40 protein-coding genes are annotated in these 43,196 nt (G+C 71.0%); 19 read left to right on the forward strand and 21 right to left on the reverse strand.

The window, feature by feature from the left end:
* Positions 1–483 precede the first annotated feature (483 nt).
* The 3 genes from KBX50_RS28570 to deoC are packed head-to-tail and all read right to left on the reverse strand — an operon-like array spanning position 484 to position 3,696.
* Positions 484–1,308 (reverse strand): aldehyde dehydrogenase family protein, encoded by an 825-nt coding sequence (locus tag KBX50_RS28570; RefSeq protein ID WP_210940974.1) that lies wholly within the window; start codon positions 1,306–1,308, stop codon positions 484–486.
* Positions 1,301–2,731 (reverse strand): aldehyde dehydrogenase family protein, encoded by a 1,431-nt coding sequence (locus tag KBX50_RS28575; RefSeq protein WP_210940975.1) that lies wholly within the window; start codon positions 2,729–2,731, stop codon positions 1,301–1,303. The genes KBX50_RS28570 and KBX50_RS28575 overlap by 8 nt, the downstream gene beginning before the upstream one ends.
* Before the next feature lie 5 nt (positions 2,732–2,736).
* Positions 2,737–3,696 (reverse strand): deoxyribose-phosphate aldolase, encoded by a 960-nt coding sequence (gene deoC / locus KBX50_RS28580; RefSeq protein ID WP_210940976.1) that lies wholly within the window; start codon positions 3,694–3,696, stop codon positions 2,737–2,739.
* Between the two features lie 133 nt (positions 3,697–3,829).
* Between deoC and upp the strand changes: the two genes are divergently transcribed.
* Both upp and KBX50_RS28590 read left to right on the forward strand, forming a co-directional pair.
* Entirely contained in the window at positions 3,830–4,462 is a 633-nt protein-coding gene (gene upp, locus KBX50_RS28585; RefSeq protein WP_210940977.1) for a uracil phosphoribosyltransferase, read from the forward strand.
* Positions 4,463–4,536: 74 nt separating this feature from the next.
* The gene (locus tag KBX50_RS28590; protein ID WP_210940978.1) at positions 4,537–5,211 is read left to right on the forward strand and encodes a GPP34 family phosphoprotein; all 675 of its coding nucleotides are present in this window, start codon (positions 4,537–4,539) and stop codon (positions 5,209–5,211) included.
* A 75-nt stretch (positions 5,212–5,286) separates the two neighbouring features.
* Here the strand turns inward: KBX50_RS28590 and KBX50_RS28595 are convergent, their stop codons facing one another.
* A complete protein-coding gene (locus tag KBX50_RS28595; protein ID WP_210940979.1) occupies positions 5,287–6,966 on the reverse strand; it encodes a phospho-sugar mutase in 1,680 nt (559 codons plus the stop codon).
* 48 nt (positions 6,967–7,014) lie between these two features.
* On the reverse strand, positions 7,015–9,147 hold the full coding sequence (locus KBX50_RS28600) for a serine/threonine-protein kinase (RefSeq protein ID WP_210940980.1): 2,133 nt from the start codon (positions 9,145–9,147) through the stop codon (positions 7,015–7,017).
* A gap of 215 nt (positions 9,148–9,362) precedes the next feature.
* Here KBX50_RS28600 and KBX50_RS28605 point away from each other — a divergent pair, with 215 nt between their 5' ends.
* On the forward strand, positions 9,363–10,946 hold the full coding sequence (locus KBX50_RS28605; protein ID WP_210940981.1) for a methylmalonyl-CoA mutase: 1,584 nt from the start codon (positions 9,363–9,365) through the stop codon (positions 10,944–10,946).
* A gap of 519 nt (positions 10,947–11,465) precedes the next feature.
* Entirely contained in the window at positions 11,466–12,725 is a 1,260-nt protein-coding gene (locus KBX50_RS28610; RefSeq protein ID WP_210940982.1) for an amidohydrolase, read from the forward strand.
* Here the strand turns inward: KBX50_RS28610 and KBX50_RS28615 are convergent.
* On the reverse strand, positions 12,682–13,668 hold the full coding sequence (locus tag KBX50_RS28615) for a DUF4349 domain-containing protein (RefSeq protein WP_210940983.1): 987 nt from the start codon (positions 13,666–13,668) through the stop codon (positions 12,682–12,684). The two genes, KBX50_RS28610 and KBX50_RS28615, sit on opposite strands and share 44 nt — an antisense overlap.
* A 114-nt stretch (positions 13,669–13,782) precedes the next feature.
* Between KBX50_RS28615 and KBX50_RS28620 the strand changes: the two genes are divergently transcribed.
* The 3 genes from KBX50_RS28620 to KBX50_RS28630 all read left to right on the forward strand — a co-directional run bounded on the left by KBX50_RS28620 (position 13,783) and on the right by KBX50_RS28630 (position 16,166).
* On the forward strand, positions 13,783–14,415 hold the full coding sequence (locus tag KBX50_RS28620) for an MBL fold metallo-hydrolase (RefSeq protein WP_210940984.1): 633 nt from the start codon (positions 13,783–13,785) through the stop codon (positions 14,413–14,415).
* Positions 14,416–14,418: 3 nt separating this feature from the next.
* Positions 14,419–15,342: a hypothetical protein gene (locus KBX50_RS28625; RefSeq protein WP_210940985.1), complete on the forward strand. Its 924-nt coding sequence runs from the start codon at positions 14,419–14,421 to the stop codon at positions 15,340–15,342.
* An 86-nt stretch (positions 15,343–15,428) separates the two neighbouring features.
* Entirely contained in the window at positions 15,429–16,166 is a 738-nt protein-coding gene (locus KBX50_RS28630; RefSeq protein WP_210940986.1) for a hypothetical protein, read from the forward strand.
* 93 nt (positions 16,167–16,259) lie between these two features.
* Here KBX50_RS28630 and KBX50_RS28635 read toward each other — a convergent pair whose 3' ends face one another.
* Positions 16,260–16,715: a gamma-glutamylcyclotransferase gene (locus KBX50_RS28635; protein WP_093406228.1), complete on the reverse strand. Its 456-nt coding sequence runs from the start codon at positions 16,713–16,715 to the stop codon at positions 16,260–16,262.
* A 106-nt stretch (positions 16,716–16,821) separates the two neighbouring features.
* Here KBX50_RS28635 and KBX50_RS28640 point away from each other — a divergent pair, with 106 nt between their 5' ends.
* On the forward strand, positions 16,822–18,225 hold the full coding sequence (locus KBX50_RS28640; RefSeq protein ID WP_210941008.1) for an NAD(P)H-quinone dehydrogenase: 1,404 nt from the start codon (positions 16,822–16,824) through the stop codon (positions 18,223–18,225).
* Here the strand turns inward: KBX50_RS28640 and KBX50_RS28645 are convergent.
* Together KBX50_RS28645 and KBX50_RS28650 are read right to left on the reverse strand one after the other, a co-directional pair.
* Positions 18,159–18,905 (reverse strand): DUF998 domain-containing protein, encoded by a 747-nt coding sequence (locus tag KBX50_RS28645; protein WP_210940987.1) that lies wholly within the window; start codon positions 18,903–18,905, stop codon positions 18,159–18,161. The genes KBX50_RS28640 and KBX50_RS28645 overlap by 67 nt on opposite strands.
* Positions 18,906–19,011: 106 nt before the next feature.
* Positions 19,012–19,626, reverse strand: coding sequence for a DedA family protein (locus tag KBX50_RS28650; RefSeq protein ID WP_210940988.1), 615 nt, complete (start codon positions 19,624–19,626; stop codon positions 19,012–19,014).
* 485 nt (positions 19,627–20,111) lie between these two features.
* Here KBX50_RS28650 and thrS point away from each other — a divergent pair, with 485 nt between their 5' ends.
* A complete protein-coding gene (gene thrS / locus KBX50_RS28655; RefSeq protein ID WP_210940989.1) occupies positions 20,112–21,332 on the forward strand; it encodes a threonine--tRNA ligase in 1,221 nt (406 codons plus the stop codon).
* A 73-nt stretch (positions 21,333–21,405) separates the two neighbouring features.
* Here the strand turns inward: thrS and KBX50_RS28660 are convergent, their stop codons facing one another.
* Positions 21,406–21,852, reverse strand: coding sequence for a DoxX family protein (locus KBX50_RS28660; RefSeq protein ID WP_210940990.1), 447 nt, complete (start codon positions 21,850–21,852; stop codon positions 21,406–21,408).
* 86 nt (positions 21,853–21,938) lie between these two features.
* Here KBX50_RS28660 and KBX50_RS28665 point away from each other — a divergent pair, with 86 nt between their 5' ends.
* Positions 21,939–22,523, forward strand: a complete 585-nt coding sequence (locus KBX50_RS28665; RefSeq protein WP_210826202.1) for a TetR/AcrR family transcriptional regulator — start codon at positions 21,939–21,941, stop codon at positions 22,521–22,523.
* Positions 22,524–22,551: 28 nt separating this feature from the next.
* Here KBX50_RS28665 and KBX50_RS28670 read toward each other — a convergent pair whose 3' ends face one another.
* Positions 22,552–23,991: a GuaB1 family IMP dehydrogenase-related protein gene (locus KBX50_RS28670; protein WP_210940991.1), complete on the reverse strand. Its 1,440-nt coding sequence runs from the start codon at positions 23,989–23,991 to the stop codon at positions 22,552–22,554.
* 14 nt (positions 23,992–24,005) lie between these two features.
* Positions 24,006–24,602 (reverse strand): LysE/ArgO family amino acid transporter, encoded by a 597-nt coding sequence (locus KBX50_RS28675; protein ID WP_210940992.1) that lies wholly within the window; start codon positions 24,600–24,602, stop codon positions 24,006–24,008.
* A gap of 71 nt (positions 24,603–24,673) precedes the next feature.
* On the opposite strand from KBX50_RS28675, the gene KBX50_RS28680 reads away from it, so the two are divergent.
* Positions 24,674–25,570, forward strand: coding sequence for a LysR family transcriptional regulator ArgP (locus tag KBX50_RS28680; protein ID WP_210940993.1), 897 nt, complete (start codon positions 24,674–24,676; stop codon positions 25,568–25,570).
* Between the two features lie 17 nt (positions 25,571–25,587).
* On the opposite strand, the gene KBX50_RS28685 is transcribed toward KBX50_RS28680, so the two are convergent.
* Positions 25,588–27,339, reverse strand: coding sequence for a biotin carboxylase N-terminal domain-containing protein (locus KBX50_RS28685; RefSeq protein ID WP_210940994.1), 1,752 nt, complete (start codon positions 27,337–27,339; stop codon positions 25,588–25,590).
* Positions 27,340–27,524: 185 nt separating this feature from the next.
* On the opposite strand from KBX50_RS28685, the gene KBX50_RS28690 reads away from it, so the two are divergent.
* On the forward strand, positions 27,525–28,484 hold the full coding sequence (locus KBX50_RS28690) for an ATP-binding cassette domain-containing protein (protein WP_093406253.1): 960 nt from the start codon (positions 27,525–27,527) through the stop codon (positions 28,482–28,484).
* Between the two features lie 17 nt (positions 28,485–28,501).
* Positions 28,502–29,257 (forward strand): ABC transporter permease, encoded by a 756-nt coding sequence (locus KBX50_RS28695; protein ID WP_210940995.1) that lies wholly within the window; start codon positions 28,502–28,504, stop codon positions 29,255–29,257.
* Between the two features lie 140 nt (positions 29,258–29,397).
* On the opposite strand, the gene KBX50_RS28700 is transcribed toward KBX50_RS28695, so the two are convergent.
* From KBX50_RS28700 to KBX50_RS28720, 5 genes are all read right to left on the reverse strand, one after another.
* Positions 29,398–30,051, reverse strand: coding sequence for an O-methyltransferase (locus KBX50_RS28700; protein WP_210940996.1), 654 nt, complete (start codon positions 30,049–30,051; stop codon positions 29,398–29,400).
* A 9-nt stretch (positions 30,052–30,060) separates the two neighbouring features.
* On the reverse strand, positions 30,061–30,717 hold the full coding sequence (locus tag KBX50_RS28705; RefSeq protein WP_210940997.1) for a nucleoside triphosphate pyrophosphatase: 657 nt from the start codon (positions 30,715–30,717) through the stop codon (positions 30,061–30,063).
* Between the two features lie 149 nt (positions 30,718–30,866).
* Positions 30,867–32,012, reverse strand: a complete 1,146-nt coding sequence (mycP, locus tag KBX50_RS28710; RefSeq protein ID WP_374224747.1) for a type VII secretion-associated serine protease mycosin — start codon at positions 32,010–32,012, stop codon at positions 30,867–30,869.
* A gap of 1,381 nt (positions 32,013–33,393) precedes the next feature.
* Positions 33,394–33,900: a hypothetical protein gene (locus KBX50_RS28715; protein WP_210940998.1), complete on the reverse strand. Its 507-nt coding sequence runs from the start codon at positions 33,898–33,900 to the stop codon at positions 33,394–33,396.
* Between the two features lie 110 nt (positions 33,901–34,010).
* The gene (locus KBX50_RS28720; RefSeq protein ID WP_210940999.1) at positions 34,011–34,223 is read right to left on the reverse strand and encodes an acyl-CoA carboxylase subunit epsilon; all 213 of its coding nucleotides are present in this window, start codon (positions 34,221–34,223) and stop codon (positions 34,011–34,013) included.
* A gap of 91 nt (positions 34,224–34,314) precedes the next feature.
* Here KBX50_RS28720 and KBX50_RS33685 point away from each other — a divergent pair, with 91 nt between their 5' ends.
* Positions 34,315–36,702, forward strand: coding sequence for a serine/threonine-protein kinase (locus tag KBX50_RS33685; protein WP_210941000.1), 2,388 nt, complete (start codon positions 34,315–34,317; stop codon positions 36,700–36,702).
* Positions 36,703–36,766: 64 nt separating this feature from the next.
* On the forward strand, positions 36,767–37,003 hold the full coding sequence (locus tag KBX50_RS28730) for a hypothetical protein (RefSeq protein ID WP_210941001.1): 237 nt from the start codon (positions 36,767–36,769) through the stop codon (positions 37,001–37,003).
* Positions 37,004–37,138: 135 nt separating this feature from the next.
* Here KBX50_RS28730 and KBX50_RS28735 read toward each other — a convergent pair whose 3' ends face one another.
* Complete coding sequence (locus tag KBX50_RS28735; RefSeq protein ID WP_210941002.1) at positions 37,139–37,888, reverse strand: GH25 family lysozyme; 750 nt, start codon at positions 37,886–37,888, stop codon at positions 37,139–37,141.
* A gap of 118 nt (positions 37,889–38,006) precedes the next feature.
* Positions 38,007–38,189 (reverse strand): hypothetical protein, encoded by a 183-nt coding sequence (locus KBX50_RS28740; RefSeq protein WP_247674605.1) that lies wholly within the window; start codon positions 38,187–38,189, stop codon positions 38,007–38,009.
* A gap of 46 nt (positions 38,190–38,235) precedes the next feature.
* Between KBX50_RS28740 and KBX50_RS28745 the strand changes: the two genes are divergently transcribed.
* The 3 genes from KBX50_RS28745 to KBX50_RS28755 all read left to right on the forward strand — a co-directional run bounded on the left by KBX50_RS28745 (position 38,236) and on the right by KBX50_RS28755 (position 40,424).
* Positions 38,236–38,976 carry a M50 family metallopeptidase gene (locus KBX50_RS28745; protein WP_210941003.1) on the forward strand — a complete coding sequence of 247 codons (741 nt, stop codon included), beginning with the start codon at positions 38,236–38,238 and terminating at the stop codon, positions 38,974–38,976.
* A gap of 70 nt (positions 38,977–39,046) precedes the next feature.
* Positions 39,047–39,550 carry a SigE family RNA polymerase sigma factor gene (locus KBX50_RS28750; protein ID WP_210941004.1) on the forward strand — a complete coding sequence of 168 codons (504 nt, stop codon included), beginning with the start codon at positions 39,047–39,049 and terminating at the stop codon, positions 39,548–39,550.
* Positions 39,540–40,424, forward strand: coding sequence for a hypothetical protein (locus tag KBX50_RS28755; protein WP_210941005.1), 885 nt, complete (start codon positions 39,540–39,542; stop codon positions 40,422–40,424). The genes KBX50_RS28750 and KBX50_RS28755 overlap by 11 nt, the downstream gene beginning before the upstream one ends.
* 48 nt (positions 40,425–40,472) lie before the next feature.
* Here the strand turns inward: KBX50_RS28755 and KBX50_RS28760 are convergent, their stop codons facing one another.
* A complete protein-coding gene (locus tag KBX50_RS28760; RefSeq protein WP_210941006.1) occupies positions 40,473–42,056 on the reverse strand; it encodes an acyl-CoA carboxylase subunit beta in 1,584 nt (527 codons plus the stop codon).
* Between the two features lie 75 nt (positions 42,057–42,131).
* On the opposite strand from KBX50_RS28760, the gene KBX50_RS28765 reads away from it, so the two are divergent.
* On the forward strand, positions 42,132–43,007 hold the full coding sequence (locus KBX50_RS28765) for a biotin--[acetyl-CoA-carboxylase] ligase (RefSeq protein ID WP_210941007.1): 876 nt from the start codon (positions 42,132–42,134) through the stop codon (positions 43,005–43,007).
* Positions 43,008–43,196: the final 189 nt, after the last annotated feature.

Consider the following 43,196-nt stretch of genomic DNA (forward strand, 5'->3'; position numbering starts at 1 on the left):
CCCACCCCACCCTCCGCCGCGACTACTTCAGGGATAGTGCTGCTTCGTCACCACTCGACCCAGCAGTTTCCGGGATGTTGGCCGGATCTTGAGCGAGCACCCAGGGCGACAGGCAACAGAGGGCGGAACGGGAAGGGCGAGAGGGGAGACGGCGGACCGGGGAGACGACGGACCGGGGAGACGACCGAACGGGGGAGACGGCCGAGCGGGGAGACCGAGCAGGGGAGACGGCGGACCGGGGGCGCCACCAGACCGGGACGCGACGCTGGGCGGCACTCCGTAAGCCCTGACCTACGGACGGTCCGCGCCCAGGTCAGGGTTTCCGGGGAGCCCCGACCGCGCAGGGATCAAGCCTGACCGCCCGGAGCGGGCGGGGCTCCCCGGAAACCCGAGCGGGGCTCCCCGGAAACCCCAGGAGCGGAGGCTCCCCGGAAGGAAACCCCACCCAAGCGGGCTCCCCGGAAACCCCAAGAGCAGGGAGAGTCAGACCCCCTTGGGGTGCCAGACGGTCTTCGTCTCCAGCAGGGCCGTCATCCGGCCGAGCCCGGGATCCGCCGACCAGTCGTGGCCTGCCGGTACCGGCCGGAGCACCCGCTTGAGGTTCTCCGCCGCCTTGACCTCCAGGTCGGCGGCCAGTTCCGGGTCGGTCACGCCAGTCAGGTCGATGGCGTTGACGTCCATGTGCGCGGCCAGCGTGGGTACGGTCTCCGACAGCCGGCCGGTGAGGATGTTGACCACACCACCCGGCAGGTCGGAGGTGGCCAGCACCTCGGCAAGGGTCACCGCGGCCAGTGGTGCCGTCGGCGAGGCGGCCACCACCACCGTGTTGCCGGTGACGATCGCCGGAGCGATCACGCTGACCAGGCCGAGCAGGGCCGGTGTCTCGGGGGCGGCCACCGCCACCACACCCGTCGGCTCGGGCGCCGACAGGTTGAAGTACGGCCCGGCGACCGGGTTCGCGCCCCCGTACACCTGCGGGAGCTTGTCCGACCAGCCGGCGTACCAGACCCAGCGGTCGGTCGCCGCGTCCACCTCGTCGGCGGGCACGCCGAGCGCGATGAACTGCTCGCGTCGGCCCTCCAGCATCTCGGCGACCCGGTAGAGGATCTGACCCCGGTTGTACGCGGTCGCCCCGGCCCACCCCTTTCCGGCGGCGCGGGCGGACACCACGGCGTCCCGCGCGTCCTTGCGGGAGGCCAGCGACACGTTGGAGTCCTGCACGAGATACGACCGTCCCGACTCGCTACGCGGGAACTTCCCGCCGATGAAGAGCTTGTACGTCTTGCGTACCGCGACCCGCTCAGACATTGAGGTACGCCTCCAGCCCGTGCCGGCCGCCCTCGCGACCGTAGCCCGACTCCTTGTAACCGCCGAACGGCGAGGTCGGGTCGAACTTGTTGAACGTGTTGGCCCACACCACGCCGGCGCGCAGCCGGTCGGCCGTCCACAGGATCCGGGAGCCCTTCTCGGTCCAGATCCCGGCCGACAGCCCGTACGGCGTGTTGTTGGCCTTCTCCACGGCCTCGGCCGGGGTGCGGAAGGTGAGTACGGACAGCACCGGACCGAAGATCTCCTCGCGGGCGATCCGGTGTGCCTGGGTGACCCCCGTGAAGATGGTCGGCGCGAACCAGAAGCCCCGCTCGGGCAGCTCACACGGTGGCGACCACTGCTGCGCGCCCTCGGCGGCACCGGCCTCGGTCAGCTCCCGGATGCGGGAGAGCTGGGCGGCGGAGTTGATGGCACCGATGTCGGTGTTCTTGTCCAGCGGGTCACCGAGGCGCAGCTGGGCCATCCGCCGCTTGAGTGACTCCAGCACCTGCTCGGCAACGGATTCCTGGACCAGCAGCCGGGAGCCGGCGCAGCAGACGTGCCCCTGGTTGAAGAAGATGCCGTTGACGATGCCCTCGACCGCCTGGTCGACCGGGGCGTCGTCGAAGACGATGTTGGCGGCCTTGCCGCCGAGTTCCAGGGTGAGCTTCTTACGGCTGCCGGCGACCGCGCGGGCGATGGCCCGGCCGACGTCGGTGGAGCCGGTGAAGGCGACCTTGTCCACGTCGGCGTGCTCGACCAGCGCCCGGCCGGTCTCGCCGGCGCCGGTGACGATGTTGACCACACCGGCCGGCAGGTCGGCCTGCTGGCAGATCTCGGCGAAGAGCAGCGCGGTCAGCGGGGTGGTCTCGGCCGGCTTGAGCACCACCGTGTTACCGGCGGCCAGCGCCGGGGCGATCTTCCAGGCCAGCATCAGCAGCGGGAAGTTCCACGGGATGACCTGCGCGGCCACGCCGAGCGGCTGCGGGTTCGCGCCGAAGCCGGCGTGCGGCAGCTTGTCGGCCCAGCCGGCGTAGTAGAAGAAGTGGGCGGCGACCAGCGGCAGGTCGACGTCGCGGGACTCCTTGATCGGCTTGCCGTTGTCCAGTGACTCCAGCACGGCCAGCTCACGCGAGCGTTCCTGGATGATGCGGGCGATCCGGAACAGGTACTTGGCCCGGTCCCGGCCCGGCATCGGCCCCCAGACCTTGTCGTACGCCTTGCGGGCCGCCCGGACCGCCCGGTCCACGTCCTGTGCGCCGCCCTCGGCGATCTCGGCCAGCACCTCCTCGGAGGCCGGGTTGATCGACTTGAAGCTGCCACCGTCGGCCGGGTCGACGAACTTACCGTCGACGAAGAGCCCGTACGAGGGCTTGAGGTCTACCACCGAGCGTGACTCGGGGGCGGGTGCGTATTCGAACATCGCGGTCAGTCCAGGGTGAAGTAGTCGGGGCCGGCGTAGACGCCGGTCGTCAGCTTGGTGCGCTGCATCAGCAGGTCGTTGAGGAGGCTGGACGCACCGAAGCGGAACCAGTCCGGGTGCAGCCAGTCCGGGCCGACGGTCTCGTTGACCATGACCAGATACTTGATCGCGTCCTTGGTGGTCTTGATGCCGCCAGCCGGCTTCACGCCTACCTGCCGCCCGGTGGCGGCCCGGAAGTCGCGTACCGCCTCCAGCATCACCAGGGTCACCGGCAGCGTGGCGGCGACCGGGACCTTGCCGGTGGAGGTCTTGATGAAGTCACCGCCCGCGAGCATCGCCAGCCAGGAGGCGCGGCGCACGTTGTCGTAGGTGGCCAGCTCGCCGGTCTCCAGGATCACCTTGAGGTGGGCGTCCCCGCATGCCTGCTTGGTGGCGACGATCTCGTCGTACACCTCGGCGTAGCGGCCGGCCAGGAAAGCGCCCCGGTTGATCACCATGTCGATCTCGTCGGCGCCCGCCTCGACGGCGGCGCGGGTGTCGGCGAGCTTGATCTCCAGCGGAGCCTGACCCGACGGGAAGGACGTGGCCACACTGGCCAGGTGCACCGCAGATCCGCGCAGCACTTCGGCCACGTACGGGACCATCGAGGGGTAGACGCAGACCGCGCCGACGTGCGGGCAGGACGGGTCAGCCGGATCGGGCCGCAGCGCCTTCGCGGCGAGCGCCCGTACCTTGCCCGGGGTGTCCGCGCCTTCCAGCGTGGTCAGGTCGACCATCCGGATGGCGAGGTCGATCGCCTCGGCCTTGGCGGTGGTCTTGATGGATCGGGTGCCGAGTTGGGCTGCCCGCTGCTCCGCGCCGACCTGGTCCACGCCCGGTAGGCCGTGCAGGAAGGTCCGCAGAGCGGTCTCGGATCGTCCCAGCTCGGAGAGGTCCGAGCGGGCCGACGTCGCTGTCGCCGTCATGTCCCGAAGTCTACGCAGGTTGACACCGAGTGATCTTGGTCACCGTGGTCGTCGAGCGCGCACGGGTGAGCGAGGTCGCTGGTCACGGCCGGGACCCGCGCGCCGACATCCGGGGCGGGTAGGTTGAGCGATCGTGGACGTACTCGTCATTGACCACCCGCTCGCCCAATCCCGGCTGACCGCCATGCGGGACGAGCGCACCGATTCCTCTACGTTCCGGGCGGCGCTGCACGAACTCACCACCATGCTGGTGTACGAGGCCGCCCGCTCCTTCCCCGTGGAGACGTACCCGGTGCAGACGCCGGTGACCGCCACCCAGGGCACCCGGCTGGCCAACCCGCCGCTGCTGGTGCCGGTGCTGCGGGCAGGTCTCGGCATGGCCGACGCCGCGCTGGGGCTGCTGCCCGAGTCCTCGATGGGCTTCGTCGGCCTGGCCCGCGACGAAGAGACCTTCGAGCCGCGCGCCTACATGGAGTCCCTGCCCCGGGACCTCGCCGGCCTGCCCGTGCTGGTCCTCGACCCGATGCTGGCCACCGGCGGCTCCCTGGAGCACTCCTGTCGACTGCTGGCCGAGCGGGGCTGCACCGACATCACCGTGCTCTGTGTGCTCGCCGCGCCGGCCGGCATTCAGCGGTTGGAGCGCTCCGGACTGCCGCTGCGCCTGGTCACCGCCGCCATCGACGACGGCCTCAACGACAGCATGTTCATCGTGCCGGGCCTCGGCGACGCCGGTGACCGGCAGTTCGGCGGCATGCCCCGCTTCTGAGCGGACGACGGCCGCTGCCCCCGGCGGCGGTTTGTGCTGCGGACGGTGGTGTTCAGCGGCTAGCGTCTCGGGCCATGACTGGTGTCCCGCTCGCCGAGGAACTGCTCCTGCTCGCGTACGACGACGAAACGGGTAAGGCGACCCTGCCGCGGATCAGCCTCGACCTGGGCATGGCCGCCGCCGTTCTCATCGAACTGGCCCTGGCCGGGCGGATCGCGTACACCGACGGCGCCCTGACCGCGGTGGACCCGACGCCGACCGGCGAACCGGTCACCGACGCGGTGCTGGCCAAGATCGTGGCCGACACGCCGCACAGCCCCTCCTCCTGGGTGCAGCGGCTACGACACGGCCTCCGCGACCGGATCCTCGGCGACCTCTGCGAGCAGGGCGTCGTCCGGGACGTCGACGAGACCGAGTTGGGCTTCATCCACGTCCACCGCTACCCGGTGGTGGATCCGTCGGTGGAGGAGGAGACCCGGCAGCGGCTCGCCGTGGTGCTCACCGGCGCGGCGCCGGACGAGCGGACCGCCGCGCTCGCCACCCTGGTCGCCGTGCTGCGGATGGAATCCGCACTCGGGGTCGCCGGCGAGGACGCCGACGCCGCCCGCCGCCGGCTGGAGGAGATCGCCAGCGGCGCCGGCTTCTCCGGCGAGGTCAACCTGGAGGACAGCGTGATCCGCCCCTCGGTAGCCCTCGTGGTGGCTGCCCTCGGCCGCGCCGTCGAGCACGCCCTCGGCCCCCGCCGCTGACCCACCCCCCTTTTCCTCCGTTGATCATGAGGTTGGCGGCGAAGTTGATCTCTAGGGCTGCCGCTAACGTCATGATCAACTAGGGGAGTTGGGGATGCCGAGGGCGTGGGCGATCTCGGTGCGGAGGGTGGTGAGGGCGGACGTTGCGCGGGTGCGGGCCGCCGTTACGTCGCCGTCGGTGGGGGGTGCCACCACTTCCAGGTACGCCTTGAGCTTTGGTTCGGTGCCGGAGGGGCGGATCACGACCCGGGCCGTCTCGGTACGCAGGATCACCACGTCCGCCTCCGGGAGCAGGTCCTGCGTCTCGGTGACCGGCTGGCCGAGCAGGGTGGTCGGGGTGGCGGCGCGGATCCGGGCCATCGCGTCGGAGATCAGGCGCAGGTCGTCGACGCGTACCGAGAGCTGGTCGGTCTGGTGCACGCCGAACTCGGTGGCCAACTCGTCGAGCCGGTCGGTGAGCGTGCGCCCCTGCGCCTTGAGGCCGGCGGCCAGCTCAGCCACCGTGAGCGCGGCGGTGATGCCGTCCTTGTCGCGTACGTGCTCCGGGGCGACGCAGTAGCCGAGCGCCTCCTCGTAACCGAAGACCAGTGGCTCGCTGCCGTCACCGGCCCGGACGATCCACTTGAATCCGGTGAGCGTCTCCCCGTACGGCAGCCCACGCGCGGCGCACATCGTCCGCAGCAGCGACGACGAGACGATGGTGGTGGCGTACAGGCCGGAGACCCCACGTCGCATCAGGTGATCGGCGAGCAGCACACCCACCTCGTCCCCGCGCAGCATCCGCCAACCCGAACCTTCGCGGACCGCGACGGCGCAGCGGTCGGCGTCCGGATCGTTGGCGATGGCCAGGTCGGCGTCGGTGCGCTCGGCGAGCGCGACCAGCCGGTCCACCGCGCCCGGCTCCTCCGGATTGGGGAAGCTGACGGTGGGAAAGTCCGGGTCCGGCTCGGCCTGGTCGGGCACCACGCCGGGCGTCGGGAAACCGGCGGCGGCGAACGCGGCGGTGAGCACCGCCGCCCCGACACCGTGCAGCGGGGTGTACGCCACGGTCAGCTCCCGGGGGCCGCCAGGCGAGACGACACCGGCCGCCCGCGCCACGTACGCGGCGACCAGGTCGTCGCCGAGCACCTGACCGGCGGGGCCGAGCGGCACCTGCGCCAGCGGACCGACCGCCCGGATGGCGGCCTCGATGCCGGCGTCGGCCGGCGGCACGATCTGCGCCCCGGCGCCCAGCTTCCCGCCCAGCTCGGCACCGAGGTACACCTTGTAGCCGTTGTCCTGCGGCGGGTTGTGGCTGGCGGTCACCATCACCCCGGCCACCGCCGACAGGTGACGCACCGCGTACGCGAGCACCGGGGTGGGCAGCGGGCGGGGGAGCAGCAGCGCCGGGCGGCCCGCCCCGGTGGCCACCTGGGCGGTGCGCTCGGCGAACTCGCGGGAGCCGCGCCGGGCGTCGTACCCGATCACCAGCGGGCCGGTGCCACCCTGGGCGGCGAGCCAGGCGACCAGCCCGGCGGCGGCCTGGGTGACCACCGCGAGGTTCATCCCGTTGGGGCCGGCGCGCAGCGGCCCGCGCAGGCCGGCCGTGCCGAAGGTCAGCGGCCCGGCGAACCGGTCGGCCAGCTCCGGCGCGCTGCCCGGCAGCTGGTCGAGCACCGCCCGCAGCTCCGCCCGGCCGGCCGGGTCGGGGTCGTCGGCGAGCCAGCGTTCGGCCCGCTCGCGAATGGTGTCGAGGTCACTGGTCTCCGCCGCCATGGCCTCTTGATAGCACGGCGAGGGATCTTCCCGGGCGTCTGCCCCGGCTCAGCCGGCCGACGTGAGCTGGAACGACTTGAGCATCTCCGCGTAGATCGGCTTGCTCTCCTCGAAGCGGGCGTCGGTCGAGGTGAGGTAGAACGAGTAGAGCCGGCCGTCGTGGGCGACCCCGTGCCAGATGCCGTGCCGCATCTCGTCGCCCTCGCCGCAGGTGTACTCGAACTCGGCCGAAGGCTTCCCGGCCAGCTCCTTCTCCGCCATGGCGACCTGGGTGTACGGCTTGGCGCAGGACTTCGACCTGGTCTTCAGGCCGTTCTCGGCGACCTCCGCCCAGCGTGCCGAGGTGCCGTTCCACTCCTCGTTGAGGATGCGCACCCGGCGACCGCTGTCCTCCGGGTCGGTGTAGTCGATGTAGACCCCACCGGCGGGCGCGGCCCGTTTCCAGCCCTCGGGCACCAGCATCTGGATCCCGCGTGCCGAGTGCTCCTGCATCTCGATGCCGGGGCCCTCGTCGGCGGAGTTGGACGGCTCGGCGACCGGGGTGGTGGGGGTCTCGTCGCCGCCGCTGGCGAACGCCACCACACCGATCAGCAGGAGCACCGCGAGGCCACCGGCCGCCGCCAGCTGCATCTTGCGTGGCCAGCCCTTCACGGTGTCGACCGCCCGGGTGCCGGCGGCCTTCGCCCGGTCGACCGGGCTGCTACCGCCGCCGGGAGCGGGGGTCGGCGTGCCGTACGGCTGGTTCGGCGCGGCCGGCCACTGGGCGCCGCCGTAGCCGCCGACCTGCTGCGTCGCGTCGGGCTGGGCACCGCCGTAGCCGCCGACCCGTTGGGTCGCCTCGGGCTGGGTACCGTAGCCGCCGAGCTGCTGGGTGGCGTCAGGCCCAGCGCCGTAGCCGCCGATCCGCTGTGTCGCGTCGGGCTGCCCGCCGTAGCCGAAGACCTCCGGCCCGACCCGCTGGGTGGTGTCCCCGCCGACCCGCTGGGTCGCCTCGGCGGCACCGTAGGTACGGCCGGGCGGGGACATCGCGGCACCCCGCTGCCCGGGACGGGCCAGGGCGTCGGCGCTGGTGTCCTCCATCGCGGCGGCGCCGGCCGCGGCGGCCTGGCCGGGGCGCTCGCCCCGGCGCAGCGCGGCCAGCCGGTCGGTCAGCGACTCGCCGGGGCCGAGCATCGCCCGGCCGCCGATCTGCCCGGACGGGGTCGGCTTGGCCGGGGCTGCCGGCGCGGTGATCGGTGCGGGCAGCGGCACCGGCATCACGGAGTACTGGTCCGTCATCGAGTTGACCCCGGCGGCGCTGCTGCTCAGCGGGCCGGCCAGCAGCTCGCGCAGCATGGCGCGGGCGGTGTGCACGTCCAGCCGGCGGCCCGGATCCTTCTCCAGCAGACCCATCAGCACCCGGGTCAGCGGTCCGCTGCGCTGTGGCGGGGCGGGGGGATCCTCGACCACGGCGTGCATGGTCTCGATCGGGTCGCCCCGGTCGAAGGGCGGGCGGCCCTCCACGGCCGTGTACAGCGTCACGCCGAGGGAGAACAGGTCGCTGGGCGGGCCGAACTCCTGCCCCATGGCCCGCTCGGGCGAGATGAAGTGCGGTGAGCCCAGCACCATCCCCGGGGTGGTGAGCTGCACGTCGGTGGGCATCCGGGCGACACCGAAGTCGGTAAGCACGCAGCGGCCGTCGGAGCAGATCAACACGTTGGCGGGCTTGACGTCGCGGTGCAGCACGCCGATCGCGTGCGCCACCTCGAGCGCGCCGAGCAGCGCGATGCCGATCTTGGCAACCACACGCTGGGCGATCGGCCCGTCCTCGATCACCATGTCGGCGAGGCTGCGGGCGTCCAGCAGCTCCATCACGATCCAGGGGCGGCCGGCCTCGGTGACCACGTCGTACACCTGGACCACCGCCGGGTGGGCGATGGCGGCGGCGGCGCGGGCCTCGCGCAAGGTGCGTTCGTACATCGCGTCGCGGTCGCTCGGCGCCAGGCCGGGCGGGAGGACGACCTCCTTGACCGCCACGTCACGGCGCAGCAGGGTGTCCGTGGCCCGCCAGACCGTACCCATGCCGCCGTTGCCCACCGCCGAGCGCAGCGAGTACCGGTCACCGATGACGGTGCCGGGTGTCGCGCGTCCGTTGGTGGGAGTGCTGACTGGTCCGCCGCTCCACGTCGGGATCTGAGTCACAGAAAAGCCACCGGGGGAAGTCGAGAGGGCTGGGACACAACCCCCCTATCTTGCTGGTTCAGACGCCCGATGCGAAAGCCGGCGCGGCGGACGTTTCCAGTACTCGACGGTACGTGTGCAGGCACTCACCTCTTGTCGTGCCTTGTCGCGGTCGGGCGACGCGGTGTGCGGTATCCCTCACCCGCCACCCGTTCCACCCGTCCTACCATCCGGTGATGAGCGAACGGCGGTCAAGCGAGTCCGGTTTCCCGATCAAGGGCGTCTACACGGCCGACGACCTTCCCGGCGACCTGGACTCCCGCCTCGGCGGGCCGGGCGAGTTCCCGTACACCCGTGGGGTCTACCCCACCATGTACACCTCCCGTCCGTGGACCATGCGCCAGTACGCCGGCTTCGGTACCGCCACCGAGTCCAACGCGCGTTACCACCAGTTGTTGCGGGCCGGCACGATGGGTCTGTCGGTCGCCTTCGACCTGCCCACCCAGATGGGGTACGACTCCGACGACCCGATCGCGCACGGCGAGGTGGGCAAGGTCGGCGTGGCCATCGACTCCATCGAGGACATGCGACTGCTGTTCGACGGCATCCCGCTGGACAAGGTCTCCACCTCGATGACGATCAACGCGCCCGGCTCGGTGCTGCTGCTGCTCTATCAACTCGTCGCCGAGGAGAACGGCGTGCCGGGTTCGGCGCTCAACGGCACCATCCAGAACGACATCCTCAAGGAGTACATCGCCCGGGGGACGTACATCTTCCCGCCGAAGCCCTCGTTGCGGCTGGTCGCCGACACCTTCGGCTACTGCCGTAGCGAGGTGCCGAAATGGAACACCATCTCGATCTCCGGCTACCACATGGCCGAGGCCGGCGCCTCGCCCGTGCAGGAGATCGCGTTCACGCTGGCCAACGGCGTGGAGTACGTCCGGGCCGCGATCGCCACCGGGCTGGCCGTGGACGACTTCGCCCCCCGGCTGTCGTTCTTCTTCGTCGCGCGTACCACCCTGCTCGAAGAGGTGGCGAAGTTCCGGGCGGCCCGGCGGATCTGGGCCCGCCTGATGCGCGACGAGTTCGGGGCGAAGAACCCGAAGTCGATGATGCTGCGCTTCCACACCCAGACCGCGGGCGTGCAGTTGACCGCCCAGCAGCCCGAGGTGAACCTGGTCCGGGTGGCGGTGCAGGGGCTCGGCGCGGTGCTCGGCGGCACCCAGTCGCTGCACACCAACAGCTTCGACGAGGCGATCGCGCTGCCCACCGAGAAGGCGGCCCGGCTGGCGCTGCGTACCCAGCAGGTGCTGGCGTACGAGACGGATCTCACCGCCACGGTCGACCCGTTCGCCGGCTCGTACGTGGTGGAGGCGATGACCGCCGAGATCGAGACGGCTGCCGACGCGCTGATGGCCCGGGTCTTCGAGCACGGGTCGGCGGTGGACGCGATCGAGGTCGGTTTCCAGAAGCGGGAGATCGAGCAGTCCGCGTACCGGATCGCGCAGGAGATCGACTCGGGCGAACGGGTGGTGGTCGGGCTCAACCGCTTCGCGATCGACGCCGAGGAGCCGTACGAGCCGCTGCGGGTCGATCCGGCGATCGAGGCGGCCCAGGCCGAGCGACTGGCGAAGCTGCGGGCCGAGCGGGACTCCGCCGCCGTGGAGCGGACGCTTGTCGAGTTGCGGGAGACCGCCTCCGGCACCGGCAACGTGCTCTACCCGATGAAGGCGGCGCTGCGCGAGCGCGCCACCGTCGGTGAGGTGTGCGGGGCGCTCCGCGAGGTCTGGGGCCGTTACCAGCCCACTGACCGGTTCTGACCCCGGGTCGGGTGGTTGCTGGACGCACGCCTCTCGTCGCCGAGCGTGCGGGTTGTCGCGGGGACGTCATGGCTCAGTCGTCGCGCAGCGTGTCGAACCGGCGTTGTCCGGGTACTCCGCTCGCGGTGATCACGCGGACGCACACGGTGTGCGGTCGGACGGCTGCCCTGCGTGTGAACGTCCACGGATGATCGTTGCCGTTGGTGGTCGGGTAATTGTCGTACCGTCAGTTCATCGGCGCGACTAATGCGACAATTCGGAACGGCGACGATGGTTTCGGAAAGATTCTCGGTGCCCGGCGAACGATTACGCGTTGTAGGAGGTGAGGGGTGGATGACGGCGCATGACCGCGATCTACCTGCTGTCCCGCTCACCTCCGGACGCTCTCAGCAGGGCATACGTGACGCTGCGCGGTCCGATCATCACCGGAACGAGGTTGCGCAGAGTCACCGTCGGGGGTCTACGCTGTCTGCTGTTCCCGATGATCCATCCATTTCTAGTGATCGAAGAGAATTCGACGTGACGAGTGCGTTGACGATGCCGACCGGTCACCAACTGGCGCCGTCCTGGCCGGATGCGCCGACCGGTTCCCAGCCCCTGCCCTTCGAGTTGGACCACCTGCTCGCCCTCCGGGTACCGGGCCTGATCGCCACGCGCCGTCACATTCACTCGCACCCGGAGCTGTCCGGCGCGGAATTCGAGACCGCGGCCCTGGTCGCCCGGGAACTCTCCCTGGCCGGGTTGCAGCCGCGACTGCTGCCCAAGGGCAACGGGGTGATCTGCGACATCGACGGCCGTCCGGACGGGCCGGTGATCGCGCTGCGCGCCGACATCGACGCGCTGCCGCTGACCGACGTCAAGGACGTCCCGTACCGCTCCACGGTCGACGGGGTCTGCCACGCCTGCGGGCACGACGTGCACACCACGATCATGTTGGGCGTCGGCATGCTGCTCGCGCAGCTGGCCGACCTGGGTGAACTGCCCGGCCGGGTCCGGCTGATCTTCCAGCCCGCCGAGGAGATCCTGCCCTGCGGCTCGCTGGAGGTGATCGAGGCCGGCGGCCTCGACGACGTGGTGCAGATCTTCGCGCTGCACTGCGACCCAAACCTGCCCGTCGGCCAAGTGGGTTTGCGGGTCGGCCCGATCACCGCTGCCGCCGACAACGTCACCGTCCGGCTCACCGGCCCGGGTGGCCACACCGCCCGCCCGCACCTGACCGTGGACCTCGTGGACGCGCTCGGTCGGCTGATCACCGAGGTCCCAGCCCTGGTCAGCCGCCGGGTGCCGGCGAACAGTGGACTGCTGCTCGTCTTCGGTCACGCCTCCGCGGGCACCCGGTACAACGTCATCCCGTCCGAGGCGTCCGCCTCCGGCACCCTGCGGGTGATGGACCGCGACACCTGGGAGCTGGCCCCGAAGATCGTTTCTCAGGTGGTCCGGGACGTCATCGCACCCACCGGGGCCACCGTCGACCTGGAGTACCTGCGCGGTCGCCCACCGGTCTGCAACGACGCACGGGCCATCGGGGTGCTGAACGCGGCCACCGCCGCCGCGCTCGGCCCGGAGGGCATCGCGGAAACCCCGCAGAGCATGGGCGGCGAGGACTTCTCCTGGTATCTGGAGTACGTCCCCGGCGCCCTGGCCCGACTCGGGGTCGGCCGCTCCGGGCCGAACGTCGATCTGCACCGGGCGTCGTTCGACGTGGACGAACGGGCCATCCCGGTGGGCGTACGGCTCATGGTGCAGACCGCGCTCCAGGCACTGGCGGCGGCGCGCTGACCCCCGGCGGTGGCGGGGTGCCGCTCGGTGCGACCAGGGCCGGCACCGCGGGTCGGTTCCGGCGGCGACGGCGGGCCAGCCACCACAGCGCCCCCAGCGGTACGCCGAAGACCAGCAGCCACGGCAGGATCGCGCCCAGCACGGTGAGCAGGACGGTCATCGAGGACAGGAAGACCTGCCAGCCGCCCTTGAGCCCTACCAGGAAACCGATCTCGGTCTCCTCCTCGGGGGTCGTGACGCCCGGCCCCACCAGGGTGACGGTGATGGTGGACAGCGCGGTGAGGTCGCTCAGCCGCCGCTTCTTCGCCTCCAGCGAGGCGAGGTCGGCCTCCCGCCGCGCCAGTTCGTTCTCGATGCTCACCAGGTCGCTTATCGAGTCGGCCTGGGCGAGCAGTCGTCGCGCACTCTCCACCCGAGCCCGCTGGCTGGCGATCCGGGCGTCAAGGTCGATGGTCTCCTCGGTGACGTCCTGCGTACCGATCTCCCGGCGCTCCTGGGTGCCGAGACCCGCCAGCTCCTCCACGACCGCGTAGAACCGCTCCGCTGGCACCCGCAGTTCGAGGTCGGCCACCGCGTCGGCGTCGGAGCTGCGGCGTTGGTCCCCGCCGACGAAGCCGCCGGCCCGGGTAGCCGCCGCGACGGCGTCCCGGGCGGCGACGTCCACATCGTTCACCTGCACCCGGATCGATCCGGTGTAGATGATGGACCGCTGGTCGACCCGGGTGTCCGTCGCCGCGCCGGCACCGCCCTGGGCAGCACCGGGCGCGGCGGCCTCGCCGGGCGCAACGGCGGCACCCTCCCGGGCCGGCGCCACCGCGTCGGCAGCGGTGCCGGCCGCTCCTGAGTCGTCTCCGCCGCCACTTCCGCAGGCGGCGAGCATCAGCAGCGCAGCAAGTGTCGCCACCGCCGTGGTCCCGTGCCGGCGGGCTCTTCGCATTCCCATCCCCGTTCCCCTCTCTGCTGCCCGAACAGGCAATGGCTCGGACGCCACACACCACCGCACGGGTTCCGGCAGACTGCGCTCAGGACGTCACGAATCGATAAGGGAGGGATCACGATGCGGCTCACCAAGTACGCCCACTCGTGCCTGCGGGTCGAGCACGACGGGGGAGTGCTGGTCATCGATCCAGGAATGTTCAGTGAGCCGGCGGTGGCGTTGGACGGAGCCGACGCGGTGCTGGTCACCCACGAGCACCCGGATCACCTCGACGTGGCGGCGGTGAACCGGCAGTTGGCGCGGCGCCCCTTCGTCATCCACGGCCCGGCGTCGCTGGCCGGCGCGCTCGGCGACGCGGCCGACGTGCTGCGCCCGGTGACCCCTGGGGAGTCCTTCACCGCCGCCGGGATTCCGGTACGCGCCCACGGTGGCCGGCACGCGGTGATCCATCCCGACATCCCGGTGATCGACAACCTCGGTTATCTGCTCAACGACGTCGTCTACCACCCGGGCGACGCCCTGTTCGTCCCGGACGACGTCCAGGTCGACACCCTCTTCGCCCCGATCCACGCCCCCTGGTCGAAGTTCTCCGAGGTGGTCGACTTCATCCGGGCGGTGGCCCCGCGCCGGGTCTTCGCGCTGCACGACGCCCTGCTCAACGACAACGGTTACGCGGTGCTCGACCGGCAGTACACGGCGCTGTCCGGCAGCGAGTACCAGCGGCTGGAGCCGGGCAGCCGGATCGACGGCTGAGCGATGCCCGGCCCCCCATCCGACCTCGTCGAGCAGCTGTACCGCACGCCGCCGGACCGGTTCGTCGCCGCCCGGGACGACGCCGCCGCGCAGGCCCGCCGGGCCGGTGACCCGCGTACCGCCCGGGAGATCGCCCGGCTGCGCCGGCCCACCGTCGCCGCCTGGCTGGTCAACCTGCTGGCGTTGGAGCGACCGGAGCTGGTGGCCGAGCTGGCGCAGCTGGCCGAAGCGCTGCGGGAGGCCCAGCGCGAGCTGCGCGGCCCGCGCCTGCGCGAGCTGTCCGCGCAGCGGCGGGCGGTGGTCGGCGCGCTGGTCGCCGAGGTACGCCGGCTCGCCGCCGGCGTCGACGGTGCCCCGTCGGGCGGGAAGCTGCCGCTGGCCGAGGTCGAAGCGACGCTCAACGCCGCGCTCTCCGACGTCGAGGTGGCCGAGCAGGTGCGCTCCGGAAGACTGCTGCGCCCGGCCCACTACGCCGGGTTCGGCGAGGTGCCCCGGCCACAGTTGCGTCTGGTGACCGGCGGCGAGGAACCGCCGCCCGCCGCCCCGGTCCGGCAGCGCCCGCCGGACCGGGGAGCGTTACGGGCCGAGCAGGCACAGCGGGCCGCCCGTGCCGAACGGTCCCGTCGCCGCAGGGCGTTGGAGAAGGAACTGGACCGGGCGCGTACCGACCAGGAACGGGCCGAGACGGACCTGGCCGGCGCGGTCGCGGCCGAACGCGACGGGGTGGCCGCGCTGGACGCCGTCGAGGCGGAACTGGCCGAACTGGAACGTCGCCGGGCCGTCGCCGAGCAGGAACTCAGCCGGTCCCGGCTGGCCCGTCGGGCCGCCGAACGGTCGGTCAGCACCGCCCGGCGACGGGCCGGCGAGGTGGAGGCCGCAATGGAGGCGTTGGACGCCGAGGAGGGGGATGCCGACTCCGACGGCTGACCGGCAGACTGATCCCCCATGGACGGACCTTCGGGTGGATCCTTCACGTACGGACCTTCGGGTGGACCTCTCCCGGGCGGGGCGAAATGACGCCGGAGCAGGTCGCGGCGGCTAGCAAACCCGCGGTGCTCGCCCTCGGCGAGGCGTACACCCGGTGCCCCACCACGCTGCGTCGGGCCCGCCTGCTCGGCATCTCCGGGTGGGCCTTCTACGTCACCGGGCGGGCCGGCGCGCTGGGTGACGTACGGGCCGAGACCGTCGCGGCGGCGCTCGGCTTCATCGCCCCCGACGCCGTGGCCGACGGCTGGGACGCCGCCGCCCGCGCGGTCCGCCCGTCCGAGGTGGCCGCGGCCAGCCTCGCCGAATGTTGCCGGTGGGGCGAGGAGGTGCTTGGTGACCTGCCCCGCGTCGACCGACTCGCGGTGCTTGTGGAACGGGCCGTCGCGGCGGCCGATGCCAGCGCGATGCCGTTGTTCGCGGCGTGGCGGGCCATGCCGTCGGACGCGGCGACCACCGGTGCCCGGGTCGCCGCCGGCCTACGCCTGCTGCGCGAACACTTCACCGGTGCGCACCTGGTGGCCGTACGCGCCAGCGGGATGACCCCGCTGGAGGCGGTGCTGGCCGGTCCCGAGGGGGCCAGCGGCGCGATGGCCTGTGGCTGGCCGCCGCCGTACCCGCCGGTCGGACCGTTGGTGCGGCGGCGGTTGTGGGCCGAGGCGATGACCGACCGGCTCGTCGCGCCCGCCTTCACGGCGCTCGGTCCGGCTGACGGTGCGGAACTGGTCGAGTTGCTGACCCTGGCGCGGATCCACACACAAGGGTGAGAACCCGCCCATCCTGGGACGATCTCCCCGCAACCCGGGGTCGCCGCCCGACGCCACCACGCCCGGTAGCAGACTGGGGAGGTGGGAGACGAGCTACGCCGACGCGGTACCGGTGGGTCGGGACCGCAGCTCGATGACGTAGTCGTCCGGCGCGCCCGCCTTCTCGGCGGCGTTGGCGATCTCGGAGAGATACCAGGACGTGGGCAGGCCGCCCTCGTAACCGTCGAAGACGTAGACCCAGGCGGTCACGTCGCCGTCGAGGGTCGAGACACGGACGGTCAGCTTCCGGTACGTGCCGGAGGTGACGCCCTCGATCTCGTCCAGCTGAGCCGCGTCGTACGGGTGGATGTCGTAGAGCGCCACGAACACCCGGTCGCCGGGGGACTCGACCACGGTGCTGACCGCGCCCTCCCAGCCGATGACGTCCTCACCGGCGAAGGTGAGCCGCCAGCCTTCCAGCCAGCCGATGCCCACCATCGGGGAATGCGGGCAGTAGGCGCGCATTCGAGCGGGGTCCAGGTTCGAGCCGTAGGCGGCGTAATGACGCACGGCGATGACGATAGCCCGGCTGGCGCGTGGGGGAGAATACGACGGTGCGTGTCGGACGCGTCGGGGAGAAGAAAGTCACTGTGAGCATGGAGGAAGGGCGGTCGTGGTGAGCCGGATCGTGATCATCGGCGGGGGGCCGGCGGGCTACGAGGCGGCACTGGTGGCGGCCCAGTTGGACGCCGACGTGACGGTCGTGGAGGCCGAGGGCGCCGGTGGCGCCTGCGTGCTGTCGGACTGCGTGCCGTCGAAGACGTTCATCGCCAGCTCCGAGGTGGTGACCGGCTACCGCGACACCGAGGTGTTCGGGGTGCACTCCGACGGGCTGGAGGCGGTGACCGTCGACGCCCAGGCGGTCAACGACCGGGTCAAGCGGCTCGCCCTGGCACAGTCCGCCGACATCCACGCGAAGCTGGTCAAGGCCGGGGTCACCTTCGTGTCCGGGCGCGCCCGCCTCGGCGAGGACACGCTCGGTCACACCCATCGGGTGATCGTCACGCCGGACGGTGAGGAGGCCGCGTACGCCATCGACGCCTCCACCGTGCTGATCGCCACCGGTGCCACCCCCCGCCAACTGCCCACCGCGCTGCCCGACGGCGAGCGCATCCTGACCTGGCGACAGGTCTACGACCTGCCCGACCTGCCCGAGCATCTGATCGTGGTCGGTTCCGGCGTCACCGGTGCCGAGTTCGCCAGCGCGTACCTCGCGATGGGGGTCGAGGTGACCCTGGTCTCCAGCCGCGACCGGGTGATGCCGCACGAGGACGCCGACGCCGCGCAGGCGATCGAGCGGGTCTTCCAGACCCGGGGCATGAGCATCCTGAACAATTCCCGAGCGGAGAGCGTCCGTCGCACCGGCGACGGTGTCGAGGTCGAGCTCTCCGACGGCCGTACGGTCTCCGGATCCCACGCGCTGATCGCGGTCGGTTCGATCCCCAACACCGCCGAGCTGGGTCTGGCCGAGTACGGCGTCGAACTGGCCCGGGGCGGCTACGTGACGGTGGACCGGGTCTCCCGCACCAACGTGCCCGGCATCTACGCGGCCGGCGACTGCACCGGGGTGCTGCCGCTGGCCAGCGTTGCCGCGATGCAGGGCCGGATCGCGATGTGGCACGCGCTCGGTGAGGCGGTCCGGCCGCTGCGGCTGCGTACCGTCTCCGCGAACGTCTTCACCGACCCGGAGTTGGCCACGGTCGGGGTCTCGCAGGACGAGGTGGACGCCGGCAAGGTGCCGGCGCGTCAGGTGATGCTGCCGCTGGGCGGCAACGCCCGGGCGAAGATGGACGAGATCCCGGACGGTTTCGTCAAGCTGTTCTGCCGCCCGGCCAGCGGCCAGGTGATCGGCGGAGTGGTGGTCGCACCGAAGGCCAGCGAGCTGATCATGCCGATCACGTTGGCCGTGGAGAACAACCTCACCGTCAACGAGCTGGCGCAGACCATCACCATCTACCCCAGCCTCTCCGGCTCCGTCACCGAAGCGGGCCGCCAGCTGATGCTCCACGAGCTGGAGTAGGCGGCGACCACGGTGAGCAGGCCCACCTCGGCGAGGATGAGGGCCCGTTCGATAAGGCCGTAATAGGCGCGGTCGCCGGGATAGGCGGACCAGGCCATCACGACGGCCAGCAGCAGGCTGGTCACGGTCAGGGCGCGCAGCCAGCGCCCGGCGCGGGTGCCGGCGGGCAGCCGGGCGGCGAGCAACCAGCCGGCGATCGGCAGTGCCAGGAACGCGACCACCGAGGCGTACCGGTGCACGTAGGCGGCGGTGTCCATCTCGGTGCCCGGCGGATTGGTCGGCACCAGGCCCGACACGAGCAGCCCGCCCGCCCAGACCGCCAACAGCCACTCGGCGGCCCGGCCCCGGTGACCGGCAGCACCGTCGGTCGTCGCGCTGCCGAACGCCCTGGCGCCCGCCGTGGGATCGGTCGGGCCGACGGCACGCCGAGTGGCGGCGACGGCTCGCGGACCGCCCGGCGGGCGCAGCCGACCGAGCGTCGGGATGAGTGCGGCGGAGGCGGCGGCGAGCAGCAGCATGGCCACGTGGATGATCTCGCCGGAGTCGGAGACGGCGTAGTCGCTGACGGTCAGGCTGACCGGGTCGAGGTCGCTGACCCCGGCATGACCGATGACGGTGAGCACCGCCGCGAGGACGATTCCAGCGAGGGCCAGTGCACCGCTGTTCCGGATTCCAGGCATGCTTCAGCCTGTCGTCGCGGGCACCTCAGACGGATCCGGGACGAGCACCGAAATCCGACCCCGGGACCACCCCGACCGCCCATCCGGATTTCCCCTGGGTATCCGGCTAGTCGACGGGCGTCTCGGCCGGGGTCGAGTTCAGCCGTGCGGTGACGGACGCCAACGCCCAGCCGGCCAACGCGAAGCCGGCGGCGGCCACCGCCGCGACCACCACCATCCGCCAGCCGGAACCGGTCAACGCCGTCCCGCCCAGGTGCCCCACCAGCCCGCCGTAGGACGCCCAGCCCCCAGCCGCGATGCCGGCAGCGGGCAGAAAGTGCCGGACCGGGTACCGGCTGCGGCCGGCGGCGAAGCAGGCGGCCATCCGGCCACCCGGCACGAAACGGCAGAGCAGGATCATCATCGGCCCGGGACGGCGCAGGCCCCGGGTCAGGCGCCCGGCGATTCCGCGGGCTCGACCAGTCCCCACCGACCGCAGTGGCCGGCGTCCCGACGCGTACCGACCGAGCAGGTAACAGGCCAGATCCCCGGTGAGTACGCCGAGCGCGCCGACGGCGACGGTCGTCGGCAGGTTCAGCCCGCCGTACACGGTGAGTGCGCCGCCGGTGAGCATCAGCAACTGGGTGGGTACCACTGGCACGAAGGCGTCCACGGCCAGCAGGGTGAAGAGCGCGAGGTACGCCAGGTGGGGTGATGCCACCTGGGTGAGCAGTTCGGGCACCGGGCCACCTCGCGGAATTCTCCGAATGGACGTACCGAGCCTGACGCGGTGTCCGGGGTCACCCGCAACCGGCCCTGGCCGGCCGTGACCACTGACACCTCGCGCGGGTGGCGGCGGGCCACCGATCCCACCGCAGCATATCGATGAAGGTTGACGGCGAGGCGCGGTCGCCGAAATCTCCTCCGGCGGCGTACCGTTGTCGGCGCGCGGCCCGGCGAGCGTCGGGTCCCCCGTTCCTGACGCCCGGGCCGCCGCCGGGCCGCTGGCAGGTCCCGTGCCAGCGGCCCGGTCAAATGAGGTGCGGCGGTGCGCGGGGCGGGCGTACGCTCCGCGCATGTGCAGTGCGATGCTGACGACGACGCCGGGGAAGCCTGGCGTACCGCACTGACGTCTTCGTCTACCGAGTGCCCCGGGCGATCCGCCCGGGGCACTCGTGCGTCGTGGGTCAGGGGTCGTGTCGGGGCGTACGACCAAGGAGCCCTGACATGATCGACCACCGCCGGCTGGGCCGGGACCTGGACCTGTTCGCCACCGACCCGCTCTCCGGTGCCGGCCTGCCGATCTGGCTGCCGGCCGGTGCCGCCGCCCGGCACGCCGTCGAGGAGTACCTGCGGGACCTGGAGCGCCGGGCCGGCTACCAGCAGGTGTACACCCCGCCGCTGGGACGACGGGAGCTGTTCGAGGTCTCCGGGCATCTCGGTTACTTCGCCGCCGAGATGTTCCCGGCGATGCGACTGGGGGAGGGCGACGACGAGGTGATGCTCCGTCCGGCGCTCTGCCCGCACCACGCCCTGGTCTACCGGTCCCGTGGGCGTTCCTACCGGGATCTGCCGCTGCGCGTCTCGGAGATCGGGGGCATGTACCGGGCGGAACGCTCGGGAGTGCTCGGCGGACTCTCCCGGGTACGCGCCATCACCCTCAACGACGCGCACAATTTCTGCGCCTTGGAGCAGGTCGGCCAGGAGGTGTCGGAGATCCTGCGGCTGATCCGGGCCGCGCACGCGGCGCTGGGTGTGCGGCCGGCGGGCGTACGGCTGTCGCTGCGCGGGTCGGGGGAGAAGTACGCCGGCGGCGACGCGCAGTGGGCGCGGGCGGAGGATCTGCTCCGCGCCGGCCTCGACGGGGTGCCGTACACCGAGGCGCCCGGCGAGGCCGCCTTCTACGGCCCGAAGATCGACATTCAGGTGCGCGACGCGGCCGAGCGCGAGTACACCCTCTCCACCGTCCAGCTCGACTTCGACAAGCCGGAGCGTTTCGACCTGTCGTACACCGACGCCGATGGTGAACGACGGCGTCCGGTGATGGTGCACCGCAGCCTCGCCGGCAGCATGGAGCGACTCTTCGCGTACCTGATCGAGGTGCACGGGGGTGCCTTCCCGCCCTGGTACGCCCCCGTGCAACTGGTCGTCCTGCCGGTCGGCGACGGTCAGGCCGACGCCGCCGCCGACCTGGCCCGGCGGGCCATCGAGGCGGGACTGCGGGCCGAGGTCGACCACAGCGGGTCGCTCGGTGCCCGGGTCCACGACGCGGTGCGCCGCCGGATCCCGTACGCCGGCGTGGTGGGCGCCCGGGAGGCGGCCGACGGCCGGGTGGCGTTGCGGTTGCGGGACGGCCGCTCCTTGGCGCCGCAGCCAGCGGCCGAGGCGATCGGACTGATCGGCGCGGTGGTGGCTGCTCGTTCCGGAGACCTGCTGCCGGCCCACTGAGGCCGACGGTCGCGGTCGGATCCAGTTCCCGGACCGACCGCGACCGCAGCGGCGGGTGGCGGTGAGCGCCGGCTCACGGTCCGACCGCGACCGCGACCGTGGCGGCGAGGAACACCAGTTGCAGCGCGGTACGGACGCCGAGCGGAGTGACCGGGCGTCCGGCCAGGGTGAGTCGGCGGCGGGCGGCGGAGACGTTCGCCGGGAACATGGCCAGCAGCAGCAGAGCCAGCCCGGCGGCGGCCCAGCGGGCGGTGGCCGGTACGAGCAACCCGACCGCCCCCGCGAGTTCCAGCACCCCGGTCACCGTGACCAGCAGCTCCGGCCGTGGCAGCCGGGGCGGCACCATGGCGATCAGGTCCCGCCGTCGAGGGCCGACGAAATGCACCATCCCGGTCATGACGAACATGAGCGCCAGCCCGACCCGCAGCGCCGGATGCCATCCATCGAGCGCGGAGAGCCCGGCCAGGCCGACCAACCGGGCGAGACCGGTGCCGGCGACCAGGGCGATCAGCGGAGCCATCGATACCTCTCTCAATCGCGTATCTTGTCGGTGTCAAGATTGCCCCCGGCCACCGTATCTTGTCAACGACAAGATACGGTGGGGTGATGAGCGACACCCGCGGCTACCACCACGGCGACCTGCGCCGGACCCTGCTCACCGCGGCCGTGCAGGCGATCGAGGAGTCGGGTCCGGCGGCGCTGAGCCTGCGCGACCTGGCCCGCCGGGCCGGCGTCTCGCACGCCGCACCGGCACACCACTTCGGCGACCGCGCCGGCCTGTTCACCGCGATCGCGGCGCAGGGTTTCGACACCCTCGCCGACACGCTCACCGGGGCCGGCGACGAGCTGCTGGATCTCGGCGTGGCGTACGTGAGGTTCGCCGTCGGGCATCGCGCTCACTTCGAGGTGATGTTCCACCCCGATCTCTACCGGACCGACGACGCCGAGCTGCGGGCCGCCCGGGAACGCTCCGGCGCCGTCCTGCGCGCTGGACTGGCGCACCGGTCCGGCCGTCCCACGCCCGCCGCCGACGGGCCGCAGGGAGACGTGCTGGCGGCCTGGTCGATCGTGCACGGCTTCGCCACCCTCTGGCTGGCCGGTGCACTCCCCGCCGGGCTGGGCGAGGATCCGGGTGACGCCGCCCGGTCGGTGATCCGGCATCTCTTCACACCGGCCCCGGGCACCGACTGAACGTTGTCAGCCGGTGCCCGCCCCGACCTCACCAACTGGTCGGCAGCGGCATTCCCTCGGTGTAGCCGGCGGTGCTCTGGACGCCGATCAGCACCCGCTCGTGGAACTCGTCGAGGGTGCGCGCACCGGCGTAGGTGAAGGCGCTCCGCACACCCGAGATGATCTCGTCGATCAGGTCCTCCACACCGGGACGGACCGGATCGAGATACATCCGGGCCGACGAGATGCCCTCCTCGAAGATCGCCTTTCGGGCGCGGTCGTAGGGGCTGTCGTCGCCGGTCCGCGCGCTGACCGCCCGCGCCGAGGCCATGCCGAAACTCTCCTTGTAGCGCCGGCCCTCCTCGTCGGTGAAAAGGTCACCGGGGGACTCGTAGGTGCCGGCGAACCACGAGCCGATCATCACGTTGGACGCCCCGGCGGCCAGCGCCAGCGCCACGTCCCGGGGGTGCCGCACCCCGCCGTCAGCCCAGACGTGGCGGCCCAGGGCCCGGGCGGCCGCCGCGCAGTCCAGTACCGCCGAGAACTGTGGCCGACCGACCCCGGTCATCATCCGGGTGGTGCACATCGCGCCCGGACCGACCCCGACCTTGATGATGTCGGCACCCGCGTCGACCAGATCGCGTACCCCGTCGGCGGTGACCACGTTGCCGGCCGCCACCGGCACGGCCGGGTCGAGACCGCGTACCGTCCGCAGGGCCGAGATCATCCGCTCCTGGTGGCCGTGCGCCGTGTCCACGACCAGGGTGTCCACCCCGGCCTCCAGCAGGGCCTTCGCCTTGCCCGCCACGTCGCCGTTGATGCCCACCGCCGCCGCGATCCGCAGTCGACCGTTCGCGTCCACCGCCGGCTTGTAGAGCGTCGCCCGCAGCGCACCGGGGCGGGTGAGTACGCCGACCAACCGGCCCGCGTCGTCCACCACCGGCGCCAGCCGCCGCCGGCCCGCCGAGAGCCGGTCGAAGCCGGTACGCGGATCCGCGTCGACGGGCACGGTGTGCAGCTCGGTCGACATCACGTGCCGCAGTTGGGTGAACCGGTCCACGCTGACGGTGTCGGCCTCGGTCACCACCCCCATCGGGCGGCCGTCGTCGTCGACCACGATCACCGCACCGTACGCCCGCTTGGGCAGCAGGTGGATGGCGTCACCGACGGTGTCGTTCGGGCCCAGCGCGATCGCCGTGTCGTGCACCAGGTGCCGCTGCTTGACCCAGGCGACCACCTCCGCCACCACGTCGATCGGGATGTCCTGCGGGATCACCGCGATGCCGCCGCGTCGGGCCACCGTCTCGGCCATCCGCCGGCCGGCGACCGCCGTCATGTTCGCCACCACCAGCGGGATGGTGGTACCCGTGCCATCGCCGGTGGCCAGATCCACGTCGAGCCGCGAACCCACCTCCGAGCGGGCCGGAGCCATGAAGACGTCGTTGTAGGTCAGGTCGTAGCCAGGATTCACGCCATTGAGGAACCGCACCCGGCCATCATTGCTCAACCGAGCAGCAGAGCCCCGGCCACTGCGATCATCACCACCGCGATCACGCCGTCGAGCACCTGCCAAACCCGCCTGCGTGCGAGCAGTGGAGCGAGCCGGTACGCGCCCGCACCGAGTGCGGCGAACCAGAGCACGCTGGCCGTTGTCGCGCCCACGCCGAACAGCCACCGGTGCGGGTGCTGCTGGGCGATCCCGCCGAGCAGCAGCACCGTGTCGAGGTAGACGTGCGGGTTGAGGTAGGTGAAGGCCAGACAGGCCAGCAGCGTCGGGCCGAGCCGGGCCGGTGGCCGGTCGGCCGGCGTCAGCGCGGCGGGTCGCAACGCCCGGCAGGCGGCGAGTGCCGCGTACCCGAGGAGGAAGGCCGCCCCACCCCAACGGATCGCAGTGAGCAGGACCGGACGTCCGGCCACGATCGAGCCCACCCCGGCGATGCCCACGCCGATCAGCAGCGCGTCGGAGAGCGCGCAGGTCAACACCACCGGCACCACGTGCTCCCGGCGCAGGCCCTGACGCAGGACGAAGGCGTTCTGCGCGCCGATGGCGACGATGAGGGCGATGGACAGGGAGAAGCCGGCAACGACGGAGGTGAGCATGTGGCCGACGGTAGAAGCGCCTCGTTTCCTGAGTCCAGCTAAAGATTCTTCATCTGATTAAGGTCAGCTACATGGATGGTCTCGACTCCACCCAGCTCCGTACGCTCGCGGCCATCGTCTCGGAGGGCAGCTTCGAGGCGGCGGCCCGGCTGCTGCACGTCACGCCTTCGGCGGTCAGTCAACGGATCAAGGCGCTGGAGGAGACCGTCGGGCAGGTGCTCGTCCGCCGCCACCGGCCCTGTGACGCCACCGAGGCCGGCCGCCCGCTGTTGCGCCTGGCCGGCCAGCTCGCGCTGCTCGAACGGGAGGCGCTGGCCGACGCCCGGGGGCCGCTCGGCGGCGACCGGGGACGCACCCGGGTCGCCATCGTGGTCAACGCCGACTCGCTCGCCACCTGGTTCCCCGCCGCGCTCGCCCGGCTGCCCGACCAGCCGGAGTTGTCCTTCGACATCCGGCAGGACGACCAGGACCACACCGCCGAGCTGCTGCGCGCCGGTACGGTCACCGCCGCGGTGACCGCCCAGCGCGAAGCGGTGCAGGGCTGCCGGGTACGCCGGCTCGGCGCGATGCGCTACCGCGCCCTGGCCGCGCCCGCGCTGGCGGACCGCTGGTTCGCCGACGGGTTGACCCGGGCGTCGGCCGCCACCGCGCCGGTGGTGGTCTTCGACCGCAAGGACCGCATCCAACACCGCTTCCTGCGTACGGTGACCGGGCGCGCCCTCGACCCGCCCGTGCACTACGTGCCGTCGGTGCCGGCCTTCAACGAGTCGATCCGGCTGGGGCTCGGCTGGGGGCTGATGGCGGAGCAGCTCGCCGACGCCGACGTGGCCGCCGGGCGCTGCGTGGACATCGCACCCGGTCGGGTGCTGGACGTCCCGCTGTACTGGCAGCACTGGCGGCTCGATTCGCCGGTGCTGACCGCGCTGACCGCCGCCGTCTGCGTCGTTGCCGCGGAAACCCTCCGCTGACCGACGCCGGTCACACCTCAGGCGATGGTGCAGATCGCCGCGCCGGCGGTGATCACCGCGCCGACCTCAGCCGACAGGCCGCTAACCGTACCGGCCTTGTGGGCGTGCAGCGGCTGCTCCATCTTCATCGCCTCCAGCACCACCACCAGGTCACCCTCGGCGACCGTGTCGCCGTCGGCGACCGCAATCTTGACGATCGTGCCCTGCATCGGCGAGGTGAGCGAGTCACCGCTCGTCGCAGCGCCGGCCGTGGTCCCGCCACCCCGACGGGTGGGCTTCCGCGCGGCTGGCGCGGCAGCGACCGTACCGGTGCCGAGACCGGCGGGAAGGCTCACCTCCAACCGCTTGCCGCCCACCTCGACCACGACGGTCTCGCGCTCCGCCGGGCCCGCAAGAGCCCCGGCGGGGGCGGTGAACGGCGGCACGGTGTTGTCGAACTCCGTCTCGATCCATCGGGTGTGCACGCTGAACGGTTCGGCGGTGAACGCCGGATCGCGCACCACCAGACGGTGGAACGGCAGCGCCGTGGCCATCCCCTCGACCACCATCTCGTCAAGCGCCCGGCGGGCCCGCTCCAACGCCTCGGTCCGGGTCTCACCGGTGATGATGACCTTGGCGAGCAGGGAGTCGAAGTTGCCCCCGATCACGTCGCCGGCCGAGATGCCGGCGTCCACCCGTACCCCGGGACCGGTGGGCAGCCGCAGCGCGGTGACCGTACCGGGGGCGGGCAGGAAGTTGCGGCCCGGGTCCTCGCCGTTGATCCGGAACTCGATGGAGTGTCCGCGTGGGGTCGGGTCCTCGGTGAACCGCAGCTTCTCGCCGTCGGCGATGCGGAACTGCTCGCGGACCAGGTCGATGCCGGCGGTCTCCTCGGTGACCGGGTGTTCCACCTGAAGTCGGGTGTTGACCTCCAGGAAGGAGATGGTGCCGTCGTTGCCGACCAGGTACTCGACGGTGCCGGCACCGTGATAGCCGGCCTCCCGGCAGATCGCCCTGGCACTGTCGTGGATCTGGGCCCGCTGCGCGGCGGTGAGGAACGGCGCCGGCGCCTCCTCGACCAACTTCTGGTGGCGGCGCTGCAACGAGCAGTCCCGGGTGCCCACCACGATCACGTTGCCGTGCTGGTCGGCGAGGACCTGCGCCTCCACGTGGCGGGGCTGGTCGAGGTACCGCTCGACGAAGCACTCGCCCCGCCCGAACGCGGCGACCGCCTCCCGGGTGGCCGACTCGAACAGCTGCGGAATCTCCTCCATCGTGCGGGCCACCTTCAGCCCGCGCCCACCGCCGCCGAAGGCCGCCTTGATCGCCACCGGCAGGCCGTGGTCGACGGCGAAGGCCATCACCTCGTCGGGGCTGCCGACCGGGTCGGCGGTGCCGGGGACCAGCGGGGCGCCGGCCCGCTGGGCGATGTGCCGGGCGGTCACCTTGTCACCCAGGTCGCGGATCGCCTGCGGGGTCGGACCGATCCAGGTCAGGCCGGCATCGATGACCGCCTGGGCGAAGTCGGCATTCTCGGAGAGGAAGCCGTACCCGGGATGCACCGCGTCCGCACCGGAGCGGCCGGCAACGTCGATCAGCTTGTCGATGCGCAGGTAGGAATCCGCGGCGGTGTCACCACCCAGGGCGTACGCTTCGTCGGCGAGCGTGGCGTGCAGGGCGTTCCGGTCCGAGTCGGCGTACACCGCGACGCTGCCCAGGCCCGCGTCCCGGCAGGCGCGGATGACCCGGACGGCGATCTCGCCTCGGTTGGCGATGAGTACCTTGCGCACCTGGTGGCTCCTCCCGGCGGGTTACTGACCGGGAGTTTATCGGGCACCCCGATGGCCCTAACGATCGCTCAGTGTGGGATGGCGCACTGTGCGGGCGAGGTAATTGAGCGGCGTGGTGTCGTACCGATGTGGTCGAGTGCCGGTGACGATGATGGCCGACAAAGGCCACGAGCGGGGAGCAGGACATGATCGAGACCAGAGGGCTGCGGAAGTCGTTCCGCAGCCGGGCCGGTCGGGAGACGAAGACCGTCGAGGCGGTACGCGGTGTCGACCTGGACGTCCCGGCCGGTGAGATCTTCGGGTTCCTGGGCCCGAACGGTGCCGGCAAGACCACCACGCTGCGGATGCTGGCGACACTCATCGAGCCGGACGGGGGCCAGGCCACCATCGCCGGTGCCGACCTGCTCAAGGACCCGGGCGAGGTGCGTCGCCGGATCGGTTACGTGGCCCAGGGCGGGAGCACCTGGGACGAGTCCACCGGCCGGGAGGAACTGGTGCTCCAGGCCCGGATGTACGGCATCCGCAAGACCGAGGCGCAGCGGCGGGCCGCCCGGGCGCTGGAGGCGTTCCAACTGGTCGAGTTCGCCGACCGCAAGTGCAAGACGTACTCCGGTGGCCAGCGGCGCCGGGTCGAGATCGCGCTCGGCATCATCCACGAGCCGAAGATCGTCTTTCTGGACGAGCCCACCACCGGGCTCGACCCGCAGAGCCGGGCACACATGTGGGACGAGATCCGCCGGTTGCGCGCCGACGGGATGACCGTCTTCATCACCACGCACTACCTCGACGAGGCCGACGCGCTCTGCGACCGCATCGCGATCATGGATCACGGCGAGGTGGTCGCCGAGGGTACGCCGGCCGACCTCAAACGGGAGATCTCCGGCGACGTGGTCCAGGTCGGCCTGGACGTCACCGCCACCGGCGAGGCCGAGAAGCTGCTCGACGGCGAGGAGTACGTGAACCGGCTGGAACTGCTCGACGAGGGCGGGCTGCGGCTCTTCGTCGACGAGGGCGCCACCGCCATTCCGCGGATCCTGCGCCGGGTCGACGCGGCCGGGCTCGACCTGAGGTCGATCGAACTGCACCGCCCGAGCCTCGACGACGTCTTCCTCACCAAGACCGGCCGCTCGCTGCGCGAGTCCTGACCCGATCCGGAGATCTCATGAAGCTCGCTCGCGACACCTGGCTGATCTTCCAGCGGCAGCTGAACCTGCTGCTGCGCAACCCCGTGTGGGTCTTCGTCGGCGTCTTCCAACCGGTGATGTACCTGCTGCTGTTCGCCCCGCTGCTCAAGCCCGCACTGAACGCGCCCACTCAGGCCGAGGCGTACAAGATCTTCGTACCTGGTCTGCTGGTCCTGCTGGCCATCTTCGGTGGCCTGTTCCAGGGCTTCGGCCTCATCGCCGAACTGCGAGCCGGGGTCATCGAACGCTCCCGGGTCACCCCGGTCAGCCGGCTCGCCCTGCTGCTCGGCCGGTCGCTGCGCGACGTGGTGTCGTTGATGACCCAGGCCGTCATCATCACGCTGCTGGCGCTCCTGTTCGACCTGCGCGTGTTCATCGGTGACCTGCTGCTGGCGTACCTGATGCTCGCCCTGATCGCGCTGATGACCTCGGCGGTCTCCTACGGTGTCGCGTTGAAGGTGAAGAGCGAGGACGCCCTGGCTCCACTGATGAACACGGTGGCACAGCCGGTGCTGCTGCTCTCCGGCATCCTGCTGCCGCTCGCCTTCGCACCGGGCTGGTTGCAGGGCGTCGCCAAGTGGAACCCGTTCTCCTGGGCGGTCGACGGCACCCGTGCCCTGTTCAACGGCGACATCGGCGACGACCGGGTCTGGCAGGGGCTGACCATCATCGCGGTGCTCGCCGCAGCCGGCGTCTACTGGGCCGCCCGCCAGTTCGCCCGCAGCGTCCGCTGACCCCGCCCGGCTCGGCCCGCCCGGCGGGCGGCCTCGCTTGGCCGGCCCAGCGGGCGGGTTGCGGCATGTTGGGGTCTCCCCGCAGCGGGATGCCCCGACATGCCGCAACCGGAGTGGATCGACGCCCCTCGCGGCGGATGTCAGTGCACGTGGGCGAGGGTCAGCCCGTCGGCGATCGGCAGCATCACGGCATCCACCCGTACGTCGGCCAGCACGTCCTCGTTGAACGCTGCGATCGCCCGGTCGTCGGCGCTCTGCGGTGCCACCACCCGACCGTTACGCAGCACGTTGTCGACGGCGATCACACCACCGGGCCGCATCCGAGGCACCAACTCGGCCCAGTAGACCGGGTACCCGGTCTTGTCGGCGTCGATGAATGCGAAGTCCAGGTACCGTTCGTGCGGCAACTCACGCAGCGTGTCACCGGCCGGCCCGATCCGCAGGTCGATCCGGTCGTCGACGCCGGCCCGCGCCCAGTAACGGCGGGCAACGCTCGTGTACTCCTCCGAGATGTCGAAGCAGGTCAACCGCCCGCCCTCGGTCAGCCCTCGGGCGATCGCCAGCGACGACAGCCCGGTGAAGGTGCCTACTTCCACCGCTTGCCGAGCAGCGAGCAGCCGGGTCAGAAACGTCAGAAAGGCGGCCTGTTCCGGCGCGACCTGCATCGACGCGTGCTCGGGAAGCAGCGCCAGCGTTTCCCGCGCCAGGTCGCTGATGACCTCGTCCGGCGGGGCACCGTGCGCCACGAGGTATCGGTGCAGGTCATCGGTGAGCGGAATCGACTTCAGCGTCATGCTCGGAACCTAACCGAGTGGTTCGACGATCTGGTTACCAGGCGCGACCTTCGTCCACAGATCCGTGATCCGCAGCTCCAACTGGGCCAGCAGCTTCCGCAGCAGAGGCAGGGAGAGTCCGACGACGGTCCCCGGGTCCCCCTCGATCCGCTCCACGAACGGCCCGCCCAACCCGTCGATCGTGAACGCGCCGGCCACCGCCAGCGGTTCGCCGGTGGCGACATAGGTGGCAATCTCGTGGTCGCTGATATCGGCGAAGTGCACCACAGTGGAGGCCACCGCCTCCGCGCGTCGCCCGGACACGATGTCGACGAGACAGTGACCGCTGTGCAGCACCCCGCTACGCCCCCGCATCCGCTCCCACCGCCGGGTAGCGTCAGCGTCGTTGTCGGGCTTGCCGAGAATCTCCCCGTCGAAGGCGAGCACCGAGTCGCAGCCGAGCACAAGGGTGCGCTCATCGTCGGTCGGACGCAGCCGACCCAGTACGGCCTGGGCCTTGAGCCGAGCCAGTTCGAGGCAGAGATCCTCCGCCCGGTCGGTCACCACGAGCGATTCGTCGACCCCGCTGACCAGCACGTCCGGTTCGATCCCGGCAGACTGGAGAGACTTACGGCGGGCGGGGCTCGCCGAAGCGAGCACAAGGCGAAGCGGCAGGGCATCAGGCACCCCGCCGACGTTACCGCCTGCTGCGTACGTCACGCCGCGCGCCACCCGCCCACCCTCGGAGTCCGCTTGCGTGGGGATCTTCCCGGCCACACGGCCGCGCCGGCCAAGCGAGGCAGAACGCGTGTCCGAGCCGACACGATGCCGACGCGTCAGCGTGTGATCCGAGGCGGCGGATCATCGGAGCGGCGTCGGTGCCGGGCCACCAGCGCCCAAGCGCCGCCCGCCGCCACCAGCACCCCCAGCGTGACCAGGCCGCGGACGGTCGCCGCCCGCCCCTCGTCAGCCGGCGGCCCATCAGCGGCCGCCGTGGTAGGACCAACTGCGTCCGGCCCGTCCGCCGGCACCGATCCAAAACCCCTCGGCGGTACGTCTGCCGTCAGCGCCGCCACCAGATCGATGACCCCGTAGCCGTACTGGTCATCCCGTCCCGGCGGCCCCTTGTCGATCGCAGTCGCAGTCAGCCGATGAGCCACCTCGTCAGCCGGCAGATACGGATACTTAGCCCGAATTAGGGCCACTGCTCCAGCGACGATAGCGGTGGCATTTGAGGTGCCAGTACTTCTGCGGTAGCCCAAATCGGGGCCGGTGCTAAAAATTTCTACTGCTGGTGCGCTCACGTCTATCTGTTGCCCAGAAGCAGAGCCTCTCCAAAATTCTCCGCTGCGATCGATGCCGCCCACCGCTATGACGGTGTCAAATGCTGCAGGATAGATCACAGCCGGGTCGGTGGAACTATTTCCCGCTGCGGCGACAACAACTACACCGGACGTATGGGCGGACTGTAGTGCGCGAATTAGACGCGAACTCTTTCCGCCGCCGCCGGATATGCTTATGACATCTGCGCCTTCGCTAATCGCATACTCGATTGCAAGCGCTAGTCGATCGGCATTTCCGACGTTGTCTGGGGTTGAGGATCTGATCGGTATTACTTGTGCTCTTGGTGCTATTCCTAGTGCGCCCCTTCCTCCCCTTTGGCCATGGGCGCCTATGATGCCAGCCATAGCCGTTCCATGTCCGTTCGGGTCCTTGCGACCGTCGCCATGGCTTCTTGGCAGCAGATTTTTACCCGTTAGCAGGTTTCGTTGTAGGTCGGGATGAGGGTAAACGCCCGTATCAGGCACCGCCACGATCACGCCTTCCCCCTGGCTAATATGATGCGCCTCCGTCGCCTTGAGGTAGGGAAGGTGCCATTGGTCGGCGCGCACCTGCCCGGCGGCGTCATTCAGGGTGGTTGCCGGGCTTGGTGAACGGACTGGCCATATGCCAACTACGGCCGAGGTTAGGATGGCGGCGATGCACCGAGAAGTGCGGACGGTCACGTGGTAAAGCCGATAACTGGCCCGGGGTCTATGGGGCCCGGATCCTCAGGTGGCCTCAGGATTGGATCTACGCCTTGTTTAGTTTCCCACGGGTAGTCGGGATCCCACTTGCGCGGTTCATCAACATTCAGTGTGTGTCCGCCTCGGTGTGCGGCTGTGGATCCTGTCCCAATGTTTCCAGGTAGTCCGCCGGGCGAAAAATTGAAATTTGCTCCCGGAGAGCCCCGATTGGCGGGGCGAGACCCGGCTCCGCCGGTCGGGGCAACACCAGCAGCCCCGCCACCTACTACTCCGCCGATAGGGCTGTTTCGACGCTGCTGATTATTTCCGGAAATTGGTTGGGTTGACCCGGTGCCGGGTAGTCCACCGATGACGCCGCTCTGGGGCAGGTTGGCGTGAGGTGGGCGGTGGGGGTAGGCCATTGGCCTCGTGTGTGAACTTCTACTTCTTTCGGATGGAGGAGTAAGGTCATTCGGGCCTACTCGGCGGCCAGGTATGCCAAGAGAAGGTGGCACGACCCCTAGCGTTGGCGGTGCCGCTTGACTTGGTGATGAAGGCGTCGGTGATCTGGTATCCGGGGGCGCTGGAGGCGGAGTTGCCGGAGCGCCGCCGAGCAACGGACCATTGCCGGAAGAGGTAGCCGTTGATACCGGTTGTGAGGCGAGCCCTGATTGTCTAGCTGGTCCAATCGTTGTTGGCGATGAAGTCGGGACAATCGGTGGAATAACCGGCACCGGCACAGTGGAATATGGATCCACGAGTTCGGGGGAACGACCCCCATGGCGCACCACCTGTGAAGGTGGGTGGCGGAGTTGGGTTTGGGCTTGTTGTAGTTCGGTGCTGAGGCTGTACATGACGTTGCGGGCCTGGATGTTCAGCCGTTCGAGGTCGGCGTCCGTCACCGGGGGGTCGATGGCTCGGCTGGCAGCGGCGGCTTTCGGGTCGGCGGCGGTTTGTTCCCAGGATCGCTTCTGTTGCAGCTTGTCGGCGTATTCTTCGTGGATTTTTTGTAGATTGCTGCGGCTGCTGGTGAGGGCCTGGGTGGCGGCGGACAGCGCGGTCTGGTTGGCGGTCGCGGCGTCGTGGGTGCGTTGGACCTGACTGATCAGCTCGTCGAGTTTGGCGAGGTAGGCGTGGGAGGCGGCGTTGGTCTCGGGCGGCCAGGTCTGAGCCAGGCGGTCGCGGTAGGTCCGCAGTCTTGCGAGATGTTGGCCGGCCAGCTCGGCGATTTTGCGCCAGCCTGCGACGTGTCGCCAGTGGTTGTCGGTGTGGTGGCCCTGGAGGCAGGCCCACATGTCTGCCACGTTCATCAGCTGCCACTCCGTCAGGCCGCCGCTGCGGCCGACGCCTGGTTCCCTCACGGCACCACCACCGGGCCAGTGTTGTCGGTGCCGGTCGGGTCGGCGAGCGATGGCGACGCCACGGCTGCCGGTGGCGGCGGGTCGGTCTGCCTGCGCGTCTCGTCGATGTTCGGTACAAGCGGCAAACCGTGCTGCCCGAGTGCTCGGTGGACGTCGGCGACCCGGGCGGCGGAGAAGGCGTCGGTGTCGGCGTACTGCTCGGCTACCAGCTTGGCGGCTTCCGCGAGGTGGCCGGTGGCGTCACCGACGCCCCAGACCGCGTTGGTCGTCGCCTGTTGGGTTTCCCAATGGGTACGCATGAAGTGCACCAGCTCGACGAACGCGTCCGCCGGGTTCGGCACAGTGGTGAGCATGTCGTCTGCGATGTACCGCAGGTACGGTGCGTAACTGCCTTCGACCTCGGCGCGGAGTTGCTCGGCGAAGTCTCGTAGCTGACGGATGTCGGCCTCGACGCCTGCGGAACCGCGTAGCCAGGACGCTTGTCGATCCTCCTCAGGGATCATCCGCCCTCCCAATCTGTCACGGGCTCACTCCCCTGAGTGAGGTTAGACGGTGAACGCCCCCTCCGGCAGCCCTGCCGCGTCCAGCGGCGCTGCCGCCGACCAGAGGTGGTTCAGCGAGGCAGGCCGGAGGTGCGCCACGCGCCGGCACCGGGCCTCAGCGCCGCAACCGCCGGGCGGCCGCTGCGCGTCCAAGCCGACGCCGGGGTCGGCGCGGGCCGGGCGGCCGGGCGCGACCGCACGGCGATCACGCCGACCAACGCGGCCAGTTCCTCGGCGGTCGGCACGCCGCGCACGACCCGGAACAGCGGCTCTTCGACAGACATGACCTCAGGGTACGCGGGGAGAGGCCGACCTTCGTCGCACAGTGGCGTGCCGGCGGTGTGACCGCCTGCGCTGCCGGGTACCGTCTCAGCGATGTCAGAAGCTGCCCCCCAACTCGTCGCCGACCGGTACCGGCTGCTCTCGCCGCTCGGTCAGGGCGGCATGGGTCGGGTTTGGAAGGCGCGCGACGAGGTGCTGCACCGCGACGTCGCGATCAAGGAGCTGGTTCCGCCGCCGGGCCTGACCAGCGACGAGCGCCGCGAGATGCGCGAACGTTCGCTGCGCGAGGCACGCGCCATCGCCCGGCTCAACAACATCAACGTGGTACGCATCTTCGACGTGCTCCGCACCGACGGTGACCCGTGGATCGTCATGGAGTACGTGGAGTCGCGGTCGTTGCAGGACACCATCGCCGAGGACGGTCCGGTGTCACCGGCGCGTGCGGTGGAGATCGGTCTGGGCGTGCTGAACGCCCTGAAGGCCGCGCACAAGGCCGGCATCATGCACCGCGACGTCAAGCCCGGCAACGTGTTGCTCGGCACCGACGGTCGGGTGGTGCTGACCGACTTCGGCCTGGCCACGATCCCCGGCGACCCGAATGTCACCCGTACCGGCATGGTGCTCGGCTCACCCGCGTACATCGCGCCGGAGCGTGCCCGCGACGGCACCTTCGGTCCGGAGGCCGACCTCTGGTCGCTCGGTGCGACCCTGTACGCCGCAGTGGAAGGCAAGTCCCCCTTCGCGCGTCCCTCCGCGATCAGCACTCTGGCCGCGCTGGCCACCGAGCCGGTGCCGCCGGCCCGTAACGCCGGTCCGCTCAAGCAGGTGCTTGCTGGGCTGCTGCGCAAGGATCCGCAGGAGCGGATCACCGCCGAGTCCGCCGAGCGCATGCTGCGCCGGGCCAGTGGGCGACGGGCCCGGGGCATCTCGCTGCTCGACGGCGTACGCCGGCCCGGGCCGAACGGACCGCGCGAGCCGCGCCCGCCGTTGGTGCCGGCGCCGCGCCCCTCCGGTGAGCGGCCGTCGACCCCGGTGACCCCACCCGCGCCTCGCACGCCACCCACCTCAGGGCTACTGGCCGGCGGCGCCGCGGCCGCCGGCTCCACAGCGGACCGTTCGACCGAGAATCAGCCCGGCGCGGACGCCGACCCGACGACGAAGGTCGACCGCCCGGCCGGCGGTGATGATGCCGCGCCGACAGCCAAGGTCGCCGGCGCAGGCGGCAGCGCCGATGTCGACCCGACGGCGAAAGTCACCCCGACCAGCCTGTCGCAGGCCGGACGGGCGGACGACCTGGAGAGCGGACGGTCCCGGACCAACCCGCCGGGCGACGGCGACACCGCGCTGGCCGCCGCTGCCGGTACCGCCTCGGCTGCCGCCGCAGCAGCCGGAACGCCGGGGGAGGGCACCGGTGCCGGGCCGGCCGCGCCGCCCGACGAGCAGGCGGGACCGGACGTCGCCACCGGCGACCGGGGCGACCCGGATCCGACGGACGTGGCGCATGTCGGTGCCGACGCGGCACCGGGCGGCACCGACGACGGTGGGACGTCCGGCGAGGCACACCCGCAGGATGCTGTGCCGGCGGGTCAGGGCACCACGGAGCCCGAGGCGGCGGGAGACCCGGCCGATGTGGGCGACGCAGCCGCAGGCGGTTTGAGCACGACGCAGGCCCCGTCGGATCGGTCGGGCAGCGGAACGCCGCAGCCGACCTCGGTCATGCCGGCTGCCCCGGTCAGTCCGGCCCCGACCCGCGGCAACGTCTTCAAGGCCGGACAGTTCCGTTCGGAGCGCACCCGGCGGGCGGTGCTCGTCGGTGCCGTGGTGGCGCTGCTGCTGCTCGGCGTGGTGGTGGCGATTCCGCTGCTCAACAGTGGCGACGAGGACGGCGGCACTCCGCCGGCCGCGAACGGCACCAGCAGCGCACCGCCGCCAGCCAACTCGGAGCCGGCCGCCCCAGCACCGGGCGACCCGCCGGCCAGCCCGTCGGCTTCGCCCAGCCCGTCGGCTTCGCCCAGCGCCTCGGAAACGGCAGGTGGCCTGCCGGAGGGGTGGACGCTGCGGACCGACCCGGTGGGCTTCAAGGTGCCGATACCCGACGGCTGGCGACGCAGCACCAGCGGGACTTCGGTGATCTACCAGGAGCCGGACGGGGTACGGGAACTGCTCATCGACCGCACCGACACGCCGAAGCGGGACGCCGAAGCTGACTGGCGGTCGCAGGAGCCGAACCGGAAGAACCTGGTCCGCAACTACGAGTTCATCGACATCTCCTCGTTCGACTGCAAGTGGCGGACCTGCGCCGACTGGGACTGGCGGGAAACCCGCGACGGCACCCTGATCCGGGTCCGCAACCGGGCCTTCGTACCCGCCAGCAACCGGGGCTTCGCGCTGCGCTGGGAGGTCGCGGACCGCGACTGGGACGAGCAGTTGGAGAACTTTGAGATGATCTTCCGTGAGTTCGTGCCGGACCGACAGGACTGATCGACAGGCATGGCCCTCCGCCGTTCGGGGTATCTGATCTCCGACGACGGAAGGGAGGCCCGAGATGGGTTACCGAGGAAGGGACGCCCGGCCCCGGCTGGCACTGTGGACGGCCGTGGTGCTGGGCAACGTCGTACTGCTTGTCGCCACCGTCGGAGTGGCGGTGCTGGCGACCATGCTGAGCCTGGTCACGCTCGCCGGGGCCGCGTTCGCCGGCTGGCACCTCACCCGCCGGGGCTGCGTGTCCCGCCGGTCCGGGATGACCGTGCCGGTCGCGCTGGCCGCCCGACGGCGGGCCTGAGCAACTGGCCGAAGCCGAAGCCGAAGCCGAAGCCGAAGCCGCGCGGCGCGGCGACGACAGCGGGTCGTGGACGGCGCGACGGCAGGCTGACGTCCGCTCCGAGCGAAGGACGTCGGCCCGCCGTCGCGGCGTACGTCAGGTGTTGTTGGCCAGCGCGATCAGCCGGCTGCGGTCGCCGTTCCAGTAGTTGCGGTCGACGCCGCCGCTGATGCCGGGGACGCTGCCGGAGTCGGTGTACTGCCAGAAGCTCCAGAACGGCGCGCCGGCCGGCAGCGCCCCGACGGATGACGACCAGCGGGCCACCCACAGCGGGTGGTTGTTCCACGGCCCGCTCCAGGAACCGGTGCACTGGTTCCAGAAGCTGGTGGTGGTGTAGATGACCGCGTACCGGCCGGTGCGGGACCGGTAGGTGTTGAGGAAGTCCTGCACCCAGTTGCGCATGCCGGTGGTGCTCAGGCCGTAGCAGTAGCCGCCGCTGTACGGGTTCGCTTCCAGGTCCAGCGCGGCCGGCAGGGTGCGGCTGTCCGCGGACCAGGCGCCGCCGTTGGAGGCCAGGAAGTTCGCCTGGACCGCGCCGGAGGAGATGTTGGGCCGGGCGAAGTGGTACGCGCCGCGGATCACACCCGCGTAGTACGCGTTCACGTAGTTGGTGTTGAAGTTCGGGTCCCGGTAGCTCGTACCCTCGGTGGCCTTGATGAAGGCGAACTGGATGCCGGAGTTGCGGACGCTCGTCCAGTTGATGGAGCCCTGGTAGCGCGAGACGTCGATGCCCGGCACGGTGGCGGCGGCGGCCGGGGTCGCGGTGGCGACGAGCCCGGCGGCGGCGGTGGCGAGTACGGCGACTGCGGCGGCGGTCAGCCGACGCAGCGATCTGGTCCGACCCATGGCGTCCTCCTGAGACGACTGTCGATAGACAGACATCTTTAAAGGTGATTGTCGGCCAGGGCAAGAGGGATCAAGACAACTTTCGATGTCTCGGTTGTGGCGGCAACCCACCTGGCGATCAGCGCAGCGTGGCCGGATCCACCTGCCAGCGGAACGGCTCGTTGAGGGTGAGCGTCTCGCCGGCCTTGGCCACCCGCTCCTCGACGTAGTGCCCGCCGTCGAGGCGGTAGAGCCGCAGCGAATGGGTCTCGCCGTCCTGCTCGACCAGCAGGTCGCCCGGGACCGACACCGGAACTGTCACCCGGCCCAGGGTCGATGCCCGAACGTGGGCGGTAGGCTCCCGCCTCATGGTGTCGATCGAGGGCATGACCGAGTTCTGGGACCGCCTGCTCGGCGCGCAGCCCGATCCGCCTCCGCTGCTGGTGGTGCTCACCGGGCTGGTCGCGCTGCTCGTCGTGGTCACCCGGCTGCCGTGGCGGATCGCCCGCAACGCGATCACCATCGCCCACGAGGGCGGTCACGCGCTTGTCGCCGTACTCACCGGACGCAAGCTGCACGGCATCCGGCTGCACTCGGACACCTCCGGCCTGACCCTGTCCGCCGGTCGTCCCACCGGCCCCGGCATGGTGCTCACCCTGCTCGCTGGTTACCTGGCCCCGCCCCTGGTGGGCCTGGGTGGGGCGTGGCTGCTCGCCGGCAACCGGATCACCCTGCTGCTGTGGATCGCGGTGCTCCTGCTGCTGGCCATGCTGGTGATGATCCGCAACCTCTACGGCGCGCTGACTCTGGTGATCGTCGGGGGCGCGGTGCTCGCCGTCTCCTGGTACGCCAGTCCGCAGGTGCAGGCCGCCTTCGCGTGGACCGGGGTGTGGTTCCTGCTGCTCGGCGGCGTACGCCCGGTGGTGGAGTTGCAGCGGTTGCGCGCGCGGCGCGGCATGCCGGCCTCCGACGCCGACCAGTTGGCCGGGATCACCCCGCTGCCGGCGTTCTTCTGGGTGGTCCTCTTCGGTCTGGTCAACCTCGCCGTGCTGGCGGCCGGCGGCCTGATGCTGGCCGGCCCGCTGCTCGCCGAGGCCGGCCTCACCTGATTTCATCGGCCGGGCGGCAACCTGACCCATCCCCCCGTGCGTGTGCTCTGTCAGGTACGGGGAGGTGCGGGTGGCGGACGTCGAGGACTTCGACGAGTTCTACCGGGGCAGTCGGCAACGGCTGCTCGGGTACGTCTACGTGCTGACGGGTGACCTCACCGAGGCGCAGGACGCCGTGCAGGAGGCGTTCATCCGCGCCTGGCAACGCTGGTCCAGCGTGGGCGGTTACGACGACCCGGAGGCGTGGGTACGCGTGGTGGCGGCCCGGATCGCGGTGAGCCGCTGGCGCAGTCTGCGCAGCCGGGCCCGGGCCTACCTGCGACACGGCGCGATCGACAGCGTGCCGGCACCGAGCACCGACACCGTCGAGGTGGTCGCCGCGCTGCGCCAGCTACCCGAGGAACAACGCGTCGCGATCGCGCTGTACTACCTGGTGGGCCTGCCCGTCGCCGACGTCGCCCGGGAGACCGGTGCGCCGGTCGGCACCGTCAAGGCCCGGCTTTCTCGGGGACGTGCCGCGCTGGCCGGACTGTTGGTCGTGTCAGATCTGGAGGAGGCTACCGATGCGATCTGACGACGACATCGGCCTGGTGGAACGGGTGCAGCAGGAGCTGAGGTCGGTCCGCTGGTTGGAGACCGCTGAGGTGCGCGCCGTGGCGCGGCGACGCAGCCGGTTCACGGCAGTGGCGGTGGCCGTCGGCGTCGTCGTGCTGTCCATCCCGCTGGTGGCCGCCGTCGCACTGCCGCCTCGACAGCCGGCGATGCCGGGAGAGGGTGGTGCGATCTCGCGGGCGGAGATTCCGTTCGAGGCGCTGTTGCAGCCCGAGGATCTGCCGATGGAGGTCGACGCCCCGATCGTCGAGGCGGGCCTGGCCGAGCCGATCGTGATCGATCCTGAGTTGGCGAGGTGTCTGCAGGCGAAGGGAACATCCCCCGACTGGGAAACGTCTCGTTACTCCCGTTCACAGTTCATGCATCGTCCGGCGGATATCCGGGTCGAGGACGGAATGGCGCTGGGACGCGGCATATCGATAGTGCTCATGCAGGACGTCTACCGCATCACTCCCGAGTTGGAACGGACCCTCTTCGCCGGCATCGATCGGCAGGTGAGCACCTGTCTGAACTGGGAGAGCATCGAGATGGGCTCGATCGACGACATGACGGAGTGGGCCGACTTCCACGCGATGCAGAGCTGGGCGGTGGTCGACAGGCAGTTCGCCGGAGACGAGTCGGTACTGATCCGCCACACGGTTGGTGAGACGCGTCGAGGCGACGCCGACGGTGAGGTGCTCGCCGCGCCGATGCCGCCAAACGTCATCGCCGTGGTGCGGGTCGGTGACCTGGTCACGGTCGTCGGGGTCGAGTCCGGCGCGAGCGAGTCGGAGCTGAGACGGCTGGCGACCATAGCCGCCGGGCGAATGTGCGTTGCGGCCAACCCACAGTGCTGACCGGCCCCTCCCGACGGGCTGACGTGCGGGAGGGGCCGTCAGCGGCGACTACAGCGGGATGTTGCCGTGCTTCTTGGGCGGGAGCGTCTCCCGTTTGGTACGCAGCACCCGCAGCGCCCGGACGATCTGGGCACGGGTCTCGTGCGGCGGGATCACTGCGTCGACGTAGCCGCGCTCGGCGGCCACGTACGGGTTGGCGAGGGTGTCCTCGTACTCGGCGATCCGTTCGGCGCGGACCGCGGCCGGATCCTCGGCGGCGGCCAACTCCTGCCGGTAGAGGATGTTCACCGCGCCCTGCGCGCCCATCACCGCGATCTGAGCGGTCGGCCAGGCGAAGTTGAGATCGGCCCCGAGGTGCTTGGAACCCATCACGTCGTACGCCCCGCCGTACGCCTTGCGGGTGATGACGGTGACCTTCGGGACGGTGGCCTCGGCGTACGCGTAGATGAGCTTCGCGCCCCGGCGGATGATGCCGTCCCACTCCTGGCCGGTGCCGGGCAGGAACCCGGGAACGTCCACGAAGGTGAGCACCGGAATGTTGAAGGCGTCGCAGGTGCGGACGAAGCGGGCCGCCTTCTCGCTGGCCGCGATGTCCAGCGTGCCGGCGAAGTGCATCGGCTGGTTGGCCACCACGCCGACCGGCCGGCCCTCGACCCGACCGAAGCCGACCACCATGTTCTGCGCGTAGAGCGGCTGGACCTCCAGGAACTCCCCGTCGTCGAGCACGTGCTCGATCACCCGGTGCATGTCGTACGGCTGGTTGGCCGAGTCGGGGATGAGCGTGTCGAGTTCCCGGTCCGCGTCGCTGATCTCCAGGTCGGCCGGTGCGTCGAAGACCGGTGGCTCGTCCAGGTTGTTCGAGGGCAGGTGGGACAGCAGCGCCTTGACGTAATCGATCGCGTCGGCCTCGTCGGTGGCGAGGTAGTGCGCGTTGCCGCTGCGGCTGTTGTGGGTGCGCGCGCCACCCAGTTCCTCCATGCCGACGTCCTCGCCGGTGACGGTCTTGATGACGTCCGGTCCGGTGATGAACATGTGCGAGGTCTGGTCGACCATCACGGTGAAGTCGGTGACCGCCGGGGAGTAGACCGCGCCGCCGGCGCACGGGCCCATGATGAGCGAGATCTGGGGGATGACCCCGCTGGCCCGGACGTTGCGGAAGAAGATCTCGCCGTAGAGGCCGAGTGAGGCCACCCCCTCCTGGATCCGGGCGCCGCCGGAGTCGTTGATGCCGATGACCGGGCAGCCGATCTTCATGGCCAGGTCCATCACCTTGACCATCTTCTCGCCGAAGACCTCGCCGAGGGAGCCGCCGAAGACCGTGAAGTCCTGGGCGAAGACGCATACCTGCCGGCCGTCGATGGTGCCGTACCCGGTGATCACGCCGTCGCCGTACGGGCGGGTCCGGTCCAGCCCGAAGTTGGTGGACCGGTGCCGGGCGAACTCGTCCAGCTCGACGAACGACCCCTCGTCGAGCAGCATCTCGATCCGCTCCCGGGCGGTCTTCTTGCCGCGCGCGTGCTGCTTCTCCACGGCGCGGGCCGACCCGGCGTGCACCGCCTCGTCGACTCGTCTGGCCAGGTCCGCCAGCTTGCCCGCGGTGCTGTGGATGTTGGTCCCGGTCTCGGTAGTCACCCTGGGAATATAACGATGGTTCAGGTCACCGCTGCTGTGCACTTCGCCTCACCGGGCTACCCGTAGGCTGGTGGCGTGCCGGGTTCGCCGTACACCGATCTGGATCGTCCGCCGCTGTCGGCGGCCCGGCTGCGTCGGGCGTTGGTCGCGCCGTACGGTCCGTGGTCCCGGCTGGAGCTGCGGACGGAGACCGGGTCCACCAACGCCGACGTCGCCGAGGCGGCGCGGACCGGGGAACCGGAGGGCCTGGTCGTGGTGGCCGAACGGCAGACCGCCGGCCGGGGCAGACGCGGGCGGGTCTGGCAGTCTCCGCCGCGCGCCGGCATCGCCACCAGCGTGCTGCTGCGGCCCGGCGAGGCCGTGCCGGCCCGTGGCTGGTCGCCGGCGCCACCGGCGGGGTACGGCTGGCTGCCGTTGCTGGCCGGTGTGGCGCTGGTCGAGGCGGTGGCGCTGCTGGCCGAGCTGGATGCCACTTTGAAGTGGCCGAACGACCTGCTCATCAGGGGTGCCAAGTGCGCCGGGATCCTCGCCGAGGGGGTGCCCGGGCCGGGGCTGAGCGACCCGCCTGCGGTCGTTGTCGGTATCGGGCTGAACGTGACGCTGCGCGCCGACGAACTGCCGGAGCTTCCGAGCGGTCTGCCGGCCACGTCGCTGCAACTGGCTGGCGCTTCCGCCACCGACCGGGATCCGCTGCTGCGGGCCCTGCTCCGCTCAGTCGCCGACTGGTATGCCCGATGGCGTGACGCCGGCGGGGACGCGGTCGCCAGCGGTCTGCGGGAGGCGTACCTGGCGGCGTGCGGCACCATCGGCCGCGAGGTCCGTGCCCTGCTCCCCGACGGCACCGCCCTCACCGGCACGGCCAGCGGCGTCGACCCCGACGGCCAACTCCTCCTCTCCACCCCCACCGGCCAACGCCCCCTGGCCGCCGCCGACCTCCACCACCTCCGCTGACCCCTTCCGCCCCGCTTCGCCCCCCGCATAGTTGATCATGAAGTTGTTGTCGAGTGGATCGCCTTGGGGTCAAGGGGTGAGTGCAATCGTTAGGGAGTGATGAGTTGTGCGAGGCGTTGGGCTGGGGTGTTCCAGTCCAGCGTTTCGCGGGGTCGGGTGTTGAGTTCGTGGGCGACCTCGTCCAGGCCG

The organism is Micromonospora sp. C51, assembly GCF_018070435.1.
GTDB lineage: Bacteria > Actinomycetota > Actinomycetes > Mycobacteriales > Micromonosporaceae > Micromonospora > Micromonospora sediminimaris.

Bases quoted from the DNA above. Each gene is read 5' to 3' on its own strand.
- KBX50_RS28570 (WP_210940974.1), bottom strand. From the start codon at position 1,308: ATGTCTGAGCGGGTCGCGGTACGCAAGACGTACAAGCTCTTCATCGGC.
- KBX50_RS28575 (WP_210940975.1), bottom strand. From the start codon at position 2,731: ATGTTCGAATACGCACCCGCCCCCGAGTCACGCTCGGTGGTAGACCTC.
- deoC (WP_210940976.1), bottom strand. From the start codon at position 3,696: ATGACGGCGACAGCGACGTCGGCCCGCTCGGACCTCTCCGAGCTGGGA.
- KBX50_RS28590 (WP_210940978.1), top strand. From the start codon at position 4,537: ATGACTGGTGTCCCGCTCGCCGAGGAACTGCTCCTGCTCGCGTACGAC.
- KBX50_RS28595 (WP_210940979.1), bottom strand. From the start codon at position 6,966: ATGGCGGCGGAGACCAGTGACCTCGACACCATTCGCGAGCGGGCCGAA.
- KBX50_RS28605 (WP_210940981.1), top strand. From the start codon at position 9,363: ATGAGCGAACGGCGGTCAAGCGAGTCCGGTTTCCCGATCAAGGGCGTC.
- KBX50_RS28615 (WP_210940983.1), bottom strand. From the start codon at position 13,668: ATGGGAATGCGAAGAGCCCGCCGGCACGGGACCACGGCGGTGGCGACA.
- KBX50_RS28620 (WP_210940984.1), top strand. From the start codon at position 13,783: ATGCGGCTCACCAAGTACGCCCACTCGTGCCTGCGGGTCGAGCACGAC.
- KBX50_RS28625 (WP_210940985.1), top strand. From the start codon at position 14,419: ATGCCCGGCCCCCCATCCGACCTCGTCGAGCAGCTGTACCGCACGCCG.
- KBX50_RS28630 (WP_210940986.1), top strand. From the start codon at position 15,429: ATGACGCCGGAGCAGGTCGCGGCGGCTAGCAAACCCGCGGTGCTCGCC.
- KBX50_RS28645 (WP_210940987.1), bottom strand. From the start codon at position 18,905: ATGCCTGGAATCCGGAACAGCGGTGCACTGGCCCTCGCTGGAATCGTC.
- thrS (WP_210940989.1), top strand. From the start codon at position 20,112: ATGATCGACCACCGCCGGCTGGGCCGGGACCTGGACCTGTTCGCCACC.
- KBX50_RS28660 (WP_210940990.1), bottom strand. From the start codon at position 21,852: ATGGCTCCGCTGATCGCCCTGGTCGCCGGCACCGGTCTCGCCCGGTTG.
- KBX50_RS28665 (WP_210826202.1), top strand. From the start codon at position 21,939: ATGAGCGACACCCGCGGCTACCACCACGGCGACCTGCGCCGGACCCTG.
- KBX50_RS28675 (WP_210940992.1), bottom strand. From the start codon at position 24,602: ATGCTCACCTCCGTCGTTGCCGGCTTCTCCCTGTCCATCGCCCTCATC.
- KBX50_RS28680 (WP_210940993.1), top strand. From the start codon at position 24,674: ATGGATGGTCTCGACTCCACCCAGCTCCGTACGCTCGCGGCCATCGTC.
- KBX50_RS28690 (WP_093406253.1), top strand. From the start codon at position 27,525: ATGATCGAGACCAGAGGGCTGCGGAAGTCGTTCCGCAGCCGGGCCGGT.
- KBX50_RS28695 (WP_210940995.1), top strand. From the start codon at position 28,502: ATGAAGCTCGCTCGCGACACCTGGCTGATCTTCCAGCGGCAGCTGAAC.
- KBX50_RS28700 (WP_210940996.1), bottom strand. From the start codon at position 30,051: ATGACGCTGAAGTCGATTCCGCTCACCGATGACCTGCACCGATACCTC.
- KBX50_RS28715 (WP_210940998.1), bottom strand. From the start codon at position 33,900: ATGATCCCTGAGGAGGATCGACAAGCGTCCTGGCTACGCGGTTCCGCA.
- KBX50_RS28720 (WP_210940999.1), bottom strand. From the start codon at position 34,223: ATGTCTGTCGAAGAGCCGCTGTTCCGGGTCGTGCGCGGCGTGCCGACC.
- KBX50_RS33685 (WP_210941000.1), top strand. From the start codon at position 34,315: ATGTCAGAAGCTGCCCCCCAACTCGTCGCCGACCGGTACCGGCTGCTC.
- KBX50_RS28730 (WP_210941001.1), top strand. From the start codon at position 36,767: ATGGGTTACCGAGGAAGGGACGCCCGGCCCCGGCTGGCACTGTGGACG.
- KBX50_RS28735 (WP_210941002.1), bottom strand. From the start codon at position 37,888: ATGGGTCGGACCAGATCGCTGCGTCGGCTGACCGCCGCCGCAGTCGCC.
- KBX50_RS28745 (WP_210941003.1), top strand. From the start codon at position 38,236: ATGGTGTCGATCGAGGGCATGACCGAGTTCTGGGACCGCCTGCTCGGC.
- KBX50_RS28755 (WP_210941005.1), top strand. From the start codon at position 39,540: ATGCGATCTGACGACGACATCGGCCTGGTGGAACGGGTGCAGCAGGAG.